Source organism: Methyloferula stellata AR4, from assembly GCF_000385335.1.
In the GTDB taxonomy this organism is placed as follows: Bacteria; Pseudomonadota; Alphaproteobacteria; order Rhizobiales; family Beijerinckiaceae; genus Methyloferula; species Methyloferula stellata.
The window spans coordinates 226170-282938 of record NZ_ARWA01000001.1 but is presented as its reverse complement, the minus strand read 5'-3'; the positions used below and the strand labels follow the sequence as shown (position 1 = coordinate 282938).

Genomic DNA, 56769 nt, shown 5'->3' with positions numbered 1-56769 from the left:
GCCATAAGCACGAGCGCTGGCTCGATACGATCTTGATGCAGCTTGAGCTGCCATTGGTGGAAAGCGACATGATCTAGCGTCTGAGCCGCATTATTTGACGCGTGATCCTTATCGAAAAAGCCCGCAGCTTTTTGCAATCATGCTCTAAATATCGCGGCCTTCGACTTCAAGCGTCAGCTTCTCGACGAGCTCGCGCAACTCGGGCTGTTTGGGGTTGAGCGCAAGCGCCTTGCGGAACACATCGAGCGCCTGCTTGTTGAGATTGGCTTTCTGCAAAATGAGCCCCATGCCGGCCAAGGCGCCATAATGGCGGGGTTCGAGTTTTAGGGCCTGATCGATATCCGCCATGGCACCATCGATATCATCGGCTCTGAAACGTGTGGTCGCGCGCTTGTTCCAAGCCTCCGCCCATTGCGGCTTCAGCACGACAAGTTTGTCGAAGATGGACAGCGCCAAAGGATAATGGCCTGCGAGTAGCGAGGCGGAGCCGCGCTCCATAAGAAGATTGGCCGTATCCGAATCGGAATGGCCCCAAATCCGCTCGATCGCACCAGCGATGCCTTTCGCCGTTTCATCGTCTTCGGCATTGGCGAGCCGTTTGAACAAGATGTCCAGGCTCTGCTGGCGGAGCACGGTGGTTGTGGGCTTCGGCGCCAAGGCCTTGCGCAAAGCTTCCGCCTTTTCGGCTTCGGTCAGCTTTTTTTCGGGCGGGTCGGGGCGCAGCCGCCGGTCGTCCGGCCGGTCGACGTGATCGAGACCACCGCCGAGCTCCGGCGATAGCGGTCCGTTCGGTCCAAAAGTCCGCACGCCCGGCGGCATTCTCATGGGTGGAAAGCCGGGGACTTGCATATAGTCGCCGGAGCCTGGTGCGCCGGGCATGTTCCGCTCAGCTGCGCTTTCGAAAGCGCCCGCGGCGGAGGGCCAGACTGAGAGTCCGCCAGCAGCGGTCGATAAGGCGAAAATGAGTGAAAGAGCGGCGCGCAAAATCATGCCGTTAAAATACGGCAGGCGGCATTCAGCGTCAAAGCCGATCCTTGGCTCCGCGCAGCTCTGTGATGACAAAGCTTTGAAGCGTTCGCGCCTACAGGGCGCGGCTTGGTCTTAGCCCTGACGCGCCTTGTAGCGCTTCTGCGTCTTATTGATGATATAGACGCGGCCCTTGCGGCGCACGAGCTGGTTGTCGCGATGGCGACCGCGCAGGGATTTCAGGGAATTGCGGACTTTCATCGAACCAATCCAGAGAGATATTTTCAAAGTCATCGGGCGCAGCGGCCGGACGCGAGGCATGCATATGGCCTATTTGAGCAAAAGGATCAACACCTGAGCGCCTGGCATCTGCCATCTGCAGGCGCTTTTTACGAAATATCGGGCGCAGCGCGGGTTTTGGAGACCGAAAACGCCCTGGAAACAGCGTAATTGACTTGAAATTCGCCCTGATGTTAATCCCGAAGCGATTTCCTTCCGAGGTCATGCCCGGCTCGCCACAGAAGCAAAGCTGCGCGCCGGGAGGCTCTTCGGCCAGTCAGGCATCAAAGTTGCACGACGCTCAGCGTCCGCGCGACAGGAGAATGTGGGAAGATGACAAACGAGCAGGTTGAAATCGTCAAACGGACATTCGCCAGGATCATCCCTCAGCGTCCGGAAGGCACGTCCGAGATGATCTTGCAGCGTTACGCAAAGATCCTGCACGAGGCGAACAAGAAATTCGCCGACCCGTTCTATGAGCGGTTTTTCGAGAAATGCCCCGAAGCGCGGGAACTCTTCAAAAACGATATTGAAGAGACCAAGCAGAAATTCATGAATCAGCTCTCGATCTATCTGCGCAGCATGAATCGTCTGCACGATACGCTGAACAGCATGCAATATGCCGGTTGCGACCACATGAAGGTCGGCGTCAAGATCGAGCATTACCAGCCCTTCGTCGCCGCCCTTCTTTACACGCTCAAGGAGCAGCTCGGCGACGAAGACTTCAACGACCTTGTCGCGCAGGCTTGGATTGCCGTGATGGCTCGCATTTGCGGTATCATGGCCAATGCCGCCTATCCCGACGAGCGCAACAAGGCAGCGGAGGAACTGGCTGCCAGGGAAGAGGCTGCCGCGGCGGCGCGCCAGCAGCAGCAAGGCTGAAACCGAACGCTTTGCAATAAACAAAAAAACGGCCCGATGAACGGGCCGTTTTTTTGTTTATTAGCCGGGCTTCGCTTCGGTTTTCGGCGGCGGCTCCTGGATCTTAACCTGCATGCCGTCGCTGACGGTCGCTGGCGGGCTCAAGATCACCTTGTCTCCCGGTTTTAGGCCATCGCGCACCTCGACGTCGGCGCCATTGTCATATTCCACGTCGAGCTTGCGAAGCTGCACTTTGCCCTGATCGTCGACGACGGCGGCCGAGAGCCCGTCCTTGTTGAAAATCACCGCCTGGGACGGGATGCTGATCGTCGGGGTTTGCCTCTGCACCTGCAGATGCAGGATGCCATAGAGGCCGGCGGTCAGTTCGCCGTTCTTATTATCGACGTCGACTTCTGCGAGAAGCGTGCGGGTGCCCGGCCCGAGCGAGCGGGCATTGCGCGCCACGACGCCGTCGAATGTGCGTCCAGGCAGCTCCGGCACGGTGACGACCGCATGATCGCCGTCCTTAATACCGAAATAGGCCGCTTGCGGCACCCAGACCTGGACGCGCAGCACATCCGTGCGTTGGATCGAGAATAGAGACGTGCCGCTCGCGGCATCGGCGGTGACGAGGCTGCCGACATCAATCAAGCGGCTCGTAATGACGCCGTCAAAGGGCGCCGTGACCTGCTCGAAGCCGGTGAGTTGGACCAGCCGGTTCACGGCCGCTTCCTGAGCCACGACATTCGCGCGCGCCACGGCCAGGGCCGCGCTGCTTGAGGCCGCGGTCAAACGGTCCTGATCGCCCTGCTGGGCACTGGACCAGCCTTGCTGGACGAGCCGCGACGTGCGTTGATCGGTAACCTTCCCGAGGTCCGCATTGGCCTGCGCCTGCAGAACGGCGGCCTTGAATTGCTCGAGCTGGCCTCTGGCCTGGGCGAGCTGCGCGTCGAGATCGGGCGCGGCGATGACGGCGAGAATGTCGCCCTTTTTCACCTTGCTGCCGATATCGACATTGCGCTGTGCGATATAGCCGGTCGCGCGGGCGAAAAGCGTCGCCTGGTCGAAGGCCGCCATGTTTCCGGGCAGCTCGATCGTGCGCGGCCCGGCAATTTCCTTGACGGTCATGGCGCGTACGGCCGGCACCGTATTCTTTCGCGCTTCGAGCACTGCAACCGCGTCGGCATGACGGTCGGACTGGCTTTTGGCGCCGAAGGCGACGAGCCCCGCGACGATGACAACGACGCCGATGCCGAGCAGCGTTGCAATCCGCCGCCGGCCGCGCTCATTTGCCGGCTTCTCCGGCTGCTTCTTCTCCTGCGCTTTTTCATCGAAAAACGCTTGTTCCGCGGGCATCTTGTTCATGACATTGATCCCTGATGGGCCAATTCCCCTTCCGCTGGCGCGTGCGTTTTTGTCTTCTCGAAACGGCCGATGATGGAATAAAGGAAGGGCACGAATAAAAGCGTGGTCATGGTGCCGATCGCCACGCCGCCGATAACGGCACGGGCGAGCACGGCGTTTTGTTCTTCGCCGGGGCCGCCGATCGCCATCGGAATCATGCCGACGATCATCGCAGCCGCCGTCATGAGCACAGGGCGCAGACGGGTCGTGCCGGCCGAAAGCGCGGCCTCGAAAGCGCTCATGCCCGCTTCACGCTGCTCGCGCGCGAAAGTGACGAGCAGGATCGAATTCGCCGAGGCGACGCCGATCGACATGATCGAGCCCATCAGAGACGGGACGCTGATCGTCGTGCCGGTGACGAAGAGCATGAGCATGATGCCGGCGCCGGCGCCAGGCAGTGCCAGGATCACGGCGAGCGGATCGAGGAAGCTCTGATAATTGACGACCATCAACATGTAGACGAAGACGGCGGCGAAGAGGAGACCGATCGTCAGGTTCGAGAAGGCCGAGTTCATGCTGTCGATCTGACCGCGCACATGGATCGTGTTGCCCGGCTTCAGCTTCTGCTGGGTCTCGTCGACGAGCTTCTGAATAGCCTTGCTCGCGGTGCCGAGATCGATGTTCTGCACACTGCCGTAAATGTCGTAGACGGCTTGAATGTTCGAATGATTATAGACCGATTGCACAGGGGTGCGTTTCACGGAGGCGACATTTCCGAGCAAAGTCGGAATCGGTGTGCCATTCGGATCGACGCCCGCGGCGAGCGGCGTATTGTCGAGCTGGTTCCTGTTCGAGATGCGATATTCCGGTGTCTGCACGGCAAAATAATAGGGAATGCCGTTTTTCGGATCGGTCCAGAAATTCGGTGAGACCTGCTCTGACGACGATAGGCTGATGTTCAGATTGTTTGCGACCTGTTGCATGTTCAGCCCGAGCTGCTGGGCGCGCGTGCGGTCGATTGTGTACAATAAAGACGGTGCGTCGAGTTCCTGCTGAACGTGCACGTCGACGAGGCCGGGAACGTCAGCCATTTTCTGCTGCAATTCCTTGGCAAGCGCCTGGTTGCCGGCGCGGTCGCGGCCCTGGAACTGCACGTCGATCTGCGTCGGCACGCCGAAGTTCAAGACCTGCGTCACGAGATCGGCGGGCTGGAAATAGAAGAGCACATCCGGGAAAGCGGAAGGCAATTCCGTCCGCAGCCGCTTGATGATTTCGGCCGTCGGCTGATGGTCTTCGGCGAGTTCGATCTGAATCGTGCCGTCGTTGACACCGATCGCCGAACCGTCGGTGAAAGCGAGATTATAGCTGCGCTGCGGCAGGCCTATGTTGTCGAGGACGAGCTTTAGGTCCTTCGGATCGACGATGGTGCGAATCTTGTCCTCGACCTCTTGGAAGATCTGTTCTGTCCGTTCGATCCGCGTGCGCGCCGGAGCACGCACATGCAATTGGATCAGGCCAGCGTCGACATTCGGAAAGAAGTCGGAGCCGATATGATAAGAGAGAACGACGGCCTGCGCGACGATGGCGAGAGCGACGAGCGGCGTGATGATGCGCCGCCGCAGGATGCCGGTGAGCAGCCATCCATAAAAATCGCGGAAGCGGTCGAACCTTGTGTTGAAGCCCGCATGGAAACGCTCAAGCCAATTCGGCTTCGCGCCGCTGTGCTGCCGTTCGTGCTCCTTGCGGATCAAGAGACCGATCATGATCGGCGTCAATGTCCGCGAAATCGTATAGGAGGCGAGCATGGCGAAGACGACGGCCATCGCAAGCGGCGTGAAGAGATAGCGCGCCGCCCCTTGCAGAAAGAAGACTGAGACGAAGACGCAACAGATCGCGAGCGTCGAAATCAAGGTCGGAACCGCGATGCCCGCCGCGCCTTCGAGGATCGCCTTGTCGAAGGGCTCGCCTTCTTCCAGAAGCCGGTGCGTGTTCTCGATCGTAACCGTCGAATCGTCGACGAGAATGCCGACCGCGAGCGCGAGCCCGCCGAGCGTCATCGTATTGATCGTCTGGCCGAGCGCCGAAAGCACGGCGAGCGAGGTCAGGATCGACAGCGGGATCGACACCATGACGACGAGGGTCGAGCGCCATGAGCCGAGGAAGATCAGGATCATCAGAGCCGTGAGGCCGGCCGCGATCGCGCCCTCGTGCAAGACGCTCGTGATCGCGTTCTGCACGAAGACCGACTGGTCGAACAGGAGCTTGATGTCCATGCCGGGCGGCGCGGCGCGTTGAATGTCGGGGAGTGCCGCCTTCACCCGGTTGACGACATCGAGCGTCGAGGCATTGCCGTTCTTGATGATGGTCAAAAGAACCGAGCGCTTGCCTTCGGCGCGCACGATATTCTGCTGGACGGCCCAGCCGTCGCGGACATGCGCTACATCGGAAAGATAGACCGTCGTGCCGCCGACCTGCTTGATCGGCAGCTTGTTCAACGCATCGATGGACGGTGCCGTCGCATTGACTTTGACGATAAATTGCTTGTCGCCGAGCTTAACATCGCCCGACGGCAACGTCAGGCTCTGGGCGTTGACCGCATTGACGACGTCGATTGGCGCGATTCCGCGGGCGTTGAGCGCGTCCGGATCGAGATCGACCATGATCTGGCGATATTTGCCGCCATAGGGCGTCGGTAGTGTGATGCCCGGGATCGGCGCCAGGGCCTGGCGGATTTGATAAATGCCGTAATCGTAAAGCTGCTGCTCGTTCAACTGATCGGACGACAGGCTCAACTGCAGCACCGGGACGGATGAGGCGTTGAACTGAACGATCACCGGCGGCTGAATGCCCGTCGGCATCAAAGCGCGGATCGAATTGGTCGCCGAGACGATCTGCGAAATGGCGAGATCGACGTTGACGCCGGGTTGGAAGTAAATCTTCTGCACCGCGATGCCGGAGAGCGTCTGGCTCTCCATATTCTTGATGTTGTTGACGTTCGATGAGATCGAATATTCGCTGTAGGTGGTGACGCGCGCTTCCATCTCCTCCGGCGTCAGGCCTGTATATTGCCAAATGACGCTCACGACCGGGATGTCGATATTCGGGAAAATATCCTTCGGCGTGGTCAGAATCGCACTGCCGCCGAGGAAGAGCATCATCACCGCCAGCACGTAGAAGGTGTGCTTAAAGCGAAGCGCGAAGGCAACAATACCCATGGGTCGCTCCAGAAGCCGCGTTCACGCCGGCTCGTTCCACCCGGTCGAAAGCGTGCCTTGAAAATCGTCGGGCACGTCAAAAACCGCCGGAAGAGAGGATTTCCCAGCGGCGCGGCGGCCTGTTTCACGTACTTGACGTATTGTATGGTACAGTACATATCAAGGGCCGTCGATAGCTCTCACGAGTTAGTGAATGAAGCAAGCCGCACAAAGTTCTGACTGCGCCATTTCGCCCACGAGCAAACGTCTGGTGGCGCGCCGCGACGCTTTTCTGGAAGCCGGACGCGCGGTCTTTCACGAAAAGGGCTTTGCCGACGCCACTCTCGACGATGTGATCGCCAAGTCCGGCGGTTCGCGGCAGACGCTTTACGCCTTGTTCGGCGGCAAGCAGGGTCTGTTCGAGGCGATCGTCAGCGATAATTGCGAGACGATTTATCGCGGCATGGCGCTCGATGTTCTTGCCGCGCGTTCGCCGGACGAAGCGCTTGAGGAAATCGGGACCCGTTATTTGACGATCGTCACGTCGCCGGACTGTCTGAGCCTTAATCGAATGGTCATCTCGGAAGCGCCGCGCATGCCCGAGCTCGCGCAAAGGTTCTGGAGTCTCGGTCCCGGCCGTAGCCGGAGTTTTTTGACGGCGTTTTTCGAAACCCAGATCGCCCGCAAAACGTTGCGGTTGACCGAGGCCAACAGCGCGGCCGACCGATTCATCGAGATGCTGTCGGGCACGGTGCGTATGCAATGTCTGATCGGCTTGCGGCAGCCGCCGACAAAGACCGAAGTTAAAAAGATCGTGAAGGGCGCCGTCGCGCAGTTTCTCGATGGATGCCGGCTGAGCCGCGAGCCGAGCGTGAAATCTCTGTAACGCTAGACACGAGCCTTACGGACTCGCCTTGATACCGCTAGCGATTACAAAAGTTTTTACGGATTTCGAGGGTTTTAGACAGCTTTCCATCTTCTGTCGGCTGGGACAAAAACTTCTCCTTCTTCTTTCGTGGAAGCCGGATTATTTTGGCTGCGGTAGGCCTTACCGGGGGGAGAAGGGCTTTGTTGGGTAAAGGGGCTGAAAGAAAGCGCCGGCTGTCTGGCCTGGCGCGCGGCGGTGCCGTCGGTTCGGTGACCGCCTTGACAGGTTGCAATTCAGCTCCTTCGCAGAGCATTCTCGGCTCCTACTTTCCCTCCTGGATGATTTGCGCGCTCATAGGTTTGGCGGCGACCATTGTCGTTCGCCAGCTTCTCGTCGCGAGCGGCCTCAGTGAAACTCTGCCGGCGCCAGTCATCGTCTATCTCGCGCTTGCGACCGCCTTCGCTTTTGCAACCTGGCTGATATGGCTGCAGTAAACCCCAAAACAGCTCCGATGCGGGGCCGCCGCTTCGTAAGCCGATTGATTGCAATAGGCTCCATCGCCGCGGCGCTTTGGCTTGGCTTTCGCGTGGTCGAGAGTGTCGATCGCCGCCCGAGAACGCATGACGCTTTTCTCTATGCGGATACAGCCGGACTGGCGCCCGATGTGAGCGGCCGGATCGTCGCGATCCATGTGCGTGACAATCAGAGGGTGGCCAAAGGCGAAAAGCTGGTCGAAATCGATCCGGAGCCTTTCGAACTGCGGCTGCGTCAAGCGCGTGCGCAGGTCGCTGCGCTGAAGGCGCAGATTGAACTGACAACGCGGCAAGTGGCGGCGCAAACCTCCGGCGCCGATGCGGCAGCGACGAATGTCGAACGCGGACGCTCGCAGCTCGCTCTCGCGCAGAGCACAGTCGGACGGCTGGTGCCGTTGCTGGGTAAGGGTTACGTGACGGCCCAGCAAGTCGACGAAGCGAAGACCAATGAAAAAACCGCTCAGGCTGGCTTGGCTGGGGCCATCCAACAGGCGCAGCAAGCAAGGCAGGCCATTGGCGATACCGAAGCTTTGATGGCGCAATTGATCGGGGCTGAGGCCTCCGTCGCGCTTGCAGAGCGCGATCTTCGCAACACCAACCTCGTCGCGCCTTTCGATGGTCTGGTGGTCGGCCTCGATATCGCCGCAGGCGCCTATGCCGCCGCCGGACATCCGATCTTCACCTTGATCAAAACAGATGACTGGTATGCGGTCGGGAATTTTCGCGAGACGGAACTCCCGGCCATCGCCATCGGCGACCCGGCAACCGTATGGATGATCTCGGACAATAATCGCCCGATGAGCGGTCATGTCGAGAGTCTCGGCTGGGGCGTGCGACCGGAAGATACTGGCGCACCCGGGCTGCCGGCTGTCGGGCGGACCTTAAACTGGGTCGTGGTGGCGCAACGCTTTCCGGTTCGCATCAGGCTCGACAATCCGCCCGAGGCGGACATGCGGATCGGGGCGACGGTCTCGATTTTGGTGCGGCATGGCGCTTCTCGCTGAGATTCCCGCGCCGCCACCGCGCTTCAGCCTTCTTGCGTTTTTGCGGGAAGAGCTGGCGCCGCGGCCGGGACGTGTCGCGGCGTGCACGCGGATCGCTTTCAATTGCGCGCTCACCGTCGCGATCGCGGAACTCTATCAGATCCCGCTGCCGGCCTATATGGCCTATCTGGTTTTTCTGATCAGCCGCGACGAGGTCGCAAGCACGCTGCTGACGGGCGTGGCCGGTGCCATCGCGGCGACGCTTGCCATAGCGCTCTCGCTCGTCTTCTACATGCTCGATGCCTCGGAGCCGGCGCTTCGTCTGCCTCTGATGGCGATCTCGACCTACATCGCCATGTTTCTGTCGCGCACGATGTCGCTCGGCCCGGTCGCCTTCCTCGCGGGGTTCATCATCGTCTTGTCGCAGACGCTGATCGACGTCGTTCCAAACCTCGAGGTCCTGACACGGCTGATTCTGTGGCTCTGGGTCGTCGTGATGGTCCCGAACGTGTTGACGATCGTCGTCAATCTCGCCTTCGGCGAAAATCCGGCCGAGCTCGCGCGGCGGACTGCGAAGCGTCTTCTGAACGAGCTTGCGGCGGCGCTGCGAAGCGGCGATTCTACGCGGCTCGAAAAGGCTCAAGCGGAAGCGGTCGGCCTTGTCGAATTGCGCCAACGCGCCGGCATGCTCGACAAGAGCTTGCGCAGCCGGGCCGCGATCGACACGATGCTGATCGAGACACTGGCGGAACTGCTGAGCCTGCTTCGGGTGCTGCCCGCCGGCGTGCCGATCGAAGCGCGCCTTCCGCTGGCCGCGGCCTGCGAGGAAGCCACGCTGGCTTTCGGGCGTGGCGATGCGCCGGCAATCATGCAACATACGCCGCCGGACGCCGTGCTGAGAGTGCTCTCTCCCGAAGCAAGACCGGTCATCGTCGCAATGGCCAAAGCGATGACGCGATTGAGCGAAGGCATCGCACGACGCCGAGCCGCCACCGGCCAGCTGGCGGTAGCCGAAGTGAAATCGCTTTTCGTTCCGGATGCCTTCAGCAATCCGGACCACGCGCGGTTTGCGTTGAAGACCATGATCGCGGTCATGGCCGCCTATATTATTTATAGCCTCCTCGACTGGCCGGGCATCAGCACCTCCGTTACCACCTGCTTTTTCGTGGCGCTCGGCAGCTTCGGCGAAACCGTCCACAAGCTGACGTTGCGCCTCGCGGGCGCAGCCATTGGCGGGCTCCTGGGGCTCGCAAGCATCGTCTATGTGCTGCCGCATATGACGGATATCGGCCAGCTCTGTCTCTTGATCGCCGGGGTCTCCTTCATTTGCGGATGGGTCGCGACGAGCAGCGAGCGGCTTTCTTACGCGGGCATGCAGACCGCATTCGCCTTCTTTTTGGGAGTGCTTCACGGCTACGGTCCGACCACGGAACTTGTGGGGCTGCGCGACCGTGTCGTCGGCATTCTTCTCGGCAATCTGATCATCTCGATCGTCTTCAGCGTATTCTGGCCGATAAGCGCCCTCGATCGGGCCCGCGCCTCCGTGGCCGCGGCGCTTCGCACGCTCAGCCGGCTTTTGATCGAGCCGGCCCCGGCAGAGCATGGTGCACGCCTCGCCGTCGTCCGGGCGCTTGCGGATGCGCGGCACTTCGTCGGGATAGCCGCTTTCGAGCTTCGCACCTTGCCAACACGGCCGCGGCGCGTAGCATCGGATCAAGTTTCACTCGACATATTGGACGGACTTGCGGGCGCGACATTCGTCGTTGCCGATCAAGAGCCCGATGCTGCCATTGCCGAACCTGTGCGGCCGAGCGATGAAGCCGCTTCGGCGTGGTTGCTGTCCGCTGCCGACCGGGTTTCGAAGGGAGAGACGGCGATGCCCGCGCCGGACCGGTCTCTCGATCTTGACCGTGCATTGACGCAACTTCCCGCCGATGCACCAATGTCCCGTCGTGCGACAATCGAAGCGCGCCTGCTCCTCCAAGCGGAAATCGAGAACGCCGTTGCGATCGAGAGATAGCCGCACCCTGAAGCATTGCCGGAAGGCCGCGCTGCTGGCGGTTCTGCCGCTTACGGCCTGTGCAACGCATGAATTGGAATTGGCCCCAAGCTCGCCCGACAAGCCTTGGACCATTCCCGACTCGGTCGACGTGCCGCCGTCGGGATCGGCGGTTCCGATGCCAATAAGGGAACCTAACGCATCCACGCCGGAACTGGCAAAGCAGGCTCGCGACGCCTCTTTGGCGCGCCTGCCGCAGGAAAACGCCGTCTCTATCGATCAGGGGCGGCATTACGATCTCGCCGCCCTCATCGATCTCGCACAGCGCAAAAATCCGGAAACGCGCGAGGCTTGGGAAAAGGCCCGCCAAGCCGCGCTCGGGGTTGGTCTCGCCGAGACAGCTTATGTGCCGCAACTTTCCGCCGAAGTGGTCGGTGGATATCAACACACGCCTCTGCCCATCCCACCGACCCTGGTGCCGCAAGGCTTTTTCATCAGCGACACGCGCGAGCTGATCCCATCGCTGACGGCAAAATGGCTCCTGTTCGATTTCGGCCAACGCGCCGGAGCCGAAGAGACCGCGCGCGCCAATTCCTTCGTCGCCAACGTGGCCTTTACGGGGGCCCACCAGAAGCTGATCTATGCCGTCTGCCGGGATTATTTCTCGTTGGGCGCAGCGCGCGGCCGTCTGCGCGTGGCGCTGCAGGCCCTGAAGACCGCTGGGGTCGTGCAGGAAGCGGCCGAATCGAAGCAGTCGCAAGGATTGGCGACAGTCGTCGAGGTCGCGCAAGCTCGCCGCCAGACCGCTCAGGCGCGCTTCAATCTGGAAAAGGCAATTGGCGCTGAGCACGGTGCTTATGCCGCGCTCATCGCAAGTGTCGGCGTCTTGCCGAGCACGCATCTCCAAACGAAAGACAGTTCGGAACTAAAGCTGCCTGCAAACCCTTCGGGAAATGTCGATCAGTTCGTTCAAACCGCTTTGGCCAATCGGCCTGACATTATCGCCGCCTTTGGGAAGGTCCGCGCCGCTGAGGGAACGCTCAAAAGCGCACGCGGCGCCTATTTTCCGACCGTCGGTCTCGAGGGTCAGATCTATCAGAATATGGGTGCCTTGAGCGCGGATGGCAGTCCATATTTTCCGATCAATAAACCTGGCGGCAATATTCTTCTGAAGCTCAGTGTGCCGCTTTATGATGGCGGCGCAAGGGATGCACACGTCGCCTTGGCGGAATCGGATATTTTCGCGGCGCGGGCCGCCTTGGATCAGTCGCGTGACACCGCCACGAGGCAGGTAACCGACGCTTATGATGCGCTTCATACAAGCTACGCGGAATATGTCGCGGCCTTGGCACTCACGGAAGCGGCGCAAACGTCTTACGACGCCGCGCTCGATGCCTATCGCCACGGCGTCGGCACTTTTACGACGCTTGCGACCGAGGAAACCGCTCTAAGCCAAGCGCAATCGGCAAAAGAAGATGCTCACGCAAACGTCTTTACCGCCGCCGCGGCATTGGCCTTTGCCACCGGCGCCATCCTGTCGGCAGTGCATTAGCCGATGCGGCGCGCAGAACCTCCAATATCCAGCGAAATTTTTGTAAATCGTAAAGCGCTAGGAGGTGGTCTCCAATAGTATGCGCGATACTTATACGTGGCAGATACGCATTTTTGGCAGACACGCATGACCGATAGAAATATTGCCGTCTATTATGCCTGGAGCCGGCCCGGCGAAATCAACGCACCCCTTTCGACCATTGAAAACCGATTTCCGGCTCTCTTCGAGAGCCGCCGGATGCTTTACCCACAGCTGCAGGAACTCTCCGACCCGACCCGCTTCGACCAGGGTATCGGCGGATTCTTGTCTCATATTTTAAAGAAGAACTATGACGTTTTCGTCGATCAGACGAAGAGCCAGACCACCCATCCGGTTGTCGAAATCGAACGTATTGGGGAAGACGGCGTGCCAACGCCGCTGGACGATGCGTTTTTGAAGGGCATCGACACGCTTATCGTCATCAGTTTCGACTCGCTTCGGACGGGTCAGGCGGCGAGCGCCGGCGAAATCGCCGCAGTGCGCGCGTTTCTTGAAAATCCGGATCATCTCGTCTTCGTCTGCCCGCATCACGATATTGGTGAAGCCGGAGGGCTCTCCGATAGCCAGCGCGCGGCGCTTCAAGAAGGGCAGTTCCTTCATCACGGAGACCGAACACTGCCGCCTCAGCAGGGTTTTGGCGGCTTCGGGCGCACTCTCCTCGCCGGGCTCGGCGTCGCGGTCGAAAACAGGTACGGATTGCATCCGGCGGCCGAGCCCGACGGATCGCCGACGCCGTTCGAGGTGGACCGCGCGCTCGACCGTTTGGGTCTCCTTAAGGAGGTCACCACATTCAATCTCCATCCTCACCTGCCGCATTTCGAGCCCGTCGCGGATGGCGTTGCGAAGTTCGATGTGCTGGTGCGCCAAGCGATCGATCCAAAGGCGCCGCCGCATCCGTTCACGGCGCAGGGGCGGCACAGTTTCGACGCCTTACTGCAAACGCGCGCCGGCGTTTTCGCCGGAACGCTTCTCGTTGGCGACGCGACGCTTTGGAGTTCGCTGGCAAGCGGCGTGGAGAGCCTCCAGCGGTTCTGGACGAATATTGTCCAGCGGCCTTTATCGGCAAAGCGGACGGCCTGATCTTAGGGCGCATCGTCTTTTGGGGGCGTACACGCTTAAAGCGCGCCAAAGCGCACGGCGGCTATGGCTTCGTGGAGCGTCGTGAAAATCCGCGTCTCTCCGATCGCGGCCGTGATGCCATGCCGGTCCATGTCGGAGCGCAGATAAGGATTGACGCGCGCGAAAATCATGCTCACGCCTTGCCGGCAGAGATCGTCGATAAGGTCGCGTATGGATCTCGCAGCGGAATAGTCGAGATCCGTGATGGCGCCCGCATCGACGATGAACCAGCGCACAGGCGTCGGGGCGCGCTTCACGAGACCGCGCACCTCATCGGCAAAGCGATTGTCATTGGCGTAAAAAAGATCCGCACCGAACCGGTAGACGATGAGACCCGGTTCGGTTTCGGCGCCAGGCGTGGCGGGTGATTGTCTCCATTCGCCGCTGGGGTCTGGCGTGAGAACCATCGTATGCGGGCGATAGCTGTGGCGGACATGCCGAAGCAGTGAAAGGACGATGGCAAGCAAAATACCTTGTTCGACGCCGATGACGACGACCGAAGCGGCGGTAAAGATGGCGAGAGAAAATTCGCCCGGACTTTCCTTCAAGATGGCGCGCAAAGAATCCAATTTGATCATGCCGACGGCGATCGTGAACACGATGCCGGCGAGCGCGCAGCGCGGCAAATATTGAAGCGGACCCGTCAGGGCAAGCAGTACCAATAGGACGACGCCAGCGAAGACGAGCTGCGCGACCTGGCTGCGCGCACCCGCGCTATCTGCCATCGCCGTCTGCGTCGGGCTGCCGTTGACCACGAAGGCGCCGCTGATCGCGGCGGCGGCATTCGCAGCGGCGAGCCCGAGAATATCCGCATTCTCATCGACGCGTTCGTGATTGCGGACGGCGTAGATCCGCGATGTCGCGGCGCTTTGCGCGATGATCATGACGAAGCACGATGCGGCGACGGGCAGGATAGCGAGTGTTTCGCTCCAGCTCACATCCGGCCATTTGATGGCTGGCAGGCCACCCGGCACCGGTCCGATGACCGGGATGCCATGATCGGCGAAATGAAATGCCGCGCTTGCTATGATCGTTGCAATGACTGCAACCAGCGAGACGGGCAATCGGGTGTCGAGGCGGCGTCCGAGCAGTATGGCAGCCACGATCAGCGCCGACAGCGCCGCTGCCGGGAGATTGAACTGCGGCAGGCCCCGTACAACTTCCTGAAGCTGAAGAAGCGTACTATGCGAGGCCGTGGCGACGCCGAGCATGTCGCCCAGCATCGCGATGCCGACCTGGACGCCGACGCCGGTGATAAATCCGGCGAGCACCGTGCGCGACAGAAAATCGGCGAGGAAACCGAGTTTGAAGATCCGTGCCAGCAGAAGCAAACCGGCGGTCAGTAAGGCGACCATCTCGACCAGGGCCATATATTTCGCGCTGGCCGGCGCCGCCATTTGAGAAATAGAACTGGAGAAAATGGCTGCCGTCGCAGAATCGGCAGCCACAACCAGATGCCGCGACGAGCCGAAGATGGCGAAAGCCACAAGGGGCAGCAGCACGGTATAAAGGCCGGTGACGACAGGGGTACCTGCGATGCGCGTATAGCCGAGCACCTGCGGGATATTCATCGAGGCAAGCGTCACGCCTGCCAGGAGATCGCGCGCCGCCTCTCCGGGTTTGAAGGGCCGAAGACCCGCGAAGATGCTCAACCGCAGGGGCATGCTCTCATCTTCTTCTACTTCACGCCGTCTTCTGTTTCATTCGGGCAGGCCGCGGCGGGTATCCTTTCGAGAGCGTGTCATGGCGCATCTGATCCAGGCGCGGCATCCGACCTCAAACGTTCGCGAAACTGATCGAGTCTCGTACGATAGCCGTCGGCATCGCCGTATTCAAGAAACGCATAATAACGCCGGTGCGGGTCCGTGATCCGCGCGGCATGTTTGATCGGACACCAATATTGTTCGGTGCGGCTGGCGATCTCGCGGACATAGGCGATCACGCCATTGGCATAGCCGCAATAGAGGCAATTGAGCGTCTCGATCCAGTTCAAATAGGCGAGGTGCCTGCGATCGAACGCGATATAGCGCCCGCGGTGCACCTGCGGGATCCGGTAGATCCGGAAGCAAATCGCCTGATAAAGACTGACCCACATGTCCATGATCAGAAAAGGAACGATCATGGAATAGATCATCGGCGCCGTCACAACGACCCTGACCGGAGATTGTGCGAGAAAGGTCATGACGCTCATGCGCAGGCGGCGATGTTCGGCGATGATCCCTTGTTCGAATTCGCCGATCTGCTCTTTCAGACGCGAGCCGAGTATCTTGCGCCGCGCCTCGATTTCCTGGTCCAGTTCCGTCTGAAGACGGACGATCTCAGCCGCCAAATCCTGCATGCGCTGTGTCATCTTATATGCCCCCGCGCCAGCTCTTTGGCCAAGCACAGGCGCATGTACGGGCTCTTAATCGTCCGCTGTCAAATTCGGCGATACGGGGGGAGACGGATGTGTCTCAGGTGACCCAGCTCATGGCGAGGACAAGCAGCAATCCGCCATCGAGCGTCAGAATGACGGGTCGCGCGAGATGGGCGAAGCGCCGCATGCGAATCATCGCGACCTGGCCGAGCGTGCCGATTGCAGCCAGCATGGGCACGGTGCCAAGCCCGAAGGCGATCATCCCGATGGCGCCCGCCAGGGGATCGGCGGTCGCGGCCGTGGCCGCAAGCGCTGCATAGACGAGGCCGCAAGGGATGAAACCCAAAAGCAGCCCGAGCCCATAGGTGTTCAAAATCCCCGGCGCATTGAGCCTTGTTGCGAGAGGCCCCGCCAGTTTCGACCAGAGAGCGGCGGGCCGGCTCGCGCTGGCCGGCGCGACGGCCTGCCAGATGAAAAGCGACGCGGCCACGATGAGAAGCCCCGCGGCCACGAATCGAAACCAGGGGAGGTCGGAGAGAGTCTGCCCAAACAGCGCGGCCGCCGCGCCGAGCGCGGCATAGGTCGTCAAGCGGCCGAGATGATAGGGGAGCAGCAAGCCGCTTCGGATGCGCGACATTTCGCAGAGCCGGGACGCTGGTACATGCGCAAGCCTGTTGCTCGCCTGAGCGATGACGAGCGGTCCGCACATAGGCCCGCAATGGGCGACGCTGCCGGCGAGGCCCGCGACAAAAAGCGCACCGGCCAGACCCGCCATACCGGCGGCCGGCGCGATCCCGTGGCTGCCACATATGACTGCGAAACTATTGATGCTCACAGCTTCCTCCAGCTTCTCTGGCTAGCCCAAACCGGCGGCTTTGATCTTGACCGAGATCAATGCGACCGCGCCCTGGGATTTTATTCGTGGATCATGCATCCCGCGTCACTCTCCGAATTCCTCGCGAGCGAAGCCGGGTCCGCTCTGCGGTCCCGGTTCCATGAGCATGTTCTGGCGAATGGCGCCTTGCTTCCCGAAAGCGAGATGGATCAAGTGCTCGTGGTGAAACGCGGACGCCTGCGGGTCTATTTGACGACGCCCGAACGTGAGCTGAGCCTCGTCTATTTAAACGAAGGCGACGTGTTCAGCACCCACACCAGGGCGCAGTTGCAGGCCGTCCAGCCGACGGTTCTTCTCATGGCTCAGCGCGCCGTGATCGAACGCGAACTCGCCCATTATCCGGCCTTGCAAAGAGCCATCATCAGCGTTCTGGCGGCGGTCTTGAATCAGGCCATCACTTTGATCGAGGATCTGGCTTTCCATCAGGTGCGCGGGCGGATCGCCCGCTATCTTCTGCGCTGCGCAGACAGGCAAAAGGTCGCGGTCGAAGCGGGAAGCGCCATCCGCCTCGATCTGAGCCTGGAAGAAATAGCCGCTCTGCTTGGCACGACGCGGCAGACGGCTTCAACCGAACTCAACGCCCTGATGCACGCAGGCATACTGACGCGCCAGGGCCGCCGTCATATCGAGATCTGCATGCCCGACCGGCTGCAGGCCTGCGCGCGCGAAAACGCAGTGTCGGCCAGCTGACAGACGGCTCTCAAAGCCCGAACTAGAAATCCGGTCATTCACGCAACGGAGGCGGGAATGACCGAAGAATTCGACCGCTATGTCAGCTTCAGAGGCTGCGACTGGGAAGGCAAAACGGGCCGCGTTCTCGCCCGTCTGCAATCCCATATCGACCGGGTCAATAGTCCCTTCTGGGCCTATTTCATCCATCAAAGAGACCTTGCGCATAGGCAAGGTCTGGACGACCTGCGGGTTCTTCACAACTTTGTCGCGACCTTGCGCGAATTGCTCGAAAACCTGGGCGATCTCGAGACTTTGGCCATGCTCGAGGATCTCGAAGAGACCTGCATGTAGCGCGAGCCTCACGGCCGCCGCATCTCTAATGCGGGGTGCTTTCCCTCAGGAGATCGTCTCCATCCGCCTGTGGCCCGCAAGCGCGCGGCCGGCGACGCCACCCAGTGTCTCAAGTCGAAGTGCGACAAAGCGACCATCACGGCATTCGTAGCCCGCGTCGGCGACCTTGAAGCAATCGGCCGCACCTTGAGCGAGATCAATGCTGCTTTGGGTGTAGTACCTAAATTTCCCGAATCGCCAATCGTAGATTGTTTTGCGCAAGGGGAATTCATGAAGGTCCACCCTGGGGATGTGATCATCGGCTTGATGATGATCGGCTTTGCCGTTCTCGGCATCTCACTCGCACTGCACGCCTTGGATCGGGAAATGAGCGTGTTCGGCGTATCGCTCGCCGCTTTCGCCGTGCTGTTTGTGGCCGGCCAGATCCGTCGGCAATTTGTCGCATCCAACCAACGTACATCGACGGAGTCCCGGCATGGTTGATATCGCAGCCGACGGCTTCTTGCCGCGCGTCGAGACGGCGCATCCGGCCAAAGCCTATGTCGAGGCCTATAATGAAGCGATCGTCCGCAAGGCGGTGATCGCGACCTGTTTCTGGGGAGTGGTCGCTTTCGCCGTCGGCGTCTGGCTCGCGCTTGAGCTTTGCTTTCCGGCACTGAATTTCGGTCTGGAATTTTTGAATTTTGGCCGGCTTCGACCGGTTCATACCTCGGCCGCGATCTTCGCCTTCGGTGGCACGGCGCTGATCGGCAGCGCCTTTCATGTCGTGCAGCGGACCTGCCGGACCAGGCTCTTCGGCGGCGAGGCGCTCGCCGATTTCGTGTTCTGGGGCTATCAGTTCTTCATTGTCATGGCGGCGCTGAGCTACGTCATGGGCTTTTCGCAAAGCCGCGAATATGCCGAGCCCGAATGGCATATCGACATTTGGCTGACGCTCGTCTGGGTCGCCTTCGCCATTGTCTATATCGGCACGATCATGAAGCGCGAGGAGCCGCACATCTATGTGGCGAACTGGTTCTATCTCGCCTTCATTCTGACGATCGCCGTGCTTCACATCGGCAATAATCTTGCGGTGCCGGTGTCCTGGTTCGGCGCGAAATCCTATTCCCTGTTCTCCGGGCCGCAGGACGCGCTGATCCAATGGTGGTACGGCCATAATGCCGTGGGTTTCTTTCTCACCGCCGGCTTCCTGGGGATGATGTATTACTTCATTCCCAAGGCGGCCAACCGGCCGGTCTATTCCTACCGGCTCTCCGTTGTCCATTTCTGGTCGCTCATCTTCATCTATGTCTGGGCAGGTCCGCATCATCTGCATTGGACCGCGCTTCCCGATTGGGCCCAGACGCTCGGCATGGCTTTTTCGCTCATGCTGTGGATGCCGTCCTGGGGCGGCATGATCAACGGCCTCATGACTCTGTCGGGCGCCTGGGACAAGCTGCGCACGGACCCCGGTCTGCGTTTCTCGGTGACGGCTGTTGCCTTCTACGGCATGTCGACCTTCGAGGGGCCAGTCATGTCGGTGCGCGAAGTCAATGCGCTGAGCCACTACACGGACTGGACCATCGGCCACGTCCATTCGGGCGCTTTGGGTTGGGTCGCCTTCATCACCTTCGGTATGCTTTACTATCTCGTTCCGGTCATCTGGCATCGCACGAAGATCTATTCGACGCGCATGATCGCTTGGCATTACTGGGTCGCGACGCTGGGCATCGTCCTTTACATCACCTCAATGTGGGTCGCCGGTATCATGCAGGGTCTCATGTGGCGTGCCTATGATGCGCACGGCTTCCTGCAATATTCCTTCGTCGAGACGGTCGAGCCTCTGCATCCCTTCTTCATTCTGCGGGCATTGGGCGGCATCTTCTTCCTGACCGGCGCTCTGCTCATGGTCTACAATTTCTGGAAGACGGTGCACGACGAATCCACCGCACCTGTCGGAGCGTGATGATGTTCCTGAAACAATCGACAATTGAAAAGAATGCGATGCTCTTGGTCGTGCTGACGCTGATGACCATCGCGGTCGGCGGCGCGGTCGAGATCATCCCCTTGTTCACGGTGGAAACGACGGTCGAACACGTGAAAGGCGTGCGGCCCTATTCGCCACTCGAACAGCTCGGCCGCAACATCTATGTCCGCGAAGGATGTTATCTCTGCCACAGCCAGCAGATCCGTTCGCTGCGCGACGAGGTCGAACGCTACGGGCATTACAGCCTCGCGGCCGAGAGCATGTACGATCACCCGTTCCAATGGGGCTCTGAGCGCAAGGGCCCGGACTTGGCACGCGTCGGCGGCAAATATTCAAACGACTGGCACTATGCGCATTTGAAAGATCCGCCGTCGCTCGTGCCCGAGACTTTGATGCCGTCTTATGCGTTCCTTGCGAACCGGGTGCTTCAATATGATCGCGTGGCGGACCATTTGAAGACGCTTCGCATCGTCAACGTTCCTTATACGGACGAAGACATCGCCAAGGCGAAAAGCGATCTCGAAACGCAGGCCAATGCCGACGCCGATCAGACGGAGCTTTTGAAACGCTACCCGAAAGCGGTCGCGGTGAATGGCAATCCGAAAGAGATCACTGAGATGGATGCGCTTGTCGCCTATCTTCAGGTGCTTGGCACGATGGTCGATTTCGCCGACGCCGCTCAAGAGAAACTCAAGCAATAGGCGAAGCGCATGAGCACGACTCTCGAAGCCTATGCGACGCTCGCCTTCATCGTCATCTTCGGAGGCATCGTCGTTTGGGCTTATTGGCCAAAAAACCGCAAAAAATTTGAACAGGACGGTCGGATTCCGTTCGACGACGACAAAGACCCGTAAGGAATTGCGCAATGCCGACCAAGATTGAAAAAGATGCCCTTACGGGGAAAGAGACCACCGGTCACGACTGGGATGGAATCCGCGAGCTGAATACGCCGGTGCCGCGGTGGTGGCTCTATGTCTGGCTCGCCACCATCGTCTGGGGCGTCGCGCTTTTCATCCTTTATCCGGCGATTCCGCTTGGCCGGACCGTGACGCCGGGTCTGCTCGGCTATTCGTCGCATAAGGCGCTCGATAAGTCGCTTAAGGCACTTCAGGCGGAGCGCGCACCCTTCTTCGACAAGATCGAGGCGACAAGCCTCAGCGACATTCAGAAGGATCCCGATCTTCTGTCGGTCGCCTTGATCGCCGGTAAGTCCGCCTTCGCGAATAATTGCTCGCCGTGCCACGGGCCGTCCGGCTCCGGCCGGCCGGGCTATCCCAATCTCGAAGACGATGTCTGGCTTTGGGGCGGCACGCTCGATGAGATCAAGCAGACGATCACTTATGGCGTGAGATCCGGACATCCCGACGCGCATGTTTCCGACATGCCGCATTTCGGCGCCGACAATCTGCTGACGCCGGACGATATCCAAGCTGTCGCCGATTATGTTTTCACGCTTTATGGCAATCATCCAAAAGACGCGCCCGCGCCCGCGGCGGCCAGCGTCGAAGCGGGTGCCAAGGTCTTCGGCGACAATTGCGCGCCGTGCCATGGCGACAAAGCGCAAGGCAATCCGGACGTCGGTGCGCCGCGTCTGGCTTCCGCCACGCATCTTTATGGCAATGATCGCGCGACGATCGTGCGTCAGGTGACGCTGCCGCGGCAAGGCGTCATGCCGGCCTGGGGCGGCAGGCTTGACGACGCGACCATCAAGAGTCTCGCGCTTTACGTCCACTCACTGGGCGGGGGGCAATAAAACGCATGATCTTATCCAAAAGTCTGTGACTTTTGGGATCATGCTCTAGGACATCGCAACATGAGTATTGTTCAGAAGATCGAACCGGCTGAATCGGCCGCACCCGAACAAGATCTTCGGCTGGTGAAAGATCGCGTCCGCGTCTATCCGATGTCGGTCAAAGGCATGGTGCGGAGCTTCAAGTGGGAGGTCCTCATCTTCTGCTTGTTGATCTATTACCTGCTGCCCTGGCTCCGCTGGGATCGTGGACCGGGGCGCCCGGATCAAGCCGTTCTGCTCGATATTTGGAACGAGCGGATGTATATCTTCGGCTTCGAATTCTGGCCGCAGGACATTTATCTGCTGGCGGGCGCGCTGATCCTCGCGGCCTTCGCACTTTTCATGGTGACGAGCATGCTTGGCCGCGTCTGGTGCGGCTACACCTGCCCGCAGACCGTGTGGACCGATCTCTTTCTCGGCGTCGAGCGTCTCATCGAAGGCGACCGCAATGAGCGCATGAAGCGCGACGCCGAGCCGCTCTCCTGGGACAAGATCTGGCGCAAGGTCGCGAAACATTCGGTTTGGCTCATCGTCGCCTTTTGGACCGGCGGCGCCTGGATCATGTATTACGTCGATGCACCGACGGTCACTCATGAGTTTTGGACCGGCAGCGCGTCCTTTCAGGTCTATTTCTTCACGGGTTTGTTCACCGCGACGACCTATCTTCTCGCCGGTTGGGCACGCGAGCAGGTCTGCACTTACATGTGCCCTTGGCCGCGTTTCCAGGCGGCGATGCTCGACGAGCAGACGCTGACCGTGACCTATCAGGGCTGGCGCGGCGAACCGCGCGGTAAAAAACATCCGGATGAGACATGGGCCGGGCGCGGTGATTGCGTCGATTGCAACGCCTGCGTTCATGTCTGCCCGACCGGCATCGATATTCGCGACGGACAGCAGCTCGAATGTATCGGCTGCGGCCTCTGCATCGATGCCTGCAACAATGTCATGACCAAATTGGAGCGGCCGGCTTGGCTGATCACGTGGGACAACCTCGTGCGCCAGACCGCCAAAATCAAACACGAACCCGTGCCGGAGATCCGCTTCCTCCGGCCGCGTACGCTGATTTACGCCGCCGTCCTCGTCGCAGGCGCCGCGGGTATGGCCTATGCCGTCACCAATAGAAGCGAGTTGAACCTCATCGTTCAACGCGATCGTGCGCCGCTTTTCGTGCGTCTCGCCGATGGGACATTGCGCAACGGCTATACGCTGAGCATCGCTAACAAAAGGCCGTCGGTCCGCAAGCTGCAAATAAGCCTCAAGGGCATTGACGGTGCCGAACTGGCCTTGCCGGAAAGTTCCGGCGGGCAGGCTTCCGCCGTCGATGTCGCGGCCAAAGCCGATACCGTCACGGATGTGCGCGTGCTCGTGCGGGCGCCCGCCTCGGTCCATGGCAAAGTGCCCGTGTCCTTTGTCTTGCGCGATGCCTTGTCCGGCGCGACGCAGGAATGGACTTCGACATTTCTTGCACCTTCGGCGACAGCGGAGTGATGTCATGCAAAAGAGCGCCTGGCGGTTTTTCCCCCTTGCAATCGTAGTGTTTCTCTTGACCGTCGTCGCCGTTGACGGGGGCATGATCTTCGCGGCGGTGCATAGTTTTCCCGGTGCGGCCGACGATCACGCCTTCGATACGGGCAATAAATATAACGAGATCCTCGAAAATGCCGCGCGCCAGGCGAAGCTCGGCTGGCAGCTCAATGTCAAAGTCGTGAGCAACGATCTCGAAGTCACTTTGACGGATCAAAACGGCGAGGTTCTGCCGGCTGCCTCCGTCGAAGCGGTCGCGACTCATCCGGTCGGCCCGGCGCAGCCGACGCGTTTCGCCTTCACGCCGCAGGGTTCGCGCTATGTCGCGAGATCGGCGCTGCCGACGCCCGGCCAATGGGATTTGGGCCTCACCGCCAGCGTCGGCGACATCAAATATATTGCGACCCGCCGGGTCGTCGTTCAATGAACATGCGCGTCGCACCGCCGCGCGCGGATGCGGCGTGTGCCTGCGCGCATTGCGGCCTGCCTGTGCCGCCCGGCGCGCGCTTTTGCTGCGCCGGCTGCGAGGCTGCCTTCGGCTTTATCCAAGGCATGGGCCTTGGGCTCTATTATGAAAGGCGCGTGCTCGACGCGTCGCAGCCTGCGCTGAAGCCTGAAGCCGGCGCGCTTTCGAACATCCAGGCCTACATCAGAAGCGATGGCGACGGGCTCAGCGAGCTCAATCTGATGGTCGATGGGATTCAATGCGGCGCTTGCGTCTGGCTGATCGAATCCGTTTTGGCCGCGCAGCAAGGCGTCGTTCAAGGCCGCGTCAATATGACGACACGGCGCTTGCGCCTCAAATGGCAGGCGCGATCGGCCAATATCGAGGATGTGCTCGCATCGATCGAGCGGCTTGGCTACAGGCTCGCGCCCTATGATCCGGCCTCGGTGAAGGCCGCCAATGACCGCACGGCTCAGACGCTTATGAAGGCGCTCGCGGTTGCCGGATTTGCCGCCGGAAACCTGATGCTGCTCTCAATCGGCATCTGGGTCGGCTTCAGCCAGGGCATGGGCGAGGCCGTGCGGTCGCTGCTGCACTGGGTCTCGGCCATTATTGCGCTGCCGGCGATTGCCTACGCGGGCCGTCCCTTCTTCCAGTCGGCTTTGAATGCGTTTACCCATGGGCGCGCCAATATGGATGTGCCGATCTCGATCGGCATTCTGCTGGTGACTGGCATGAGCCTCGTCGAGACGATCCGCGGCGGTGCGCACACTTATTTCGATTCGGCCGCGATGCTTTTGTTCTTTCTGCTGATCGGCCGCGTGCTCGATCAGCGCGCGCGCGGCAAGGCGCGGGAGGCGGCGGAACAATTGATCGCGCTTCGCGTCATCGACGTCGCGGTGTTGTGCGCCGATGGGACGATCGAGCGGCGTGCGCAAGAGAGCGTCCGTGTCGGCGAGCGCGTGCTTGTCGGCATAGGCGAGCGGGTCGGCGTCGATGGCATAATCGAAAGCGGGCGCTCCTCCATAGACGCGTCGCTTGTGACTGGCGAAAGCCTGCCTGCGGCGGTCGAGCCCGGCGCGAAAGTCTTCTCTGGCAGCATCAATCTCGACAGTCCTCTGACGGTCCTTGTGACGGCCACGGGCGAGGCGACGCTGCTTGCTGAATGCGTCCGTCTCATTGAGGCGGCGGAACATGGACGCGGCCGGTTCGTCGCGCTGGCCGACAAAGTCGCGCGGCTCTACGCGCCGGTCGTGCATATCGCGGCGCTGGCGACTTTTCTCGTTTGGTGGCTCGCGCTCGGCATGGCCTGGCCGCAAGCGCTCTTGATCGCGGCCTCCGTTCTTATCATCACCTGTCCTTGCGCGCTGGCGCTCGCCGTGCCTGCCGTGCAAGTCATCGCGACAGGGCGTTTGTTTCGCCGCGGCATCCTGCTCAAATCGCCGTCGGCGCTCGAGCGCCTCGCTTCCGTCGATACGATCGTCTTCGACAAGACCGGGACGCTCACGGAGCCGAACCTCCGCCTCCGCGCGGAACCCTGCTGGAGCGCCGAGGATCTCGCGCAGGCCGCCGCGCTTTGCGCCGCGAGCCGCCATCCTCTCGCCCGCGCTCTGGTGGCCGCCGCGCCTTCCGTGCGGCCTGCCGATGGCGTGATGGAAGTCGCAGGCGCGGGTCTGCGATGGAACGGGCCGCAAGGCGAAATTCGGGTCGGCAGCCGCGCGTTCTGCGGCGCGGCGGCGGAAGCCTCGGATGGACCCGAGCTTTGGTTCACGCGGCCGGACCGACCGGCCGTCCGCTTCCGCTTCGAAGAGACGTTGCGCAGCGATGCCACGGAGACGCTCTCGCAGCTTGCCCAAAAAAACTATCCGCTTTTTCTCTATTCGGGCGACCGCGCCGAGCCGGTTCGCGCCATCGCGGGGCGCGCCGGGATCGCGAATTATGAAGCCGAATTGAGCCCTGCTTCGAAAGTGGCGAAGCTCGCAGCGTTTCAGTCGCGCGGCGGCAAGGTGCTGATGGTCGGCGACGGTCTCAATGACGGTCCGGCGCTTGCCGCGGCATCGGTCTCCATGTCGCCGTCGACGGCGGCCGATCTCAGTCAGACGATCGCGGATGTCGTCTTTCAAGGCAATAGCCTGCGCCCTGTCGCAATCGTGCTTGCGACCGCTAAAGCCGCACGGCATCTCATCAAGGAGAATATCGGGCTCTCGATTGCCTATAATGTCGTGATGGTCCCGCTCGCCGTGCTGGGCCATGTCACGCCTTGGCTCGCGGCGGCGGCCATGTCCGGCTCGTCCTTGATCGTCATTCTGAACAGCCTGCGGCTCAGCCGGGAGCGGCAGCCATGACGGTTATCATCTATCTTCTTGCCGTGAGCCTTTTCCTCGGTGCGAGCGGTTTGCTGATCTTTCTTTGGGCGTTGAAGCACGGCCAATTCGAAGATCTCGACGGCGCCGCGAACCGCATCCTGTTCGACGACGAGCCTCTGCCGAAACACGATGAAAATTCGTGAATTTCGAGCGCCGGAGAGGATCAAACGGCGAACATTTATATTATTGATTTCCCGCTGCGACGACTTGCTCTTTTTTCCACTCATGCGTTCTAAAGGGCTGCTGACGATCTTTTGCACCCTGCGCCGTGAAACAATGATAATCGTAGAATGGCTGGGGTAAGCACTCATAATCTGTGGAAGTGGGGAGTATGGCGCGTAACATTCTGATTCTTGGAGCCTCGTATGGCTCATTACTGGCGACAAAGCTGCTGATGGCGGGTCATAACGTGACCCTGGTTTGCCGGAAGAAGACCGCGGAACTCATCAATCGCGATGGTACCGAAGTCCGCATCAAGCTGCGTGACGAGCCGGCGCACCGGTCGATCTTCTCGCGCGATCTGCCCGGCAAATTGGACGCGAGCACGCCCGAAGACGTCGACCTTTCCCGTTATGATCTGGTCGGCCTTGCCATGCAGGAGCCGCAGTACACCAATCATACGGTCCGGGTTCTGATGATCAAGATCGCCGAGGCGAAGCTGCCTTGTCTTTCGATCATGAACATGCCGCCCTTGCCCTATCTCAAACGGATCCCGGCGCTGGCTGGAATGGACCTTGAAGAGGCCTATACCAATGCGCTGGTGTGGGAGCGGTTTGAGCCCGGACTGGTGTCGCTCTGCTCGCCCGACCCGCAGGCCTTCCGGCCGCCGGAAGAGGCTGCGAATGTCCTGCATGTCGGCCTGCCGACAAACTTCAAAGCAGCGATATTTGCGGATGAGGCCCATAACCTCCTGCTTCGGGAGCTGGAGGCGGACATAGACGCGGTGAAATTGGACGGGCAGGACGTTCCGGTAAAGCTCAAAGTCTTCGATTCGCTGTTCGTGCCTCTGGCTAAATGGTCGATGCTCCTCACCGGAAATTACCGCTGCATCACGCCTCAGGAGCCGCAGTCGATCCGCGATGCGGTGCATGCTGATCTGAAGCGCTCCCAGGCCATCTATGACCATGTAGACGCCATCGCTCAGCGTCTGGGGGCCGACCCAAAGGATCAGGTGCCTTTCGAGAAATACGCCAAAGCGGCGGAAAGCCTCCTCAAACCCTCGTCGGCGGCCCGCGCTGTGGCCAATGGCGCGCCTTTCATCGAGCGGGTCGACCTGCTGGTGAGGTTGATTTCGCATCAGCTCGGGATGCCGAATGACGAGATCGACCGCACGGTCAAGATCGTGGATCAGAAACTGAGCGAGAGGATCGTGCCGGGCGGCGGCGCGCCGTGACGCGCTCGCAACGCAGTTTTAAAATGGCGCGCCACTCAGGATAAAACTGCGGATCACGTAAGTATGTGTTTCCTTCAAAGTGAACGGCTGTAACCTACGGACCCGAGGGTGGTTGAAGACGACCCTCCTTCGGCCAGATCGGCATGGTCATTAAACTACCGAAGCGAGCGCACGATTGTGCCTCCCCGTGCGTGTCGAGACCGAAAGCACAATGGGTCTGCTCAAGTTCGACAAAGGTCCCAAAGAGCCTATCCCACACGGAAAACACCCCCCCGAAATTCCGATCTGTATAGGGAAGCGCGCGATGGTGGTGTACGTGATGAAGATTCGGCGACACGAAGACGAAGCCGAACCATGTGCCGAACTCTCTCGGCATCCGCACCGCGGAGTGAGAAAGCACAGCGAATACGCTCTCCGCTGCTTGGCGAAGGAGCAGCACCTCTTCGGAGGCGCCAAGCACCAGCGTCCACAACACGAGAAAGCTCCCACGGACGATCGTTTCGCCCGGATGCTCGCGCACGGTAGTCGAGGAATCGACGATCTGATCCGTGTGGTGGACAAGGTGGAAACACCACAGCCACGGCGTATGATGCATAATGCGGTGGTACACATAATCGCCGAGATCCAGCAACACGAAGACGATGCCAGATCGCAGAGCCAAGCCGAGCCAGGCTGGCTGTAAAAACATCAGACCGAAGTGATGATCCGTAGCCCATCGCGAAACGCCGAAGCAGATGACGCCAACAACAAGTTCCAGCGGCAGGGCTATGAAGACAAAGAGAGCATTTAGCGACATGTGACGGATGACCGCCGCGTCCGGCAGACCGACGCAAATGCGCTCGACGATGCCGACCAGGGCGAAGCACACGGCGAATATCAGGATCTGGGCAGTATCGGAATGTCTGAAGAAGAGGTCTACCATGAACTCGTGCCGGATCGAATGCTTCGGGAGGCCAAGTGGCGTAACTGACGATCCCGTTTCATACTCAACCGCCTTACATCTCTTGATCCTTCATCCGAGTGTTTCCATGTCCATGGTTCCGTGCTTCCCAGCCTGACATAAAAAAATTGGCGGCGTCCGCCTCCCCGGAATGTCTCGATATCAATCATCAGCTCGAACCAATTGTTTGCGAGAAAAGGAATGCGGCCCGATTATCGGAATGGTCAAACAGCACAGGGATTGTTGGTCGCGGGCACGGAATAAGATAATTGGCTGATCTTTCGCGGAGGAGATAGCTAAGAGGACTTGACGACCCGTCAGTCGCTTTGGGTTTGCTGCCCCGATGGCATTTCGGACCTTTCGACTGACGTCGACACCAGGAATTCGTGGTCGCAGGTCCGCGTGGCGTTTTCGACCCGAGACCGTGCACAATAGGCATCATAAGCTCGGCGAGAATCTGCAAGATGCTCTGCGAGGGAAACATCCCATTCGATTTATCGAAGCGCTCACCACGGATTCTAGGACTGCCGAACACCGCATCTGCGATCACTCCGGCATCAAAGCATCGGTCGATTACCTTCCTTGAGTCTTGCGAGGCGGAGCCCTCTCCCTACAAGCGGCGTACTCCGGAATGAGGGACCGTGCAAGGTCAGGACGGACGCTTCCGCAAGACTCGCGCTTGGCGCGCGAGAACAGGCCTTTCCATCTCGGAAGCGATATGATGCTCGAAGATTTTACGAGCGGCTTGATTCCCTTCCGCAAGCATATCTTCAGTCGAGCGTTGATGTCGTCGCGGTTGATGCTCGCATCATTCGGATTAAGGGCCGAAAAGACCGTCTCGAAAATGCGGTTATAGCCAGCCCGGCCGCCATTCTGGCCGGTTCGCAGATGAGTGCTAAATGGCGCGCCCGAAGAGATTCGAACTCCTGACCCCTAGATTCGTAGTCTAGTGCTCTATCCAGCTGAGCTACGGGCGCCTGCGCTTTGAACCGCCGTTGATCCTGGCCGCGTGCTGCGCGGCCAGAGCGAAATCAAAGTCGAGCGGTGTCATTAGCGGCTCACGCGCGCCGTTGCAATAGGCGCCGCAAAAGCTTCTGAAATCAGATGTTAACGCATCGGACCCAAAACCGCCCCGCGGCTTTCGGCAAGCCGCTCTAGGCGCGGGCGATTTTCGCCGTCGTGGCGATGGGCGGATTGGCCGGCAGGGTGATGCGGAAGGTCGCGCCGATACCTTCCGCCTGCGGGAGGAGCGTGATCGTGCCCCGGTGCGCGCGCACGAGATCGGCGGCGATCGCAAGGCCAAGGCCCGAGCCGCCGCGCCGCGTGGAGGCCATGAAGGCTGCGAAAAGCTTCGGGCGCAGATTGTCTGGGATGCCCGGTCCCGTATCCGAGACTTCGATGACTGAGGCGTTCTGATCGGCGTCGAAATAGGCGCTGAGCGAGATACGCGCAGGCCGGCCGCGGCCCGGCCCGGCGCTTTGCAGCGCTTCGACGCTGTTGCGGGTCAGATTCAACAGGACGCGAAACATTTGTTCGCTGTCGGCCAGAATCTCAAATCCGTCATCGACGTCATTGACGATCTCGACGGAGATTTTGCCGTTCAATGGCAAATAATCGATCATTTCGGTGACGAGCGCGCGCAATATCAAACTGTTCGGATTGGGCGGATCGTCGGCCGCGCGCCCATAGGTCAAGGTCGCCTGACAGAATCTGATCGCACGGTCGAGCGTCGCGACGAGTTTCGGCGCGATGCGCTGGGCCAAAGGATCGGTGACATTCGCCAGACGATCCGACAGAAGCTGCGAAGAGGCGAGCATATTGCGCAGATCATGATTGATCTTGGCGACGGCGAGCCCCAAAGCGGCCAGATGTTTCTTCTGGTGCAACTCGCGCGCGAGCGCATCTTGCATGAGCGCCAGGGCTTCCTCGGCCTGACCGATCTCGTGCTGCGAGCCTGAGGGCACGATGATCCGCGCCGAATCTTCCGGATCTTCGCCGAAATCGACGATGCTGGTGGTCAGCCGCCGCACCGGCGCGAGCACCATGAAATGGATCGCTGCCATGGCGAGGACCGCGACGATGCCGGAAACGATCAGCGACAGATTGAGCAGCCGTAGAGAGTAGCCATGCATGGCGACTTTGAGAGGCGCTTCGTCCATGGTGATTTCGACGGCGTCGCCACCCATCGGCGCGGCACCGTAAATCGTGAGTACGCGGCCTTGCGGTGCCGTCAGCGTCCCGATCGTCGCGGCGAGCGAACCAAACCAGGTCGGCTGGCGCAGATCATAGGTGTCATCGACGCGCGGCGGGATTTCCGAAGCGGCGAGGATGCTGCGTGCGCCATGGGCTTGCAAGACGATGATTCGCGCCGGCACGCTGTCGAGAAGCTGGCGCGACAAAGCCTCGGGAATCATGCCGCGCGGTGCGGCCTCGAGGACAAGCGCCGCCGTATAGCCGGCGCTGAGGCGATTGCGCAGCCAATTGTCGTGGAAGATCGACAGCGACGGGACATAGATCAAAACCTCCGCCACCATAACGAAGGCTGCGACCAGAATCAGAACGCGCGTCGCAAGGCCGAACCGGGCCCCGCCGCGCCGGCAGACGGTATAGCTCGCCAGGGGCGCATAAGGATCGTTCTGAATCGCAATATCACGCATCGGCTATCATGCCTCGCTCGGAGCCAAGGGATAGACCCTTTGCCAAGCTTTTCAAAGCCTGTTTCGATCAGCGAACGGCTATAAATCGGTCTCATGATTTGGGTCGAATCGATATTTTGGATCGAACCAATCCAGAATCACGAACAGGATAGACTCCCGTAATTGAGTCAGGACTATGCCAACAAGTTTAGGCATTTACCTAAGCTTACCGCGTCCGGCGAATCGCATGTCTTCTTCCACATTGCTTTTCTGCGATGATTTTGATCGAACTCATATGTCAGTAATATGTCAGATGGCGCTTATGCCAGATGGCACTTGCTTCTCTACAGGCGACATAGGGCGGGGCGCCGAAGGGCGTGACGCGGTTTTCCGCCGCAGCTCGAAGCAAATCATGCGCTGTTCGCGCTTTTTGGTCCGATGCTCTAGGCGCGCTTGGCGATTACTGCGAGCTGTTTGCGATATTCCGGGTCGGGAGCCGGATCGAGCGCGTCGAAAGCGGCGTGAAGCAGGCCGGCCACAAAGGCTTGGTCATTGATCGAATCGGCCAGGGCAAGGTTGATCGCGGGCCCGGCCGTTTCGGGCCGCGCGAGCTTGAAACGGCCAGGTTCGGCGATGGCTTCCGCCCAGCGCAGGCGCAGCCATTCGGCTAAAAGCGGCGCAAGTTCCGCCGCGAAATTCGACGAACGCAGGCGCTGCAACACCCGCAAACCGGCATTCCAGAGGCCCGCCGCGTCGAAGCTTTGGCCCTCCAGCATGTCTTTGAGGACTTGGCCGACGGCATCGTCCAAGCTGACGATCGGATCGATGATCTGATTGCAATGGGCAAGCGCGGTCGAGCCTGGATAAAGCGGGCCCAATTGATAGGTCAGAATATTGTGCAGGCCGCGAAAGCCGGAGCCGTCGGCCTTGAGCCCGGCCGAGATGCAATAGGCCATGACCGTATCGTCGGCATCGACGCGGACGGTCATTTCGCGGAGATCGACATAGGTGAAACTGGGGATCGGACCCGGATCGAGGCCGATCTTCGCCATGTTGGGCGCCACGCGCAAAAACGACATGGCTTCCAGCCAGGCAACGAAACTATTGGCGAAAAGCCCCGGGTCGCGGTTGCGGATCGCCGTGTCCACCCGCTCCTTGCGCGCCCGTACCTCGGTCATGGACATTGAAGACAAGCGCCTGTTTGATCGCGACGATCATATGAAATCCGCATGTCGTCTAGCAGATGATCTCAGGCGCGGGAAGTCTGGGTGGGGGAGAGGGGAGGGGCGGGAGGGGATTGAATGATCAATTTGCGCCCATTGGCGTCATCCAGGAACTTAGACGATGAGGCCCTAAGCCGTCGTCCATTTGATACTATCTTCCGGGCAGTGCAGAGGACTGTCGCTTAGAAGGCGAGGAGGGACGAAATTTGCTCCTGTCAGAGCTGTTTCCGAAAGATGGAGAAGTCCGCAGGCTCTATTGTGACGTATGCGGTCAAAGTATGGATTTGGTCTTCACCGACTTCTCCGAAGATGTCTCCGGCGTCGAGATAACGATTCGGGGCTTGCCGCACCTGCATTGTCATCGATGTAACAAATACTACCTGACCGACGACTCCCGCTTCGCCATCATCCGAATTCATGAGGAGGCGATGAAAAAGGGAAGCAATAAGGCTTCGGTAGCAAAGCAAAAGCGGCCGGTTGATTTCAAGTTTACGAACGTGCCGTTTCTCGTGGATGCGGACGACTACCGATATATCCCTGGCCTGTACCGGCAGTTTGATGTGGGCTTTCTCTGTCCGTTGTATTTCAACAAAGAGGTTTTGCTGAAGTTCGAAAACTCGCCCAAATACGAGGTGCGTTTTGCGTCACAGTCATACGGTACGGTCGATATGGAGGAGGACTTTATCTCCTTCGGGATCAACCGCTATGGCAAGGTGATCATGTGGCTCGGCGACATCGCCAAGCTTTCGGAGTCGGAGCAGTTCTATCTACGATCGGAGAATGTTGAATCCGATCACTCGATCGGGAGCGAGTTTTACGACGGACAGATCGAGTGCATTTTCACCGAGCCGCCGAAGGAGGCCTCGATCATCACGGGCCGGACGGAGCTTGATCAGGCCTTCGAGGCGCACTTCAAAGCTAAGCTCTATCACCTGGACAAGGAGTTGATCGACACGATCGCCGGCTTGACGCCGCCGGTCGTCGATACAGAGAAGGAACGCAAGCACATCTTCGATAGCCTCACGCGCATTTTCATCGAGTCGATGGACAATGCGAAGCTCGAAAAGCTGCTGAAAAGCATCGGAGCAAGCTCGGCCGGTTCTGGCTCGTTGAAGCGATTCCAATCGGCTTTGGAGACGATCGACAATTCGAGTGCCGCCCCGACCGCTCTGATGCCACTCTATGTTCTCTATGATTTGAGGGTCGCCTACTCGCACCTCACCTCCGCGTCGCGCCGCGAGGAGTTGTTGTCGAGCGCCGTGGAACGCCTAGGTATCCGTCATGGCGCGGGGCTTTCCGAAATTTACGGTGCGTTAGTCGATGCGATGATTGAGGGATTAAAGTCGCTCCATTCGATCCTCACGTCCACCAATGGCGAGCAACACTGACCTCTAGGGTATGAACCGAAGCAAGAGGCGGAATGAATATTCAGAAGTTTTGAGTGTCGCCGTATCTCCGGAAGAGGACGCCGGAAATGTCTCGAAGGCGCCATCTTTAATCTGCTTCTGGAAAGCCGATGTTCGTAACTAAGCCTGTTTTTCTGTGACGGCGTGGCTCCAAGCATAAAGGAAGGCGCTTGCGCGATCCGCGCGGCCCTATCAATATGTCCTTCTCTCCAGAACAGCTCGGCTCACATGGATATTCAAGAAGTCCTCGATCGGAAAATCAAGGAGCTACCTGTTGGTCTCCATGTCGATGGGTTAAGGGCAGTCAAGTCCCACATCGATGCTGCTATCCGGCACTTCTTGAGAGGGCAAAGTGAACCTGACGAAACACTTTTCACTGATGTAATCTTCCGATGCAATCAGGCTTTTGAGGGCAGCATCAAAGAAGCTTACCGCGTAATCGCAGGTAAAGATCCCCAGAGCGTCAGGCCATACGAAATTGAACAGTTCCTGGGGTCGAGTAACTTACTCAGAAAAAAAGTGTTGGACCAGTTTACGATTTACCGTCGTGAGTGGCGAAACCCATCAGCTCACGACTATACGCTCGACTTTGACGAGGATGAGGCGCTTCTCGCAATCGTATCAGTTACAGTCTTTGCGATCGTACTCAGTGACCAGATAGACAGCAAGCTCGCGTTTGATGCTGCTGCCTCTGCCGCACCGGCTCAGGCGCTCACAAGCGCAGAACAAAATGCGCCCCTTCTGGATCTAGTGACGAATAAGGTTTTCGCGTTTGCGCAGAGCCACGTTGATACAATAGGTCCTAGCCATTCACCGGCCCATGACTACTATCGATTGGAAGGCGCGCTCGCTGGGTATCTCTCTTCAGAATTAGCCAGTCTTCCTGATGTAGTCGTAGAGCAAAATAAGCGATTTGCCAGTAGCGAGGCTGATATTGTGGTTGGACGAAATTCGGAGAGAATAGTCATCGAGCTGAAAAGAGCGTCCGGTAAGGCGAGTGCCAAAGGGATCGCCCACCAGGCCGTGACACAGGTCGCCCTCTATCTTCATGAGCCGAATATGGTCGGTGCAGTCGTGCTAGTCTATTCGGCTGCTGGTGGAGAATACGGTGTGATGCCTGCTTCAGGAGCGCTTTCTGAGCTTGTCCGGATTGTCGCACGACAATCCTAGAAAATGTGCCATTTGGGCGTGAACCGGCTTCAAAGACGGCGTCCGCTCACCACGGCCTGACTACCGAAACCAGCCATTCCGTTGCCGGCCCGCTCCCGGACATACAAACTACCCTATCGCCGCCGAGGTAGTGCCTCAGACCACCGGGCCGGTTTTGAGCCATAAGGTTCAAAACCGGCGCAAGATCACTCCGCCGCGGCCATTGCCTGCGCCTTGTTGAGGAGTGCTTCTGCCATGCGGATCGAGGCTATGTCGATCAATTTTCCATCGAGCGACACGGCGCCCTTGCCGTCTTTCGCGGCCTGATCCATCGCCTCGATGATACGCTTGGCCTTGGTCACTTCCGTCTCGGAGGGCGTGAAGACCTGATTCGCCAGGTCGATCTGGGACGGGTGGATCGCCCATTTGCCCTCATAGCCGAGCACCGCGGCGCGCTTGGCCGCGGCAAAAAAACCGTCGGGATCCGAGAAATCGCCGAACGGCCCGTCGATCGGCCGCAGCCCATAGGCGCGGCAGGCAATGAGCATGCGGGTTTGGGCGGCGTGCCATTGGTCAGCCCAATAATAGGCGCGCTTGCCGTCGGCATCCTTGTCGGAGAGCACGCCGTAATCCGGATTGACGCCGCCAATGACGGTCGTGCGCGCGCGGGTCGATGCCGCATAGTCGGCGACGCCGAAGCTCATCGCTTCGAGGCGCGGGCTCGATTGCGCGATCGCCTCCACATTGGCCATGCCGAGCGCCGTTTCGATCAGCACTTCGAAGCCTATGCGCTTCGTGCGCTTTTTGGCGGTCTCGATCTGCGTGACCAGCATGTCGAGCGCATAGACATCGGCCGGCACGCCGACCTTGGGAATGAGGATCAGGTCGAGGCGCGGGCAGGCTTCGACAATATCGACGACGTCGCGATACATATAATGGGTGTCGAGCCCATTGATGCGGATCATCATGGACTTGGTGCCCCAGTCGACCTCGTTGAGGCCCTGGATGATATTTTTGCGGGCCTGCTCCTTATCGTCGGGCGCCACCGCATCTTCGACATCAAGGAAAATGACGTCGGCCTTGGATTTCGCCGCCTTTTCGAAGAGCGCCGGATTCGAGCCCGGAACGGCGAGTTCGGAGCGTTGCAGGCGCGGCGTGGCCTGCGCGATCAGGGTAAAGCTCATGGGGGTGTCCTTTGATGCAGGCGGGGCGAAACGGTTGCGCAACCCTCTCCCCTTGCGGGAGAGGGTGGTCGGCGGAGCCGACCGGGTGAGGGGTATGATTGCGCAATTGAAGAGTTCTCTTACCCCTCATCCGGCCCGACTACTTCGGGCCACCTTCTCCCGCAAGGGGAGAAGGTTCGCGCGTTGCAATTTATCCTATTCCGCTGCGACCGCGGAGTCGCTACTGCCACCTTCCCCTAAGAGGGGAAGGATGCGCCCTCACGCCGACATGCGCTGGGGTTTTGCCGTGGCGAGCACGCTCGCCATGGTCGTGCCGAATTCGCCGGGGCTTGGCGCGACGGTCAGGCCGTAGCTCTTCATGATCTCGGTCTTTTCCGCAGCGCTGTCGCCGACCGCCGAGATGATCGCGCCGGCATGGCCCATGCGGCGGCCCTTCGGCGCCGTGAGGCCTGCGACGAACCCGACAACGGGCTTCGTCATGTTCTTTTGAATCCAGGCGGCGGCTTCGGCTTCCTGCGCGCCGCCGATCTCGCCGATCATGAGCACGGCGACGGTCTCCGGATCCTGTTCGAACAGGGCGAGATGATCGGCGAAGGAGCTGCCGTTGATCGGGTCGCCGCCGATGCCGACGCTGGTCGAAACGCCGATGCCCAAAGCCTTCATCTGCGAGGCGGCTTCATAGCCGAGCGTACCCGAACGCGAGATGATGCCGACATTGCCGCGCATATAGATATTGCTCGGCATGATGCCCAGCATCGCCTTGCCGGGGCTGATGATGCCGGCGCAATTCGGTCCGACCAGCAGCGTGCGGCGGTCTTTCGGATAGCGCATGAGATAGCGTTTGACGCGCATCATGTCCTGCGCCGGAATGCCGTCGGTGATCGAACAGACGAGCCGGATGCCGGCGTCGGCCGCTTCCATGATCGCGTCGGCCGCGAAGGCCGGCGCGACGAAGGCGAGCGAGGCTTCGGCGCCGGTCGCCCGCACTGCGTCCTTCACCGTATTGAAAACCGGAAGACCAAGATGCGTCGTGCCGCCTTTGCCGGGCGTCACACCGCCGACGACCTTCGAGCCGCACTCGATCATTTCCTTGGCGTGGAACGACCCTTTTTCACCCGTGATGCCTTGTACGATGATGGGTGTTTTTTCGTCGATGAGAATGCTCATGCCGTCTACCCGTCCCTCTCCGGATTAATGTGTTGTCGCGAGTTTATGGACGTTGCCGCAGGCGGCGACGGCCTTTTCGGCAGCTTCGGTCAATGTGTCTGCGCTGATGATCGCAATGCCGCTTTCAGTGATGATCTTGCGGCCCGCTTCGACATTGGTGCCGGCGAGCCGCACGATCAGCGGCACTTTGATTTCAATCTCCTTGCAGGCCTGAACCACGCCTTGCGCGACCCAGTCGCAGCGGTTGATGCCGGCGAAAATATTGACGAGGATGCTTTTCACATTGGGATCGGACAGAACCAGCCGGAAGGCCGTTGCCACGCGTTCGGGCGAGGCGCCGCCGCCGACATCGAGGAAGTTCGCCGGCGCTCCGCCGGCATGCTTGATCATGTCCATCGTCGCCATGGCGAGACCCGCGCCATTGACGATGCAGCCGATCTCTCCGTCGAGCCCGATGTAATTCAGATTGTGCTCGGCGGCCTGCGCCTCGCGCGGATCGGATTGCGCCGGATCGAACATGGCCGAGACCATGGGACGGCGGAACATCGCATTATCGTCGAAGGACATTTTCGCATCGAGCGCGATGACGCGATCGTCTTTGGTGATGACGAGCGGATTGATCTCGAGCATGGTCGCATCGCAATCGCGAAACGCGCGATAGGCGCCAAGAAGGGTCGTCACCGCGCGCGCCATCTGCTTGATGTTCAGGCCGAGTTCGAAGGCGATCTCGCGGGCTTGGAAGGCTTGCAGGCCGACGGCCGGCTCGACGAGAATCTGCGTGATCGCATTGGGATCGGAGGCGACGATCTCTTCGATCTCCATGCCGCCATGTTTCGATGCGATAACGCGCACGCGCTCGGCTTTGCGATCGAGGACGAAACCCAGATAAAGTTCGGTTTCGAAAGGATCGGCGACTTCGACATAGACGCGTTGAACCGGTTTTCCTTCCGGGCCTGTCTGCGCGGTGACGAGGCGCTTGTTGAGCATGTCCTCGGCTGCGCGGCGCACTTCATTATAGGTCTTGCAAAGTTTTACGCCGCCGGCCTTGCCGCGCCCGCCCGCGTGAACCTGAGCCTTCACCGCCCAATGCCATCCGCCAAGCTGGGTTGCTACATAAACAGCCTGATCGGCTGAAGAGGCCATGAAACCCGGTTGAATGGCCACACCGAATTTATGCAACAATTCCTTCGCCTGATATTCGTGAATGTCCATTCGTCACTCCCTGTGGCCCGGCCCATGTTGATATGGCCAGTGTGTTATCGGGTGTTCTCACACGCAGTCGAAGGTGCGGCGTCGAGGATGATGGCGCTGTTTCGACCTTAGTGGATCATTTATGCGAACACGATTGGAAAAATGCGGTGTGGCCGATTTCGTTGCCATAATTGCAAAGGCGGTCAATCGCTTTGATGTCGCATGCTCTCAAGCTTGGGATGCCGCACACCAGTGTCATCAAAGATGAGGGGTTTCAAAATCTTTGGCCGACGCGAAGGAGTGGAGCGCAAAAAGGCCCGCGCTGCCGAGGAGAAACGCGGCATTCATGGAACTGTTTTTTTCGTTCTTCTGGCGAAAGACCGAGACGGTAATTCTCTTCGCAACTGCGAGAAAAACAAATTTTCTTAAAGCGGTACGAAATATTTTTATGAAGACGATTGCGCGCCCGGACGCGGTTGGAGCGGGATGAGGACAATGTGCGCGGCGGTTTTCCGGGCCCGATCAAGTTTCCGCAGATAGCGCAAGCCTATCTGCGCCCCGTTCCGATTTACCAAATCGATCACGTTCATGATTTTGGATCAGTCCAAGGCGGACAGCCTAAGTTGGGTGATCCGAAATCATCGCGATCTACGGCGCCGGGTTTGGATGGATCTGATGGATCGCGTCGATCTTTTCCTCAAGCTCTGGCGTGATCGTCACATCGAGAGAATCGAGATCGGTCTTCAATTGCTCCATCGTCGTCGCGCCGATGATGTTCGATGTGACGAAGGGCCGTGAGGTCACGAAGGCCAAGGCCATCTGCGCGGGATCGAGGCCAGCCTCTTTGGCAAGCGCCACATATTTGTCGATCGCCTGCGCGGCGCCGGGTTTCTCATAGCGCTGGCCGCGATTGAACAGAACGGAACGCGATCCCTCCGGCCTTGCGCCGTTCTGATATTTGCCGGTGAGATAGCCTTGCGCCAAAGGCGAATAGGCGAGCAGGCCGACCTTCTCGCGCACCGCGATTTCGGCGAGCCCGATCTCGAAGGTGCGGTTCAGGAGATTATAGGCGTTTTGGATCGAGACCATACGCGGACCGCAGCCGCGTTCCCAGGCATGAATGAATCGTGACGTGCCCCAGGCGGTTTCGTTCGACAGTCCGACCTCGCGGATTTTTCCCTGCTTCACGAAATCATTGAGGACGGCGAGCGTTTCCTCGATCGGATTTTCAGGCGTCGCAGGCGGCGGTGCTTCCTTGTAGATCGTCGCGGAATCGCCAAAGAGCGGCAGCGGCCGGTCCGGCCAATGCAATTGATAGAGGTCGATATAATCCGTTTGCAGACGTTTCAGCGACGCCTCGATCGCGAAAGTGATCTGTTGCCGGTTGAGTTCGGTATGGCGGGCATGCGGCCTGATATAGGGGTTGGTGCTGCGGCCCGAGACTTTCGTCGCGAGGATCACCTTGTCGCGATTGCCGCGCGCCTTGAACCAGGTGCCGATGATCTTTTCGGTCGAGCCTTGCGTCTCGGGCTTCGGCGGGACGGAATACATTTCCGCCGTGTCGATGAAATTGATGCCGCGATCGAGCGCCATGTCGAGCTGCGCATGGCCGTCGGCCTCGGTGTTCTGTTGGCCCCAGGTCATGGTGCCGAGGCAGATCGACGAGACGGCGAGGTCGGTTTGACCCAGTTTGCGATATTCGACCATGGCGAGAGAACTCCTAAGGGAGGCGAGGGGCCAAATGATAAGGATTTGGCGAAGCCAGTTTCGTGCCGGGCGCGGAACTCCGGCGGCTTAGCGTTGGCGCATCATCTAATCCCGAAAGCCTGCACCTTTTCGGGATCATGCGAGCTATTTGCGCGTCAGATGAAGGATCGTCGCCTCGTGGGAGGGCTCGGCATCGGCGACGGTTTCCGACAGATCCTCGACCGCTTCCATCGCAGCGCGGCGCAGGTGCTTGATCTCCGGCTCGCTCAAAGCGGGCTTCACCTTGAGCGCTTCGACGAGATCCGAGCATTTATGAACGACATTGTCGATCGCTATGCTCTGCTTGGTGGTCAGCGCCATATAGCGGCGGAAGGTTTCGGCGCAATGGCGGGCGGAGACGATCAGATAGGTATGATCGTCGAGCGACACTTTCTTGATGTCCGACTTCAGGCTTGAAAGATATTCGGCAATTGCCTTGGGCACCGCCATCGGGCTGTCCTCTTTAAAACCGCAGGTATGCACCGTTGAGGCGGATGGAAAGCATGCGGGCAGGCCTTGATCGACAGAATGAAGAAAGCTTGAGGCTTTTTCAATAAGCTTGGAGCGGAAATCGCCCGCGACACCGCTTTGTGATCGAAATCCCTTTTATCGGAAAGGGTTAGCCTATTTTAGAACAAATCCGGCGCGACGATGGAAACCATTCTAAAACCGGCGCAATTGGCTTAAATCATCTCTGCGGAATAGCTTGAGGCGACACGAATGCGGGTGACCCATGGCCGATGAATTGAAACGCGCGGCCATCGTCGGCGTGGTGACGGCCTCCGACCGGGCCAGCATCGGCGTCTACGAGGATGAGAGCGGTCCGGCGATCGTGGCCTATCTCACCAGGATTCTGACGACGCCTTTTACCACCGTCCGGCGGATCATTCCGGACGGGTTTGAATCCGTCCGCGACTGTCTGATCGAACTCGCCGATAAGGACCATTGCGATCTGATCCTGACGACCGGCGGCACTGGGCCCTCGCCGCGCGACCTGACCCCGGAAGCAACCGAGGCCGCCGCGCCGCGCGTCCTGCCGGGTTTCGGCGAGCTGATGCGGCAGGAAAGCCTGAAGCAAGTGCCGACCGCGATCCTGTCGCGGCAGATCGCGGCGCATCGCGGGCCTTGCCTCATCATCAATCTGCCGGGCAAGCCCGCGTCGATCGAGGTCTGTCTCAATGCGGTCTTCCCCGCAGTGCCTTATTGTCTCGATTTGATCGGTGCGGCCTATATAGAGACCGATCCGCAGGTCTTGAAAGCCTTCAGGCCCAAAAAATGAGGCGCGCATAGATGGCCCCACGCGTGTCCACAGCCAAGGCGCAGATTCTGTCGAGCCGCCTGCGCGAGCTGACGGCCGACTATAGGCCGCTCGTCGATATTCCCGACGAATTCGTGGGGCCTTCCGGCGCGCCGCGTCCGCATTGGCTCCGCTTCTTCGAGGCTTTGTTCGAACATGGGCCGGAGGAGATCGAGCGCCGTTTCGGTACGGCTGATCGGCATATCCGGGAGGCTGGCGTCTCCTATCGCGCCTATGGCGACCTGAGCGAACGTACCTGGCCCTTGAGCCATCTGCCGCTGCTGATCGAAGCGCGCGAATGGCAGGAAATCGCCGAAGGCATAGAGCAGCGCGCCGGACTTCTCGAAGCGATCGCCGCCGATATTTACGGGCCGGGGCGCCTCATCGCCGACGGCGATCTTCCGGCCGCCGCCGTCACCGGCAGCCCGGAATTTTTGCATTCGCTCTCTCATGTCCGCCCGCCCGGCGGCAAATATCTGCATCTTTACGCCGCCGATCTCGGCCGCGGTCCCGACGGGCGCTGGTGGGTTCTGGGCGACCGCACGCAGGCGCCTTCGGGCACCGGCTATGCGCTCGCCAACCGCCTTGTGCTCTCCCGTGCCTTTCCGACGCTTTACGGCGACATGAATGTCGAGCGCCTGGCGCCTTTCTTCCAGAGCTTCCGCTCGGGTCTCGCAGGGCTGGCGCAGCGCAGTGATGCGCGCATCTGCCTGCTGACGCCGGGACCTTTCAACGAGACCTATTTCGAACAGGCCTATCTTGCCCGCTATCTCGGCTTTCTTTTGGTCGAGGGTGCCGACCTCACCATGCGCGAGAATCAGGTTCATGTGCGCACCATCGCAGGTTTGAAACGCGCCGATGTGATCTGGCGGCGGATCGATTCCGATTATGCCGATCCCCTCGAACTCAATGCTCATTCCAAGCTCGGCGTGCCGGGCCTGATCGAGGCGGTGCGCGAGAATGGCGTCGTGCTCGCCAATGCGCTCGGCACCGGCGTTCTCGAAACGCCCGCCTTGATGAGCTTCATGCCGCGGCTCTGCCAGCGCGTGCTGGGCGAAGCGCTGCTCTTGCCCAATATCGCGACGTGGTGGTGCGGCCAGCCGGCCGAGCGAAAGGATGTGATCAGGCATATCGACGAGATGGCGATTGCGGGCGCCTTCGGGAATCCGGTGCTCGATTTCCCGGCCAATCAATCTGTCGTCGGCGCCTCGCTGACGCCGGAGCAAAAGCAAAGGCTCGTCGGCGAGATCGAGACGCGCGGCGTCGATTTCGTCGGCCAGGAAGTGGTCAATCTCTCGACGACGCCGATGTGGATCGACGGGCATCTCATCCCGCGTCCCTTCGTGCTGCGCGTCTACGCGACTCAGACGGCCGATGGCTGGAAGGTCATGCCGGGCGGCTTCTGCCGCATCTCGGACCGCGCCGATGCGCGCGCTGTCTCGATGGGCGCGGGCGTCAAATCGGCGGATGTCTGGGTTCTCTCGGAAAAGCCGGTCGAGATGGTCTCGCTTCTGCCGACCGACGAGACGGTGCGCATCCGCCGCATCATGGGCGTTCTGCCTTCACGCGCGGCCGACAATCTCTTCTGGCTTGGCCGCTATCTCGAGCGCGCCGAAGCGACGCTCCGGCTCATCCGCTCGCTCGCCGGACGCCTCACCGAAGCCGATCCGCGCATAGCCGATGCCGGCATCACGGCGAGCCGCCTTGCCGGTCTCTTCGTTGCCTGGGGCGCGGCGCCGCCGAACACGGGGGTGGATACGGTCGCGCTCGCCGCCACCGCGCTCCATAGCGACGATCAATATGGATCGGTGCTGTCACTCATCCGCGATGCGCGCCGCGCGGCGTCTTTCATCCGCGAACGTCTGTCGCCCGACACATGGCGGCTCATCAATCAGCTCGACGCGCTGCTGGCGCAGGACAATGGCGTGGCTTTGACCGAGACAGAGATTTTCGAGCGCGCCGATGTGGCTTTGCGACGGCTCGCGGCGATCGCGGGCCTCGGCCAGGAGAATATGAACCGCGGCGCGGGCTGGCATTTCTTCGATGCCGGACGCCGCATCGAGCGCGCCGTCGATACCTGCCGCTTCGCCCGCTATTTCACGAGCCGCGAAGCGCCGGCCGACGATCTCGATGCGCTGCTCGATCTTATCGACTCGCAGATCACCTATCGTTCGCGCTATCTGATGGGCGTCGCGGTCTCGACGGTGCGCGACATGGTCGTGCTCGATCCGTTCAATCCGCGCTCGGTCGCTTTCCAGGTCGAGCGGCTGGTCGAGCATTTGGAAAAACTGCCGGTGCTCAACGAAGACGGCATGTTGGAGACGCCGCGCCGCCTCGTGCTGGCGCTTGCCGCCGAGATCGCGACGTCCGTCGCGGCGCAGCTCGACAATGACCGCATCCTGGCGTTCGAGCAAAATCTGCTCGGCCTCGCAGACGCGATCGCACAGCGTTATTTTCTCCAAGGTCCGCATGCCGCGCGCGCCGACAAGTCGGGCGGGCTCGCGTGATCTACGATATCAGGCATCTCACATCCTACGCCTATGGGTCCTCCGTCACCTTCTCGCATTGCGCCTTGCGGCTTTTACCGAAGGATGGCACCGGCCAATATGTGATGGCGGCCTCGCTCGATATCGATCCGGCGCCGAAGGAATTACATCAAAGGATCTGTTTCTTCGGCAATCGCGTGACCTCGCTCACGATCGAGACGCCGCATCGCAGGCTTTCGGTCGAAGCCAATATTTCGATCGAAATCGATCGCGAGGCGAGCCTGCATCCAAAGCTCACGCCCGCCTGGGAATATGTGCGCGACAGCGCTTTTTCGAGCGCGTCGCTCGACCCCGAGTCGCCGGTGCATTTTCTCTATCCGAGCCGCTTCGTGCCGCATTATCAGCCCGCGACGGATTATGCGCGCGGGCTGTTCACGACCGGCCGTCCCGTGCTCGAGGCCGCGATCGATCTCATGCATCGCATGCGCGGCGATTTCAGATATGATCCGAAGGCGACGATCCTCTCGACGCCATTGTCGGAAGCCTTCGAGAAGCGCCACGGCGTCTGTCAGGATTTCGCGCATATCATGATCGCCGGTCTGCGCGGGATCGGTCTCCCGGCCGCTTACGTCTCGGGCTATATCCGGACGATCCCGCCGGAGGGCCAGAAGCGTCTGCAAGGGGCCGACGCCATGCATGCCTGGGTGTCGCTTTGGTGCGGCGAGGCCTGCGGCTGGATTGATCTCGATCCGACGAACGACATGCTGATCGGCAATGATCATATCGTGTTGGCGCGGGGCCGCGACTATGCCGATATTTCACCTGTCGCGGGGATTATTTTGGGCACGCGCGAGCAGGATGTCGATGTGCAGGTCGATGTCGTGCCGAGAATGTGAGGGTTGAGAATGGATTAGTTGACGACAGGCGTCCGCTTATTTGGAATAATACCTGACAAAATAAGCGGCGAAATTGGTGAATGTAATTGATACTTCCTGCAATCGACCGGCGATTGCCTCAGTTTTCTTCGTCCGTTGTGGTCCCTTAGGGTCTTTCAACCCAAAGGCGTCGCGTATCACAATTCGATCGACCACGGCGTCCGCGAGGGTGAAGTACCAATCCAAGGGCTCAGATCCCATGGAATACGACCACCACCGTTCTGGAGATTGGCGAGCAATCTCCTGGAGACTTTCGCCGGGTAATGTCCGGTCATAATGAAATGCAATTCGATTCCGCAGCGTGTTGAGCGTTTTCATCTCGCGCGACCTAATGAAAGCTTCCAAGTCGGAAAATGCAGCCACGGTCTGCGGGTCGCACTTTTCGACGGCGACTCTTAATTTTGGCGTTTGGGCAATTTCTCTGATGATTAGCAACGCTTCATACACATGCGCCATTAGGATACGGATAAAGTACATCCGTGCGCCGTTTCTTCTGAAGTCTCGACGCAGGTCTGTAGTTAAAGCCCATCCATCATTAGCATCGCTTGCGAGGGAGATATCATTGATTGACAGCATCAATCGTATCAGAACACTCGCGAGCTCTGGTTGCGAGGCGATGGTGCTTGCTCTGACCAACCAAGTTCGGCTTTTCCCCATTCCCGAACTTTCTAAGAAATTCTGAGATATTGGCGTAGCGCGGATGAAACCTCGGCCATCACTGCTGGCTTAACGCGACCTAAAGGCTCGGCGTGGCTGGCTTCGATGATTGTGGCTTGCAGGAGTCTAATGTCGAACAAGTGCAGGTTCAAGCGCCCTCATCTTGAGGAGGCTGCGCAGCAGCCGTCTCGAAAGACGAGGGCGCGGCGGATGCTCTTCCATTCTTGCGTGAGCCCTCGCCCTTCGAGACGCCGCAATCCATTCCGGTCAAGCCCGAAATGGATTGCGGCTCCTCAGGGTGAGGGCTTTTGTGTAAGAGGGTGGAGCAGCCTAGCCTTTCAAAGCTAGCCATAGCCTCTGATCCGCTTCGCTGTTCCAAGCTATCCCTTAGCCTAAACCCAAATAGTCCCGCAGCGCAGCTGTGACCTTCGTCATCATCGCCGGTTTGATGCGGCCCAAGGGTTCGGCGTGGCGCGTTTCGATCGTGGCGAGCTTGCAAGGCCGGATGACCGAGGGGGCGGGAAGACCAGCGTCCGCATAGGACTTCCCGAGCGAAATATCGCCGGGCCAAGGCCGGTTTTCGGCGCTCGTAATCATCACGACCCAAAGCAGGCTTTCGTCCTCGCCTATGCCGCCCGCCGAGACGACAAGCGCCGGACGCCGCTGCCGTGTTGCGCGGTCGGTATAGGGAAATGGGACCCGTATAACGGCGCCCTGCTCAAAGCTTGCCATAGGCCTTCCGATCAGCCGCGCTGTCCCATTCGCTGAAGGTCGCAAAAGGATCGTCCGACGCGCCGGGTTGAGCCTTGGTCAGGATCACCCGATCCTTCTCGATCGTATAGGCGATCTCATCGCCTTCCTTAAGATGAAGCGCGGTTCGGACAGGCTGAGGGATCGTAGTTTGGGCTTTTGTCGTCAGCTTACTTGTAATCATCGACACCTCGAAAGGATTTTCCTTACTATAAGGATTTCCTTTGCCCCGGCAAGGTCCGGGCACGCACAAGCGCCCTCATCTTGAGGAGGCTGCGCAGCAGCCGTCTCGAAAGACGAGGGCGCGGCCGGCATGTTCCATTCTCGCGTGACGCCCTCGCCCTTCGAGACGCGCGCTTTGCGCGCTCCTCAGGGTGAGGGCTTTTGTGATCCTTTACATCGCGCGAACAGGATGTCGATGTCGTGCCGCGGATATGAGAGGGGAGGGGCGAGAGCCGCCCTGTGCAACTGCCAAGCTATCGCCTTCTGCGCCAGATCTTATTATAGTACCCCTCGTTTTAATGTCTGTCTGAGGGGGCACGATGAAAACGATATATCTCTCTGCCGCAATGTTGTGCGGCATGGCGGCCGCTTCGGCGGTCGCGGCCGACTTGCGGCCGATCGCGCCGCCGGTCGTTGCGGACTTCAGTTGGACCGGCTTTTACGCGGGTGGCAATGCCGGCGTCGCTTGGGGCACCGCCAATGTCTCACAGACCTTGTTCGCGCCGGCGCCTTTCGTGCCCGGCGATGCCGCAGCGGTTTCGTCCGCGGCGTCTCCGCTGCTTCATTCCAACACTGCCGCGGTCGGCGTGCAGGCCGGCTATAATCATCAATGGGGCAATTTGGTCTTCGGCGGTGAAGTCGATTTCGACTATCTGCATCTGCAAGCGCCGAAGAGCGCGATCTCCGTGTTTCCGAGCACTTTGCCGGGCGGCGTCGTTGGGCCGCCGGTTCAGACGTTCTCGACCACGACGTCGGTCTCGACCAATTGGCTTTTCACGGCCCGTCCTCGGCTTGGTTGGTCCGTCGGTACATGGCTTTTCTATGCCACGGGCGGTCTCGCGCTCGCGCGGGAGAACTTCAACCAGAGCGTTGCGCTTGTCGCGCCCTTCATGGAAACGACAAGCCTGACGGCCAATCGCGTTGGATGGACGGCGGGTGCCGGCGTCGAATATGCGATCAACCGGAATTGGTCGCTCAAGGCCGAATATCTGCATGTCGATCTCGGCACAGCGTCGACGGCCGCGACGCTAACACCTCCCTTTCCCGGGCTCGGCATGACCGGAAGCTTCCGCCTGACGACCGAGATTGCGCGTGGCGGAGTGAACTATCACTTTTGATGGCAGGACGGCCCGGCATTGCCGGGCCGGCGCTCGTCAGAAATATGGCCGGTTAAGCTGACCCCTTAGCCCAAACCCAAATATTCAGGCAACGCGGATGCCACCTTGCTCAGCATCGCGGGTCTAATGCGCTCCAAAGACTCGGCGTGGCCGGCTTCGATGGTTGCGAGCTTGCAGGAGCCTAACGCCGCAGAAGCGCACGCTTAAGCGCCCTCATCTTGAGGAGGCTGCGAAGCAGCCGTCTCGAAAGACGAGGCGCGGCGCACGTTCCATTCTTGCGTGATGCCGTGCATTGTACGATGGCTGACCAGGCACGCGATGGTCAAGGAGATTTGACATGGGAGACCAGGAGATCAGCGCGGCTCTGGATCGCCATTGGGCCGCCTCCGACGCCAACGACTTTGAGACCGAGCACCAGATCTACCAGGAGGACGCGGTGCTCGAATATCCGCAATCGGGCGAGCGCATTCGCGGACGGCGCAACATTCAGTCATCGCGGGCGGCGCAGCCGAACCAGAAACGCTTCACGGTGCGGCGGATGATCGGCGCGGGCGACCTCTGGGTCACTGAATTTGTCCTGACCTATGACGGGCGGCCGTCCTACACCGTGAGCATCATGGAGTTCCGCGATGGGAAGGTGGCCCGCGAGACCCAATATTTCGGCGATGCGTTCGAGCCGGGGCCTTCGCGCGCACAATGGGTCGAGCGGATATCTTGAAACCTGGCCGCCGTAAGGATGGCTACCGGCTGATCACCCGCGCGGCGCTGCCGATCGATACGGTCTCTCTCGCGCGCTTTCTCATCGGCAAGCGATTGGTGCGGGAGCTGCCGGAAGGCATAGCCAGCGGCCGCATTGTCGAGACCGAGGCCTATATCGTCGGCGATGCCGCCGGGCACGCGTACCGTGGGATGACCGAGCGCAATCGCTCGCTGTTTCTCGAGCCTGGGCACGCCTATGTTTATCGCGCCTATGGCATCTCATACATGCTGAATGTCTCGAGCGAGAAGCCCGGCATCGGCGCCGGCGTGCTGATCAGGGCGATTGAGCCGATCGAAGGCATCGAGATCATGCGGCTCAATCGCGGCATCGAGCGCTTGCGCGACTTGGCGCGTGGACCGGGACGGCTAGCAGCGGCATTGCGGATCGATCGTTCGCTCGATGGGCTCGATCTTTGCCGTAAAGGCCCTCTCTGGCTCGGCCGCGGCGAGGACGAACAAGGCGACATCGGGCAGAGCATCAGGATCGGCATTTCGAGGGACACGGACCGCCTCCTGCGATTTTATCTTCGGGGCAGTCCGTTTGTCAGCGGCCCAAGAACGCTCAACGAATAGAAGACCGTCCGAGCGCACCAAATATGAGCGCGGACGGTTCTTCCTTTCATCGCCTTCTCACGCCACCTTCGCAGGCTCGATCGACTCGAGCACGGCGTCGCGCCATTCCTGTTTGATCGGCAGGATCGGAGGCACGGGAATGACATTGGGCTCCGGCGTCGGCGCCGAGACCGCATCGATATGCTGCGTCCGGAACGCTTTGCGCAGGAAAAGATTGTAGATCATCCATTGCGCCCGCTGCCGCTTGCCGCTGTAGGGGAACCGGCTGGCGATCGAAGAGGTCGAATAGAAATCATGATTGGCGCGTTTAAAGCCAACGCGCAATTCGTCCGGCGTCATTTGCGCCGGCTGATAGACGACATGGGCCTGATCGTAATCCGTCCAATCGAAGGAGACGATGCGGTTCGCCTTCTTCAGCTCATACCAGGTGAGCGTGCCGGGATAAGGCGTCAGCGTCGAGAACCCGCAAGCATCGAATTTGGCATCGACGTTGAATTTGACGGTTTCGTCGAAGACCGAAAGATCGTCGCCGTCGAAGCCGAACATGAACAGGCCGAAGACCATCATCCCGTAAGAATGCACCTTCTCGACCAGCTTGACGAATTGGTCCGGCCGGTTGACGTGCTTATGCACGCTGGTCAGCGTCGAGCGCGTGATCGACTCGAAGCCGATGCTCAAAAGCGTGCAGCCGCTTTCGGCCGCGAGCTCTAGCATCTCGTCATCCTGGGCGAGTTTCGAGGTGACGCCGGCCTGCCAATGAAATCCGCGTCCCTTCAAGGCGCGCATCACCTCCTTCGGGCGTTCCGGCGTTCCGAAGAAATCCGCATCATTGATCGAGATGTTGCGCTCGCCGCATTCCTCCATCTCGCGGATCACCTCGTCGACGGGGCGATAGCGGAATTTGAGGCCGTTCATCAGCGGCTCGGCGCAGAAGGTGCAGCCTTGATGACAGCCGCGCGAAGTCTGGACGAAGGTGCGGTTCACATAGCGGTTTTTCTTGAGCAGATCGTAACGCGGCATCCGCATCCCTTCCATCGGATGCAATATGTCGGATTTATAGGTGCCGCGCATCGCGCCATCTTCGAGATCATCAAGCAATTTGTCGATCACAAGCTCGACTTCCCCGATGACGACGGCGTTGCAATGCTGGAGCGCTTCCTCCGGCATGAAGCTCGGATGCACGCCGCCCATGACGACGGGGATGCCCTTGGCGCGGAACTGGTCGGCGATCTCGTAACCGCGGTTGACGTAACTCGTCATCGCGGAAATGCCGACGAGATCGGCCTTCAAGTCGAAATCGACCGTCTCGATATTCTCGTCCGTGAGCACGACTTCATATTTGTCGCGTGGAATGCACGCGGCGACGGCGAGCAGTCCGGCCAGCGGAGAGTAGAGCGCCCGGTTCAGATACATGGGGCGGGTCGTGACCGAATCCGTTTTCGGATTGATGAGATGAATGATGCGCGTCCGCATAGCGTTCTCCCTGGCGCGACAAGGACCCTATCCGACTTCATTATGAGATGGGCGTTCCTCGGACCTTATCTAAAGTACGAAATTATAGCCTTTGCAGGGCAAGCGGGCGAGAATCATATCCGTCAATCTGCCCGTCGTATTGGCTCTTTTTTGTGCAGCCTGAATGCAAAGCAAAACGTCGAGAGGTTCGATATGAAAACCGGCGAAGTCAATGAGACTTCGGGATTTCCGCACCGGCGAAATAGCGTTCGAAGCCGTCGCTGATGCCTTTCATATGGTCTTCTTTCAGGCCGAACGACACTTCGAATCCATCGGGTGTCGCCAGAGTCAGGATGACGGTCTTAGGATCGGAGGACCGTTCGGTCCGGAATTTTCCAAGCTGATAGACGAGACGCAGACTGGGATCTTGATGGCGTGCCTGCAGCGCCAAATTCACCATGCGCGGCAGGGTCATGAGAAACGCATTCAGGCATTCGCTCGGCAAGGTCAGCGAGCCAGGGTGTCCTTTCGAATCCTTAAAGCCGATCCGGAAGTAATCGCCGTCCGTCGAGACGTCCAGGGCGGTCAATCCTTCGCCTATGATATCTTCCGCGGTCATCGGAACTCTCCTCTCCGGCCTATGGTTGAGAGGAGACCTGGATGGAGGCCATTGCAGCATCGTTACGCGGCACGGTAATATCGTTACGGCTGACATGGCTGATAGAGCCTGTCAGATCCTCCGACGATGCCCGGCCGGAAGGCGCCAGTTCCATCGAGGCTCGGCCGTCGCATTCCATATCGCGCCGCGAACGCGTTTCGCACATTCATGGAGAGCACCGTGTATCCTAACGTTCAGCTGCATATTGCCGGTCAATGGCGCGATGCGGAGGGCGGCCGCACGATTCCGGTGCTGAATCCGGCGACCGAGGAGCAGATCGGTACGGTCGCGCATGCTTCGCAAAGCGATCTCGACGCGGCTCTGGCGGCGGCGGCGCAGGGTTTTTCGGTCTGGAGCCAGACCTCCGCCTTCGAACGGGCCAAGATCATGCGGCGCGCGGCGGAGCTTATCCGCGAGCGCGCCAAATCCATCGCGCTTCTGATGACATTGGAGCAGGGCAAGCCGCTCTTCGAATCGAAGACCGAGACGCTTCTCGCGGCCGACATCATTGAATGGTTCGCCGAGGAGGCGCGCCGCACCTATGGCCGCGTGGTACCGGCGCGGGCGCCCGGCGTCTATCAGCTTGTGCTGAAAGAGCCTGTCGGGCCGGTCGCCGCCTTCACGCCGTGGAATTTTCCGATCAATCAGGTCGTGCGCAAGCTGTCGGCGGCGCTCGCCGCCGGTTGCTCGATCATCGTCAAGGCGGCCGAGGAGACGCCGGCCTCTCCGGCCGAGCTCATTCGCGCCTTCGCCGATGCCGGCGTGCCGGACGGTGTGATCGGGCTCGTCTATGGCGTGCCGTCCGAGATCAGCGCATATCTCATTCCGCATCCGACGATCCGCAAATTGACCTTTACCGGCTCGACGCCGGTCGGCAAAAAGCTCGCCGCTTTGGCGGGCGCCCATATGAAACGCGTTACGATGGAGCTTGGCGGTCATGCGCCCGCCGTCGTCTTCGACGACGCGGATGTGGATGTTGCGGTCAAGCAATTGATCAAGGCCAAGTTCCGCAATGCCGGCCAGGTCTGCGTGTCGCCAACGCGCTTTCTCGTGCAGGCAAAGGTCTATGACGATTTCGTCGGCAAATTCGCCGGCGCCGCGAAGGCGCTCAAGGTCGGCGACGGCCTGAGCGAAGGCGTCGACATGGGGCCGCTCGCCAATGAACGGCGCATCAACGCGATGGAAGCGCTTTTGGCCGACGCGCGGCAAAAGGGTGCTGCGATCGAGACCGGCGGCAATCGCATCGGCAACAAGGGCTATTTCTTCGAGCCGACCGTGGTGACAGGCGTGACGCGCGACATGCGGATGATGAATGAAGAGCCCTTCGGTCCGCTCGCCATGATGCTGCGCTTCGAGACATTCGAAGAGGCGGTGGAAGAGGCCAACCGGCTGCCCTTTGGGCTTGCCTCCTATGCCTATACGCGCTCCACCAAGACCGCGACCATGGTGGCATCCTGCGTCGAAGCCGGCATGATGAGCATCAATCATCTCGGCCTTGCCTTGCCGGAAGTGCCCTTCGGCGGCATGAAGGACAGCGGCTATGGGTCCGAGGGTGGCGCGGAAGCGATCGAAGCCTATCTCAATACGAAATTCGTGTCGCAGGCAGGCGTTTAATTCACGTTGATTTGCAACGCCACCGCTTACACAGGCACCTCTTTGCCATTAGCCTGGCGGAGGCCAAAGGGGTCGCCGATGAAAGCCACGATGCTGTTTGGGCTGATGCTTGCGCTGTCTTTCGGCGGCAAAGCAATCGCGGCCGATGATGATGTCCTTCATGAGCTCGCGCCGACCGGCACGCTTCGTGTCGGCGTTGCCTATGCGCCCGCTCCGACGCCACTCTTCGTCGTCAAGGATGCGGCGGGTGAAGCGCATGGCGTCGCGCGCGACCTCGGCGCCGCGGTCGGCAAAGCCCTCGACGTACCGGTCGCGTTCTTCGTTGTGGCGACAACAGGTGAAGTGACGAATGCGCTGGCCTCTGGCGCGATCGACATCGGCGTCATGCCGGCCGATGAGGACCGCCGCAAGCGCGTCGATTTCGCGCCGCCTTATTTCGTGATCGAATGCACCTATCTCGTCACGGACAATCCCGAGATCAAGGCGATCGCCGATGTCGACCGCGGGGGAATGACCGTCGTTGGCATCGCCGGATCGGCGACGGAGCGCGCCGCCGCGCGCAGCCTCAAGGTTGCGAAGATCGTCGAAGCCAAGACTGTCGACGAAGCCATGACAATGATGAAAGCCGGAACCGCACAGGCCTTCGCGCTTACTCATGATGCTCTGCCGCTCCTGCAGCCGCAAGTGCCGGGCTCGCGCATTCTCGACGGCGCGTTCCAGAGCTTCGGCGTCGGCATCGCCGTGCAAAAGGATCATCCGGCGGCGCTCGCCTATATCAAGGCCTTTACTGAGCGCGCCAAGGCCGACGGCACGATCCGGCGCGCCTTCGGCGATGCCGGGCTGAACCGGTTGCAGATCGCGCCTTAAGAGAAGAAGGCGCATGACGCGGGTATGACCACCCAGCCGAAGCCTATCTGTGCCGATTGAACAATCATTCGAGTCTTTGACCTGCCTCAATTGCGGCGAAGTCGAACATGATAAGAAATTAGCAAACCCTTGAGCCTATAGGTTCGAAACATCAGCTCGGAAGGCGGCGCTATTTTGCATTATGATTCGATCACGGTCAGGCTGCATTGGGCCACGGCGTCATTGGTCGCGGTGCTGTGGATCATCGGCCAGACGGCAGATTTGATTCCCGATGGTCCCATCAACACGGCCTATTGGTCGGTTCATGTCGTGCTCGGCTTTGTGCTGATCGTCGTTTTGATCTGGCGGATCATGTGGCGGGGCACCGGCGGCAGCCGCCTCCCGCCTGCAAATGCCGGTGCTCTCCAAATCGCCGCGGATTCGACCCATTATCTGCTCTACGCGTTGTTGCTGTGCGCCATCGTGCTTGGCGTCGCAAACGCTTTCGTACGCGGCTATAATCTCTTCGACCTTGTCAGCCTGCCTCAGCTTGGCGACAAGGCTTGGAAAAAGCCGATTACGCGATGGCATGAACTCGCGGCCAATGTTTTGCTGGGCGTAGCGTTTTTGCATGCGGGCGCTGCCTTGGCGCATCATTATGTCATGCGTGACGGTGTGCTCCGCCGGATGCTGCCGCGCAAGGCGGGTTCTCCATGAGACGTGTATTCTCGTTAAGACATGCAAAAGCGTGAGCCGCCTTCATCGCGAGCAACACCTTATCGCACGTATCGGCTGGCTTCGTGCCGCCGTTCTCGGTGCGAATGACGGGATTATTTCAACCGCGAGCCTGATCGTCGGCGTGGCCTCGGCCGCCACCGCGTCGAACGAGGTTCTGGTTGCCGGGGTTGCAGGCATGATCGCAGGTGCGATGTCCATGGCGGCCGGCGAATATGTCTCGGTCAGTTCGCAGGCGGATACGGAACGTGCGGATCTTGGGCGCGAACGGCGGGAGCTGTCCGATGATATCGATTTCGAAAAGGCGGAATTGGCGCAAATCTACGTCGACCGCGGCGTTGAGCCAAAGCTTGCAAGGCAGGTCGCCGAGCAACTCATGCGGAAGGACGCCTTGGGAGCTCACGCGCGTGACGAACTCGGAATCACGGCTGCGATTACCGCAAAGCCGATTCAAGCCGCGCTGACATCAGCCCTCACTTTCGCGATAGGCGCGGCTCTGCCGATCGCAGCGGTTCTTATCGCGCCGCATCGTTTCCTCGTGGCGGCTGTCGCCGGTTCGTCCCTGGTGTTTCTCGCATTGCTCGGCGCGCTCGGAGCGAAGATCGGCGGCGCGACTATCTTGAAACCGACGCTTCGCGTGGCTTTCTGGGGCGCGTTTGCGATGGCGGTGACCGCGGGTATCGGAGCCCTCATCGGCAAGGCGGTTTAGCGCCAGCCCTCAAGTGCCGCAAAACGTCTGATACATGCCCTGGCTCGGCGGTGGCGGATCGGCATAATGCGCGAAATCCGGCTGGTCTTCGTAAGGTTTCGAGAGCACCGCTAGCAAGGTTTCAAAAGGTACGAAATCGCGTGTCTTCACGGCGGCTTCGATCACCGCTTCGACGCGGTGATTGCGCGGAATGAAGGCCGGGTTCACGCGGCGCATGGCATCGCGGCGTGCCTGCGCATCCTGCGATTCCAGCGCAAGGCGCTCGCGCCAATGCACGGCCCAATCGTCGAAGGCGGTCGGATCGATGAAAAGATCCCGTACTACTGCGCCGTCCGCCTCGGTGCTCGCGGCGGCATCGCACAGACGCCGAAAGGTCAGCGTGAAATCGGCCTTGTTCACAGCCATGCGATCAAGCAAAGCCTGCATGAGTTCGGCGTCGCCCTCGCGTTCTTCGAAGAGGCCGAATTTCCGCCGCAAGCCGTCTTCATGGGCCTTCTTGAAGATCAGAGGAAAGGCGGCAAGCGCTTCGTTCGCCTGTTCAAGCGCCTTGTCCTTATCTTCCGCGATCAGCGGCATCAGACATTCGGCGAGCCGCGCGAGATTCCAATGCGCGATGCCGGGCTGCCGCGCATAGGCATAGCGCCCGGCGTGATCGATCGAGCTGAACACGGTCTCCTTGTCATATGTGTCCATGAAGGCGCAGGGACCATAATCGATGGTCTCGCCCGCGATCGACATATTGTCGGTGTTCATGACCCCGTGAATGAAGCCGACATTGAGCCAGCGCGCGACGAGCGCCGCCTGTCGCGCGATCACCGCGTCGAGCAAAGCACGATAGGGCTGCGGTGCGCCTGCCGCGTCCGGATAATGCCGCGCGATCGTATAATCGGCGAGGCGGCGCAGGCCTTCGCCGTCGCGGCGGGCCAAAAAGAACTGGAACGTCCCGACGCGGATGTGGCTCGATGCGACGCGGGTGAAGACTGCCCCCGGCAGCATGGTCTCGCGGATGACGTTCTCGCCCGTCGTCACCGCGGCGAGCGCGCGCGTCGTCGGGATGCCGAGCGCGGCCATGGCCTCGCTAATCAGATATTCGCGCAGCACGGGGCCCAGCGCCGCGCGTCCATCGCCGCGCCGCGAAAAGGGCGTCGGACCGGAGCCTTTGAGCTGAATATCGCGGCGCATGCCGTTGCGATCCACGACTTCGCCGAGCAGGATCGCACGGCCGTCGCCCAATTGCGGGACGAACTGGCCGAATTGGTGCCCCGCATAAGCGGTCGCGATCGGGTCGGCGCCATCGGGGATGCGCTTGCCGGCGAGGATCTCGATGCCCTCTTGCGTTGCAAGCGCCTCGGGATCGAGCCCGAGCTGCAGGGCGAGCTCATGGTTGAGCTTGATGAGGGCAGGCGCGGCAACGGATGCCGGCAGGACCCGCGCATGAAACGAATCCGGCAGCTTCGCATAGGAATTGTCGAAGGGAATATGCGCTGTCATGTCGAGGCGATCTCCTCCGGCCGCGATATAGGGCTCAGGGACCTGATGCAAGAGCCGAGCCTGAGCGGTTTTGGCGTGGGTGTCCGAGTTTGCCCATGGCGCTGAAATCGCGACATGAGCCGGACATCGGACATTTGCAGGTTTTCGCTATTTTGTTTCCCAGTGTTTCTCAATTGGCAAGTTCGTCGCTGCTTGCCGCTCTTTCGACATGATTCAGCCGTGCGAGCATTGCGCCCGCATAAGCCGGCTGTTGCGCCAGACATGCGTGCATGAAATAAACGCACCGACATGCAAGACCTCAAAACAGACATTGGCGCGCCGCATATTC

The 56769-nt window shown here is 60.1% G+C and carries 54 protein-coding genes and 1 tRNA gene (2 of these 55 running past the window's edge); 33 read left to right on the top strand and 22 right to left on the bottom strand.

The annotated features are described in order from the left end of the window. Positions 1–77, top strand: partial view of a GNAT family N-acetyltransferase gene (locus tag A3OQ_RS0101430; RefSeq protein WP_152428276.1) — the final stretch only. Its footprint begins 466 nt before the window's first position; only the last 77 of its 543 coding nucleotides appear in the window; the start codon falls outside the window, past its left edge; its stop codon occupies positions 75–77. Positions 78–144: 67 nt separating this feature from the next. Here A3OQ_RS0101430 and A3OQ_RS23320 read toward each other — a convergent pair whose 3' ends face one another. Both A3OQ_RS23320 and ykgO read right to left on the bottom strand, forming a co-directional pair. Continuing rightward, on the bottom strand, positions 145–879 hold the full coding sequence (locus A3OQ_RS23320) for a tetratricopeptide repeat protein (RefSeq protein ID WP_161607288.1): 735 nt from the start codon (positions 877–879) through the stop codon (positions 145–147). A 222-nt stretch (positions 880–1101) separates the two neighbouring features. After that, positions 1102–1227, bottom strand: a complete 126-nt coding sequence (gene ykgO, locus A3OQ_RS0101420; protein ID WP_012590802.1) for a type B 50S ribosomal protein L36 — start codon at positions 1225–1227, stop codon at positions 1102–1104. 351 nt (positions 1228–1578) lie between these two features. Here ykgO and A3OQ_RS0101415 point away from each other — a divergent pair, with 351 nt between their 5' ends. Next, complete coding sequence (locus A3OQ_RS0101415; RefSeq protein ID WP_020173563.1) at positions 1579–2127, top strand: globin domain-containing protein; 549 nt, start codon at positions 1579–1581, stop codon at positions 2125–2127. A 60-nt stretch (positions 2128–2187) separates the two neighbouring features. Here the strand turns inward: A3OQ_RS0101415 and A3OQ_RS0101410 are convergent, their stop codons facing one another. Next, positions 2188–3471: an efflux RND transporter periplasmic adaptor subunit gene (locus tag A3OQ_RS0101410; protein ID WP_020173562.1), complete on the bottom strand. Its 1284-nt coding sequence runs from the start codon at positions 3469–3471 to the stop codon at positions 2188–2190. Continuing rightward, positions 3468–6665 (bottom strand): efflux RND transporter permease subunit, encoded by a 3198-nt coding sequence (locus A3OQ_RS0101405; RefSeq protein WP_020173561.1) that lies wholly within the window; start codon positions 6663–6665, stop codon positions 3468–3470. The genes A3OQ_RS0101410 and A3OQ_RS0101405 overlap by 4 nt, the downstream gene beginning before the upstream one ends. Positions 6666–6858: 193 nt before the next feature. Here A3OQ_RS0101405 and A3OQ_RS0101400 point away from each other — a divergent pair, with 193 nt between their 5' ends. From A3OQ_RS0101400 to A3OQ_RS0101375, 6 genes are all read left to right on the top strand, one after another. Beyond that, positions 6859–7530: a TetR/AcrR family transcriptional regulator gene (locus A3OQ_RS0101400; protein WP_020173560.1), complete on the top strand. Its 672-nt coding sequence runs from the start codon at positions 6859–6861 to the stop codon at positions 7528–7530. 185 nt (positions 7531–7715) lie between these two features. Then, positions 7716–8006 (top strand): YtcA family lipoprotein, encoded by a 291-nt coding sequence (locus A3OQ_RS0101395; RefSeq protein ID WP_020173559.1) that lies wholly within the window; start codon positions 7716–7718, stop codon positions 8004–8006. Between the two features lie 17 nt (positions 8007–8023). Further along, complete coding sequence (mdtN, locus tag A3OQ_RS0101390; RefSeq protein WP_020173558.1) at positions 8024–9049, top strand: multidrug transporter subunit MdtN; 1026 nt, start codon at positions 8024–8026, stop codon at positions 9047–9049. Further along, positions 9033–11048: an FUSC family protein gene (locus A3OQ_RS0101385; RefSeq protein ID WP_020173557.1), complete on the top strand. Its 2016-nt coding sequence runs from the start codon at positions 9033–9035 to the stop codon at positions 11046–11048. Before mdtN ends, A3OQ_RS0101385 begins: the two co-directional genes overlap by 17 nt. Continuing rightward, positions 11032–12579, top strand: a complete 1548-nt coding sequence (locus tag A3OQ_RS0101380; protein ID WP_020173556.1) for a TolC family protein — start codon at positions 11032–11034, stop codon at positions 12577–12579. Before A3OQ_RS0101385 ends, A3OQ_RS0101380 begins: the two co-directional genes overlap by 17 nt. 126 nt (positions 12580–12705) lie before the next feature. Further along, on the top strand, positions 12706–13698 hold the full coding sequence (locus A3OQ_RS0101375; RefSeq protein WP_026595365.1) for a hypothetical protein: 993 nt from the start codon (positions 12706–12708) through the stop codon (positions 13696–13698). Between the two features lie 35 nt (positions 13699–13733). Here A3OQ_RS0101375 and A3OQ_RS0101370 read toward each other — a convergent pair whose 3' ends face one another. From A3OQ_RS0101370 to A3OQ_RS0101360, 3 genes are all read right to left on the bottom strand, one after another. Further along, positions 13734–15401 carry a SulP family inorganic anion transporter gene (locus A3OQ_RS0101370; protein WP_020173554.1) on the bottom strand — a complete coding sequence of 556 codons (1668 nt, stop codon included), beginning with the start codon at positions 15399–15401 and terminating at the stop codon, positions 13734–13736. Between the two features lie 77 nt (positions 15402–15478). After that, positions 15479–16087 (bottom strand): hypothetical protein, encoded by a 609-nt coding sequence (locus A3OQ_RS0101365; RefSeq protein WP_020173553.1) that lies wholly within the window; start codon positions 16085–16087, stop codon positions 15479–15481. Between the two features lie 103 nt (positions 16088–16190). Then, positions 16191–16928 carry a sulfite exporter TauE/SafE family protein gene (locus A3OQ_RS0101360; RefSeq protein ID WP_152428273.1) on the bottom strand — a complete coding sequence of 246 codons (738 nt, stop codon included), beginning with the start codon at positions 16926–16928 and terminating at the stop codon, positions 16191–16193. A gap of 93 nt (positions 16929–17021) precedes the next feature. Between A3OQ_RS0101360 and A3OQ_RS0101355 the strand changes: the two genes are divergently transcribed. From A3OQ_RS0101355 to A3OQ_RS0101300, 12 genes are all read left to right on the top strand, one after another. Continuing rightward, positions 17022–17678, top strand: a complete 657-nt coding sequence (locus A3OQ_RS0101355) for a Crp/Fnr family transcriptional regulator (protein WP_026595363.1) — start codon at positions 17022–17024, stop codon at positions 17676–17678. Positions 17679–17735: 57 nt separating this feature from the next. After that, entirely contained in the window at positions 17736–18011 is a 276-nt protein-coding gene (gene cowN / locus A3OQ_RS0101350; RefSeq protein ID WP_020173550.1) for a N(2)-fixation sustaining protein CowN, read from the top strand. A gap of 69 nt (positions 18012–18080) precedes the next feature. Next, positions 18081–18494: a hypothetical protein gene (locus A3OQ_RS0101345; RefSeq protein WP_020173549.1), complete on the top strand. Its 414-nt coding sequence runs from the start codon at positions 18081–18083 to the stop codon at positions 18492–18494. Continuing rightward, complete coding sequence (ccoN, locus tag A3OQ_RS0101340; protein WP_020173548.1) at positions 18487–19956, top strand: cytochrome-c oxidase, cbb3-type subunit I; 1470 nt, start codon at positions 18487–18489, stop codon at positions 19954–19956. Before A3OQ_RS0101345 ends, ccoN begins: the two co-directional genes overlap by 8 nt. Next, a complete protein-coding gene (gene ccoO / locus A3OQ_RS0101335; RefSeq protein WP_020173547.1) occupies positions 19953–20678 on the top strand; it encodes a cytochrome-c oxidase, cbb3-type subunit II in 726 nt (241 codons plus the stop codon). Before ccoN ends, ccoO begins: the two co-directional genes overlap by 4 nt. Positions 20679–20687: 9 nt before the next feature. Continuing rightward, on the top strand, positions 20688–20831 hold the full coding sequence (locus A3OQ_RS0101330) for a cbb3-type cytochrome oxidase subunit 3 (RefSeq protein WP_020173546.1): 144 nt from the start codon (positions 20688–20690) through the stop codon (positions 20829–20831). Between the two features lie 11 nt (positions 20832–20842). Then, the gene (ccoP, locus tag A3OQ_RS0101325) at positions 20843–21730 is read left to right on the top strand and encodes a cytochrome-c oxidase, cbb3-type subunit III (protein ID WP_020173545.1); all 888 of its coding nucleotides are present in this window, start codon (positions 20843–20845) and stop codon (positions 21728–21730) included. A 60-nt stretch (positions 21731–21790) separates the two neighbouring features. After that, a complete protein-coding gene (gene ccoG / locus A3OQ_RS0101320) occupies positions 21791–23257 on the top strand; it encodes a cytochrome c oxidase accessory protein CcoG (protein WP_020173544.1) in 1467 nt (488 codons plus the stop codon). 4 nt (positions 23258–23261) lie between these two features. After that, positions 23262–23720, top strand: a complete 459-nt coding sequence (locus A3OQ_RS0101315; protein WP_161607287.1) for a FixH family protein — start codon at positions 23262–23264, stop codon at positions 23718–23720. Further along, positions 23717–26083: a heavy metal translocating P-type ATPase metal-binding domain-containing protein gene (locus A3OQ_RS0101310; RefSeq protein ID WP_020173542.1), complete on the top strand. Its 2367-nt coding sequence runs from the start codon at positions 23717–23719 to the stop codon at positions 26081–26083. Before A3OQ_RS0101315 ends, A3OQ_RS0101310 begins: the two co-directional genes overlap by 4 nt. After that, the gene (gene ccoS, locus A3OQ_RS0101305) at positions 26080–26247 is read left to right on the top strand and encodes a cbb3-type cytochrome oxidase assembly protein CcoS (RefSeq protein ID WP_020173541.1); all 168 of its coding nucleotides are present in this window, start codon (positions 26080–26082) and stop codon (positions 26245–26247) included. The genes A3OQ_RS0101310 and ccoS overlap by 4 nt, the downstream gene beginning before the upstream one ends. Positions 26248–26435: 188 nt before the next feature. After that, positions 26436–27497, top strand: coding sequence for a ketopantoate reductase family protein (locus tag A3OQ_RS0101300; protein ID WP_020173540.1), 1062 nt, complete (start codon positions 26436–26438; stop codon positions 27495–27497). Positions 27498–27591: 94 nt separating this feature from the next. On the opposite strand, the gene A3OQ_RS23315 is transcribed toward A3OQ_RS0101300, so the two are convergent. The 4 genes from A3OQ_RS23315 to A3OQ_RS0101275 all read right to left on the bottom strand — a co-directional run bounded on the left by A3OQ_RS23315 (position 27592) and on the right by A3OQ_RS0101275 (position 32257). Next, positions 27592–28419: a sterol desaturase family protein gene (locus A3OQ_RS23315; protein ID WP_020173539.1), complete on the bottom strand. Its 828-nt coding sequence runs from the start codon at positions 28417–28419 to the stop codon at positions 27592–27594. A gap of 918 nt (positions 28420–29337) precedes the next feature. Beyond that, a tRNA-Arg gene (locus A3OQ_RS0101285) sits at positions 29338–29414 on the bottom strand. A gap of 177 nt (positions 29415–29591) precedes the next feature. Further along, positions 29592–31094, bottom strand: coding sequence for a sensor histidine kinase (locus A3OQ_RS0101280; RefSeq protein WP_020173537.1), 1503 nt, complete (start codon positions 31092–31094; stop codon positions 29592–29594). A gap of 422 nt (positions 31095–31516) precedes the next feature. After that, complete coding sequence (locus A3OQ_RS0101275; RefSeq protein ID WP_020173536.1) at positions 31517–32257, bottom strand: hypothetical protein; 741 nt, start codon at positions 32255–32257, stop codon at positions 31517–31519. A 245-nt stretch (positions 32258–32502) separates the two neighbouring features. On the opposite strand from A3OQ_RS0101275, the gene A3OQ_RS0101270 reads away from it, so the two are divergent. Continuing rightward, positions 32503–33684 (top strand): YgiT-type zinc finger protein, encoded by a 1182-nt coding sequence (locus A3OQ_RS0101270; protein ID WP_026595361.1) that lies wholly within the window; start codon positions 32503–32505, stop codon positions 33682–33684. Between the two features lie 246 nt (positions 33685–33930). Next, the gene (locus A3OQ_RS0101265) at positions 33931–34872 is read left to right on the top strand and encodes a hypothetical protein (protein WP_020173534.1); all 942 of its coding nucleotides are present in this window, start codon (positions 33931–33933) and stop codon (positions 34870–34872) included. A 185-nt stretch (positions 34873–35057) separates the two neighbouring features. Here the strand turns inward: A3OQ_RS0101265 and A3OQ_RS0101260 are convergent, their stop codons facing one another. From A3OQ_RS0101260 to A3OQ_RS0101225, 5 genes are all read right to left on the bottom strand, one after another. Beyond that, a complete protein-coding gene (locus A3OQ_RS0101260; RefSeq protein WP_020173533.1) occupies positions 35058–36035 on the bottom strand; it encodes an HpcH/HpaI aldolase/citrate lyase family protein in 978 nt (325 codons plus the stop codon). Positions 36036–36293: 258 nt separating this feature from the next. Beyond that, positions 36294–37202, bottom strand: a complete 909-nt coding sequence (gene sucD, locus A3OQ_RS0101255) for a succinate--CoA ligase subunit alpha (RefSeq protein WP_020173532.1) — start codon at positions 37200–37202, stop codon at positions 36294–36296. Between the two features lie 24 nt (positions 37203–37226). Next, positions 37227–38414 carry a malate--CoA ligase subunit beta gene (locus tag A3OQ_RS0101250; protein ID WP_020173531.1) on the bottom strand — a complete coding sequence of 396 codons (1188 nt, stop codon included), beginning with the start codon at positions 38412–38414 and terminating at the stop codon, positions 37227–37229. A gap of 627 nt (positions 38415–39041) precedes the next feature. After that, on the bottom strand, positions 39042–40100 hold the full coding sequence (locus A3OQ_RS0101230) for an NADP(H)-dependent aldo-keto reductase (protein WP_020173528.1): 1059 nt from the start codon (positions 40098–40100) through the stop codon (positions 39042–39044). A gap of 144 nt (positions 40101–40244) precedes the next feature. Further along, on the bottom strand, positions 40245–40589 hold the full coding sequence (locus A3OQ_RS0101225) for a hypothetical protein (RefSeq protein WP_020173527.1): 345 nt from the start codon (positions 40587–40589) through the stop codon (positions 40245–40247). Positions 40590–40872: 283 nt separating this feature from the next. On the opposite strand from A3OQ_RS0101225, the gene mog reads away from it, so the two are divergent. Genes mog through A3OQ_RS0101210 form a run of 3 tightly spaced genes read left to right on the top strand, consistent with a single transcriptional unit; the run spans position 40873 to position 44818 of the window. Beyond that, positions 40873–41418, top strand: coding sequence for a molybdopterin adenylyltransferase (gene mog, locus A3OQ_RS0101220; protein WP_020173526.1), 546 nt, complete (start codon positions 40873–40875; stop codon positions 41416–41418). Positions 41419–41429: 11 nt separating this feature from the next. Continuing rightward, positions 41430–43943, top strand: coding sequence for a circularly permuted type 2 ATP-grasp protein (locus A3OQ_RS0101215; protein WP_020173525.1), 2514 nt, complete (start codon positions 41430–41432; stop codon positions 43941–43943). After that, positions 43940–44818, top strand: coding sequence for a transglutaminase family protein (locus A3OQ_RS0101210; protein ID WP_020173524.1), 879 nt, complete (start codon positions 43940–43942; stop codon positions 44816–44818). Before A3OQ_RS0101215 ends, A3OQ_RS0101210 begins: the two co-directional genes overlap by 4 nt. A gap of 36 nt (positions 44819–44854) precedes the next feature. On the opposite strand, the gene A3OQ_RS21075 is transcribed toward A3OQ_RS0101210, so the two are convergent. From A3OQ_RS21075 to A3OQ_RS0101195, 3 genes are all read right to left on the bottom strand, one after another. After that, positions 44855–45433, bottom strand: coding sequence for a hypothetical protein (locus A3OQ_RS21075; protein ID WP_152428271.1), 579 nt, complete (start codon positions 45431–45433; stop codon positions 44855–44857). 468 nt (positions 45434–45901) lie between these two features. Continuing rightward, complete coding sequence (locus tag A3OQ_RS0101200) at positions 45902–46246, bottom strand: type II toxin-antitoxin system PemK/MazF family toxin (protein WP_020173522.1); 345 nt, start codon at positions 46244–46246, stop codon at positions 45902–45904. Then, the gene (locus tag A3OQ_RS0101195; protein WP_026595359.1) at positions 46233–46448 is read right to left on the bottom strand and encodes an AbrB/MazE/SpoVT family DNA-binding domain-containing protein; all 216 of its coding nucleotides are present in this window, start codon (positions 46446–46448) and stop codon (positions 46233–46235) included. The genes A3OQ_RS0101200 and A3OQ_RS0101195 overlap by 14 nt, the downstream gene beginning before the upstream one ends. Before the next feature lie 358 nt (positions 46449–46806). Here A3OQ_RS0101195 and A3OQ_RS23310 point away from each other — a divergent pair, with 358 nt between their 5' ends. From A3OQ_RS23310 to A3OQ_RS0101180, 3 genes are all read left to right on the top strand, one after another. Beyond that, positions 46807–47604: an outer membrane protein gene (locus tag A3OQ_RS23310; protein WP_083931438.1), complete on the top strand. Its 798-nt coding sequence runs from the start codon at positions 46807–46809 to the stop codon at positions 47602–47604. Positions 47605–47941: 337 nt separating this feature from the next. Continuing rightward, positions 47942–48322, top strand: a complete 381-nt coding sequence (locus A3OQ_RS0101185; protein ID WP_020173519.1) for a nuclear transport factor 2 family protein — start codon at positions 47942–47944, stop codon at positions 48320–48322. Further along, positions 48301–48936 carry a DNA-3-methyladenine glycosylase gene (locus A3OQ_RS0101180; RefSeq protein WP_040579819.1) on the top strand — a complete coding sequence of 212 codons (636 nt, stop codon included), beginning with the start codon at positions 48301–48303 and terminating at the stop codon, positions 48934–48936. The genes A3OQ_RS0101185 and A3OQ_RS0101180 overlap by 22 nt, the downstream gene beginning before the upstream one ends. Before the next feature lie 57 nt (positions 48937–48993). On the opposite strand, the gene A3OQ_RS0101175 is transcribed toward A3OQ_RS0101180, so the two are convergent. Next, the gene (locus A3OQ_RS0101175) at positions 48994–50409 is read right to left on the bottom strand and encodes a B12-binding domain-containing radical SAM protein (protein ID WP_020173517.1); all 1416 of its coding nucleotides are present in this window, start codon (positions 50407–50409) and stop codon (positions 48994–48996) included. A 208-nt stretch (positions 50410–50617) separates the two neighbouring features. After that, positions 50618–51007: a hypothetical protein gene (locus A3OQ_RS21065; RefSeq protein ID WP_020173515.1), complete on the bottom strand. Its 390-nt coding sequence runs from the start codon at positions 51005–51007 to the stop codon at positions 50618–50620. 207 nt (positions 51008–51214) lie between these two features. Between A3OQ_RS21065 and A3OQ_RS0101160 the strand changes: the two genes are divergently transcribed. The 4 genes from A3OQ_RS0101160 to A3OQ_RS0101145 all read left to right on the top strand — a co-directional run bounded on the left by A3OQ_RS0101160 (position 51215) and on the right by A3OQ_RS0101145 (position 54950). Further along, positions 51215–52660, top strand: coding sequence for an NAD-dependent succinate-semialdehyde dehydrogenase (locus A3OQ_RS0101160; RefSeq protein WP_200859986.1), 1446 nt, complete (start codon positions 51215–51217; stop codon positions 52658–52660). Between the two features lie 78 nt (positions 52661–52738). After that, complete coding sequence (locus A3OQ_RS0101155) at positions 52739–53527, top strand: transporter substrate-binding domain-containing protein (RefSeq protein WP_020173513.1); 789 nt, start codon at positions 52739–52741, stop codon at positions 53525–53527. A gap of 174 nt (positions 53528–53701) precedes the next feature. Further along, on the top strand, positions 53702–54223 hold the full coding sequence (locus tag A3OQ_RS0101150) for a cytochrome b (protein WP_020173512.1): 522 nt from the start codon (positions 53702–53704) through the stop codon (positions 54221–54223). A 31-nt stretch (positions 54224–54254) separates the two neighbouring features. Further along, positions 54255–54950, top strand: coding sequence for a VIT1/CCC1 transporter family protein (locus tag A3OQ_RS0101145; protein ID WP_020173511.1), 696 nt, complete (start codon positions 54255–54257; stop codon positions 54948–54950). Positions 54951–54959: 9 nt separating this feature from the next. On the opposite strand, the gene A3OQ_RS0101140 is transcribed toward A3OQ_RS0101145, so the two are convergent. Next, complete coding sequence (locus A3OQ_RS0101140) at positions 54960–56441, bottom strand: protein adenylyltransferase SelO (protein ID WP_026595357.1); 1482 nt, start codon at positions 56439–56441, stop codon at positions 54960–54962. A gap of 288 nt (positions 56442–56729) precedes the next feature. On the opposite strand from A3OQ_RS0101140, the gene A3OQ_RS0101130 reads away from it, so the two are divergent. Further along, positions 56730–56769, top strand: the beginning of a protein-coding gene (locus A3OQ_RS0101130; RefSeq protein WP_020173508.1) for a response regulator. Its footprint extends 689 nt past the window's final position; 40 of the gene's 729 nt are visible here — the first part of the coding sequence; its start codon is at positions 56730–56732; its stop codon lies off the right edge, out of view.

Bases quoted from the DNA above. Each gene is read 5' to 3' on its own strand.
- A3OQ_RS0101370 (WP_020173554.1), bottom strand. From the start codon at position 15,401: ATGCCCCTGCGGTTGAGCATCTTCGCGGGTCTTCGGCCCTTCAAACCC.
- sucD (WP_020173532.1), bottom strand. From the start codon at position 37,202: ATGAGCATTCTCATCGACGAAAAAACACCCATCATCGTACAAGGCATC.
- A3OQ_RS0101260 (WP_020173533.1), bottom strand. From the start codon at position 36,035: ATGAGCTTTACCCTGATCGCGCAGGCCACGCCGCGCCTGCAACGCTCC.
- mog (WP_020173526.1), top strand. From the start codon at position 40,873: ATGGCCGATGAATTGAAACGCGCGGCCATCGTCGGCGTGGTGACGGCC.
- ccoG (WP_020173544.1), top strand. From the start codon at position 21,791: ATGAGTATTGTTCAGAAGATCGAACCGGCTGAATCGGCCGCACCCGAA.
- A3OQ_RS23320 (WP_161607288.1), bottom strand. From the start codon at position 879: ATGCCCGGCGCACCAGGCTCCGGCGACTATATGCAAGTCCCCGGCTTT.
- ccoN (WP_020173548.1), top strand. From the start codon at position 18,487: ATGGTTGATATCGCAGCCGACGGCTTCTTGCCGCGCGTCGAGACGGCG.
- A3OQ_RS0101275 (WP_020173536.1), bottom strand. From the start codon at position 32,257: ATGTCCATGACCGAGGTACGGGCGCGCAAGGAGCGGGTGGACACGGCG.
- A3OQ_RS0101140 (WP_026595357.1), bottom strand. From the start codon at position 56,441: ATGACAGCGCATATTCCCTTCGACAATTCCTATGCGAAGCTGCCGGAT.
- A3OQ_RS0101175 (WP_020173517.1), bottom strand. From the start codon at position 50,409: ATGCGGACGCGCATCATTCATCTCATCAATCCGAAAACGGATTCGGTC.
- A3OQ_RS0101265 (WP_020173534.1), top strand. From the start codon at position 33,931: ATGGATATTCAAGAAGTCCTCGATCGGAAAATCAAGGAGCTACCTGTT.
- ykgO (WP_012590802.1), bottom strand. From the start codon at position 1,227: ATGAAAGTCCGCAATTCCCTGAAATCCCTGCGCGGTCGCCATCGCGAC.
- A3OQ_RS0101280 (WP_020173537.1), bottom strand. From the start codon at position 31,094: ATGCGTGATATTGCGATTCAGAACGATCCTTATGCGCCCCTGGCGAGC.
- A3OQ_RS0101385 (WP_020173557.1), top strand. From the start codon at position 9,033: ATGGCGCTTCTCGCTGAGATTCCCGCGCCGCCACCGCGCTTCAGCCTT.
- A3OQ_RS0101415 (WP_020173563.1), top strand. From the start codon at position 1,579: ATGACAAACGAGCAGGTTGAAATCGTCAAACGGACATTCGCCAGGATC.
- A3OQ_RS0101400 (WP_020173560.1), top strand. From the start codon at position 6,859: ATGAAGCAAGCCGCACAAAGTTCTGACTGCGCCATTTCGCCCACGAGC.
- A3OQ_RS0101310 (WP_020173542.1), top strand. From the start codon at position 23,717: ATGAACATGCGCGTCGCACCGCCGCGCGCGGATGCGGCGTGTGCCTGC.
- A3OQ_RS0101300 (WP_020173540.1), top strand. From the start codon at position 26,436: ATGGCGCGTAACATTCTGATTCTTGGAGCCTCGTATGGCTCATTACTG.
- A3OQ_RS21075 (WP_152428271.1), bottom strand. From the start codon at position 45,433: ATGCTGTCAATCAATGATATCTCCCTCGCAAGCGATGCTAATGATGGA.
- A3OQ_RS0101355 (WP_026595363.1), top strand. From the start codon at position 17,022: ATGCATCCCGCGTCACTCTCCGAATTCCTCGCGAGCGAAGCCGGGTCC.
- A3OQ_RS0101365 (WP_020173553.1), bottom strand. From the start codon at position 16,087: ATGACACAGCGCATGCAGGATTTGGCGGCTGAGATCGTCCGTCTTCAG.
- A3OQ_RS0101410 (WP_020173562.1), bottom strand. From the start codon at position 3,471: ATGAACAAGATGCCCGCGGAACAAGCGTTTTTCGATGAAAAAGCGCAG.
- A3OQ_RS0101250 (WP_020173531.1), bottom strand. From the start codon at position 38,414: ATGGACATTCACGAATATCAGGCGAAGGAATTGTTGCATAAATTCGGT.
- mdtN (WP_020173558.1), top strand. From the start codon at position 8,024: ATGCGGGGCCGCCGCTTCGTAAGCCGATTGATTGCAATAGGCTCCATC.
- A3OQ_RS0101315 (WP_161607287.1), top strand. From the start codon at position 23,262: ATGCAAAAGAGCGCCTGGCGGTTTTTCCCCCTTGCAATCGTAGTGTTT.
- A3OQ_RS0101185 (WP_020173519.1), top strand. From the start codon at position 47,942: ATGGGAGACCAGGAGATCAGCGCGGCTCTGGATCGCCATTGGGCCGCC.
- cowN (WP_020173550.1), top strand. From the start codon at position 17,736: ATGACCGAAGAATTCGACCGCTATGTCAGCTTCAGAGGCTGCGACTGG.
- ccoS (WP_020173541.1), top strand. From the start codon at position 26,080: ATGACGGTTATCATCTATCTTCTTGCCGTGAGCCTTTTCCTCGGTGCG.
- A3OQ_RS23310 (WP_083931438.1), top strand. From the start codon at position 46,807: ATGAAAACGATATATCTCTCTGCCGCAATGTTGTGCGGCATGGCGGCC.
- A3OQ_RS0101330 (WP_020173546.1), top strand. From the start codon at position 20,688: ATGAGCACGACTCTCGAAGCCTATGCGACGCTCGCCTTCATCGTCATC.
- A3OQ_RS21065 (WP_020173515.1), bottom strand. From the start codon at position 51,007: ATGACCGCGGAAGATATCATAGGCGAAGGATTGACCGCCCTGGACGTC.
- A3OQ_RS0101155 (WP_020173513.1), top strand. From the start codon at position 52,739: ATGAAAGCCACGATGCTGTTTGGGCTGATGCTTGCGCTGTCTTTCGGC.
- A3OQ_RS0101375 (WP_026595365.1), top strand. From the start codon at position 12,706: ATGACCGATAGAAATATTGCCGTCTATTATGCCTGGAGCCGGCCCGGC.
- A3OQ_RS0101405 (WP_020173561.1), bottom strand. From the start codon at position 6,665: ATGGGTATTGTTGCCTTCGCGCTTCGCTTTAAGCACACCTTCTACGTG.
- A3OQ_RS0101195 (WP_026595359.1), bottom strand. From the start codon at position 46,448: ATGATTACAAGTAAGCTGACGACAAAAGCCCAAACTACGATCCCTCAG.
- A3OQ_RS0101230 (WP_020173528.1), bottom strand. From the start codon at position 40,100: ATGGTCGAATATCGCAAACTGGGTCAAACCGACCTCGCCGTCTCGTCG.
- ccoP (WP_020173545.1), top strand. From the start codon at position 20,843: ATGCCGACCAAGATTGAAAAAGATGCCCTTACGGGGAAAGAGACCACC.
- A3OQ_RS0101215 (WP_020173525.1), top strand. From the start codon at position 41,430: ATGGCCCCACGCGTGTCCACAGCCAAGGCGCAGATTCTGTCGAGCCGC.
- A3OQ_RS0101160 (WP_200859986.1), top strand. From the start codon at position 51,215: ATGGAGAGCACCGTGTATCCTAACGTTCAGCTGCATATTGCCGGTCAA.
- A3OQ_RS0101200 (WP_020173522.1), bottom strand. From the start codon at position 46,246: ATGGCAAGCTTTGAGCAGGGCGCCGTTATACGGGTCCCATTTCCCTAT.
- A3OQ_RS0101225 (WP_020173527.1), bottom strand. From the start codon at position 40,589: ATGGCGGTGCCCAAGGCAATTGCCGAATATCTTTCAAGCCTGAAGTCG.
- A3OQ_RS23315 (WP_020173539.1), bottom strand. From the start codon at position 28,419: ATGGTAGACCTCTTCTTCAGACATTCCGATACTGCCCAGATCCTGATA.
- A3OQ_RS0101180 (WP_040579819.1), top strand. From the start codon at position 48,301: ATGGGTCGAGCGGATATCTTGAAACCTGGCCGCCGTAAGGATGGCTAC.